This window comes from Stenotrophomonas sp. Steno-C15, assembly GCF_056393265.1.
This window is the reverse complement of record NZ_JBWJPF010000001.1, coordinates 1-57,671: the sequence shown is the minus strand read 5'-3', so window position 1 is coordinate 57,671 and position 57,671 is coordinate 1. Positions and strand designations below refer to the sequence as shown.

Annotated in this window: 53 protein-coding genes (1 of these 53 running past the window's edge); all 53 read left to right on the top strand. The window is 67.9% G+C overall.

What is annotated here, in order from left to right; all coding sequences use genetic code 11:
- Nucleotides 1-408, top strand: partial view of a flagellar basal body P-ring protein FlgI gene (locus tag AC06FB_RS00265; protein WP_414487527.1) — the 3' end only. 720 nt of this gene lie to the left of the window's left edge; only the last 408 of its 1,128 coding nucleotides appear in the window; its start codon lies beyond the left edge, outside the window; it ends in the stop codon at nucleotides 406-408.
- A gap of 1 nt (nucleotide 409) precedes the next feature.
- Entirely contained in the window at nucleotides 410-1,606 is a 1,197-nt protein-coding gene (flgJ, locus tag AC06FB_RS00260; protein ID WP_478053230.1) for a flagellar assembly peptidoglycan hydrolase FlgJ, read from the top strand.
- A gap of 8 nt (nucleotides 1,607-1,614) precedes the next feature.
- Complete coding sequence (flgK, locus tag AC06FB_RS00255) at nucleotides 1,615-3,495, top strand: flagellar hook-associated protein FlgK (protein ID WP_476341601.1); 1,881 nt, start codon at nucleotides 1,615-1,617, stop codon at nucleotides 3,493-3,495.
- A complete protein-coding gene (gene flgL / locus AC06FB_RS00250) occupies nucleotides 3,492-4,694 on the top strand; it encodes a flagellar hook-associated protein FlgL (RefSeq protein WP_053517905.1) in 1,203 nt (400 codons plus the stop codon). Before flgK ends, flgL begins: the two co-directional genes overlap by 4 nt.
- A 369-nt stretch (nucleotides 4,695-5,063) precedes the next feature.
- Nucleotides 5,064-6,281 (top strand): flagellin, encoded by a 1,218-nt coding sequence (locus AC06FB_RS00245; protein ID WP_053517904.1) that lies wholly within the window; start codon nucleotides 5,064-5,066, stop codon nucleotides 6,279-6,281.
- 72 nt (nucleotides 6,282-6,353) lie between these two features.
- The gene (locus AC06FB_RS00240; RefSeq protein ID WP_065176170.1) at nucleotides 6,354-7,586 is read left to right on the top strand and encodes a flagellin; all 1,233 of its coding nucleotides are present in this window, start codon (nucleotides 6,354-6,356) and stop codon (nucleotides 7,584-7,586) included.
- 86 nt (nucleotides 7,587-7,672) lie between these two features.
- Entirely contained in the window at nucleotides 7,673-8,851 is a 1,179-nt protein-coding gene (locus tag AC06FB_RS00235) for a flagellin (RefSeq protein WP_460256541.1), read from the top strand.
- A gap of 436 nt (nucleotides 8,852-9,287) precedes the next feature.
- On the top strand, nucleotides 9,288-10,703 hold the full coding sequence (gene fliD / locus AC06FB_RS00230) for a flagellar filament capping protein FliD (RefSeq protein WP_065176168.1): 1,416 nt from the start codon (nucleotides 9,288-9,290) through the stop codon (nucleotides 10,701-10,703).
- 127 nt (nucleotides 10,704-10,830) lie between these two features.
- Nucleotides 10,831-11,247, top strand: coding sequence for a flagellar export chaperone FliS (fliS, locus tag AC06FB_RS00225; protein WP_053519586.1), 417 nt, complete (start codon nucleotides 10,831-10,833; stop codon nucleotides 11,245-11,247).
- A complete protein-coding gene (locus AC06FB_RS00220; RefSeq protein WP_053519587.1) occupies nucleotides 11,244-11,537 on the top strand; it encodes a hypothetical protein in 294 nt (97 codons plus the stop codon). Before fliS ends, AC06FB_RS00220 begins: the two co-directional genes overlap by 4 nt.
- A complete protein-coding gene (locus AC06FB_RS00215; RefSeq protein WP_053519588.1) occupies nucleotides 11,534-12,112 on the top strand; it encodes a PilZ domain-containing protein in 579 nt (192 codons plus the stop codon). Before AC06FB_RS00220 ends, AC06FB_RS00215 begins: the two co-directional genes overlap by 4 nt.
- 91 nt (nucleotides 12,113-12,203) lie before the next feature.
- A complete protein-coding gene (locus tag AC06FB_RS00210; RefSeq protein ID WP_053519589.1) occupies nucleotides 12,204-12,836 on the top strand; it encodes a response regulator in 633 nt (210 codons plus the stop codon).
- Nucleotides 12,837-13,105: 269 nt separating this feature from the next.
- On the top strand, nucleotides 13,106-14,515 hold the full coding sequence (gene rpoN / locus AC06FB_RS00205) for an RNA polymerase factor sigma-54 (RefSeq protein WP_065183028.1): 1,410 nt from the start codon (nucleotides 13,106-13,108) through the stop codon (nucleotides 14,513-14,515).
- Between the two features lie 14 nt (nucleotides 14,516-14,529).
- Nucleotides 14,530-14,907 carry a response regulator gene (locus AC06FB_RS00200; protein ID WP_053519591.1) on the top strand — a complete coding sequence of 126 codons (378 nt, stop codon included), beginning with the start codon at nucleotides 14,530-14,532 and terminating at the stop codon, nucleotides 14,905-14,907.
- On the top strand, nucleotides 14,904-16,409 hold the full coding sequence (locus tag AC06FB_RS00195) for a sigma-54 dependent transcriptional regulator (RefSeq protein ID WP_065176167.1): 1,506 nt from the start codon (nucleotides 14,904-14,906) through the stop codon (nucleotides 16,407-16,409). Before AC06FB_RS00200 ends, AC06FB_RS00195 begins: the two co-directional genes overlap by 4 nt.
- Before the next feature lie 258 nt (nucleotides 16,410-16,667).
- Nucleotides 16,668-17,033: a flagellar hook-basal body complex protein FliE gene (fliE, locus tag AC06FB_RS00190; RefSeq protein ID WP_053519593.1), complete on the top strand. Its 366-nt coding sequence runs from the start codon at nucleotides 16,668-16,670 to the stop codon at nucleotides 17,031-17,033.
- A gap of 12 nt (nucleotides 17,034-17,045) precedes the next feature.
- On the top strand, nucleotides 17,046-18,692 hold the full coding sequence (gene fliF, locus AC06FB_RS00185) for a flagellar basal-body MS-ring/collar protein FliF (RefSeq protein WP_065176166.1): 1,647 nt from the start codon (nucleotides 17,046-17,048) through the stop codon (nucleotides 18,690-18,692).
- 7 nt (nucleotides 18,693-18,699) lie between these two features.
- Nucleotides 18,700-19,686: a flagellar motor switch protein FliG gene (gene fliG, locus AC06FB_RS00180; RefSeq protein ID WP_053519595.1), complete on the top strand. Its 987-nt coding sequence runs from the start codon at nucleotides 18,700-18,702 to the stop codon at nucleotides 19,684-19,686.
- Nucleotides 19,683-20,324 (top strand): FliH/SctL family protein, encoded by a 642-nt coding sequence (locus AC06FB_RS00175; protein ID WP_053519596.1) that lies wholly within the window; start codon nucleotides 19,683-19,685, stop codon nucleotides 20,322-20,324. The genes fliG and AC06FB_RS00175 overlap by 4 nt, the downstream gene beginning before the upstream one ends.
- On the top strand, nucleotides 20,321-21,706 hold the full coding sequence (locus AC06FB_RS00170) for a FliI/YscN family ATPase (RefSeq protein ID WP_053519597.1): 1,386 nt from the start codon (nucleotides 20,321-20,323) through the stop codon (nucleotides 21,704-21,706). The genes AC06FB_RS00175 and AC06FB_RS00170 overlap by 4 nt, the downstream gene beginning before the upstream one ends.
- Nucleotides 21,707-21,709: 3 nt before the next feature.
- On the top strand, nucleotides 21,710-22,177 hold the full coding sequence (gene fliJ / locus AC06FB_RS00165; RefSeq protein ID WP_053519598.1) for a flagellar export protein FliJ: 468 nt from the start codon (nucleotides 21,710-21,712) through the stop codon (nucleotides 22,175-22,177).
- Nucleotides 22,174-23,265 (top strand): flagellar hook-length control protein FliK, encoded by a 1,092-nt coding sequence (locus AC06FB_RS00160; RefSeq protein WP_065183031.1) that lies wholly within the window; start codon nucleotides 22,174-22,176, stop codon nucleotides 23,263-23,265. Before fliJ ends, AC06FB_RS00160 begins: the two co-directional genes overlap by 4 nt.
- A 216-nt stretch (nucleotides 23,266-23,481) precedes the next feature.
- A complete protein-coding gene (locus AC06FB_RS00155; protein ID WP_053519600.1) occupies nucleotides 23,482-24,000 on the top strand; it encodes a flagellar basal body-associated FliL family protein in 519 nt (172 codons plus the stop codon).
- Nucleotides 24,001-24,010: 10 nt separating this feature from the next.
- Nucleotides 24,011-25,015 carry a flagellar motor switch protein FliM gene (gene fliM / locus AC06FB_RS00150; protein WP_065176161.1) on the top strand — a complete coding sequence of 335 codons (1,005 nt, stop codon included), beginning with the start codon at nucleotides 24,011-24,013 and terminating at the stop codon, nucleotides 25,013-25,015.
- Nucleotides 25,012-25,347 carry a flagellar motor switch protein FliN gene (gene fliN / locus AC06FB_RS00145; RefSeq protein WP_053519602.1) on the top strand — a complete coding sequence of 112 codons (336 nt, stop codon included), beginning with the start codon at nucleotides 25,012-25,014 and terminating at the stop codon, nucleotides 25,345-25,347. Before fliM ends, fliN begins: the two co-directional genes overlap by 4 nt.
- Entirely contained in the window at nucleotides 25,344-25,751 is a 408-nt protein-coding gene (gene fliO, locus AC06FB_RS00140) for a flagellar biosynthetic protein FliO (RefSeq protein ID WP_053519603.1), read from the top strand. Before fliN ends, fliO begins: the two co-directional genes overlap by 4 nt.
- 1 nt (nucleotide 25,752) lies before the next feature.
- Entirely contained in the window at nucleotides 25,753-26,535 is a 783-nt protein-coding gene (gene fliP, locus AC06FB_RS00135; RefSeq protein WP_053519604.1) for a flagellar type III secretion system pore protein FliP, read from the top strand.
- Between the two features lie 93 nt (nucleotides 26,536-26,628).
- Nucleotides 26,629-26,898, top strand: coding sequence for a flagellar biosynthetic protein FliQ (locus AC06FB_RS00130; protein WP_053519605.1), 270 nt, complete (start codon nucleotides 26,629-26,631; stop codon nucleotides 26,896-26,898).
- 13 nt (nucleotides 26,899-26,911) lie between these two features.
- Nucleotides 26,912-27,703, top strand: coding sequence for a flagellar biosynthetic protein FliR (gene fliR, locus AC06FB_RS00125; RefSeq protein WP_053519606.1), 792 nt, complete (start codon nucleotides 26,912-26,914; stop codon nucleotides 27,701-27,703).
- A 163-nt stretch (nucleotides 27,704-27,866) separates the two neighbouring features.
- Nucleotides 27,867-29,999 (top strand): putative bifunctional diguanylate cyclase/phosphodiesterase, encoded by a 2,133-nt coding sequence (locus AC06FB_RS00120; protein ID WP_478053229.1) that lies wholly within the window; start codon nucleotides 27,867-27,869, stop codon nucleotides 29,997-29,999.
- A 72-nt stretch (nucleotides 30,000-30,071) separates the two neighbouring features.
- Complete coding sequence (locus AC06FB_RS00115; protein WP_478053228.1) at nucleotides 30,072-32,306, top strand: CocE/NonD family hydrolase; 2,235 nt, start codon at nucleotides 30,072-30,074, stop codon at nucleotides 32,304-32,306.
- 84 nt (nucleotides 32,307-32,390) lie between these two features.
- Nucleotides 32,391-33,521: a flagellar biosynthesis protein FlhB gene (flhB, locus tag AC06FB_RS00110; protein ID WP_065176157.1), complete on the top strand. Its 1,131-nt coding sequence runs from the start codon at nucleotides 32,391-32,393 to the stop codon at nucleotides 33,519-33,521.
- Nucleotides 33,518-35,623, top strand: coding sequence for a flagellar biosynthesis protein FlhA (gene flhA / locus AC06FB_RS00105; protein WP_478053227.1), 2,106 nt, complete (start codon nucleotides 33,518-33,520; stop codon nucleotides 35,621-35,623). Before flhB ends, flhA begins: the two co-directional genes overlap by 4 nt.
- 145 nt (nucleotides 35,624-35,768) lie before the next feature.
- Complete coding sequence (gene flhF, locus AC06FB_RS00100) at nucleotides 35,769-37,421, top strand: flagellar biosynthesis protein FlhF (RefSeq protein WP_478053226.1); 1,653 nt, start codon at nucleotides 35,769-35,771, stop codon at nucleotides 37,419-37,421.
- Nucleotides 37,408-38,295 carry a MinD/ParA family ATP-binding protein gene (locus tag AC06FB_RS00095; RefSeq protein ID WP_478053225.1) on the top strand — a complete coding sequence of 296 codons (888 nt, stop codon included), beginning with the start codon at nucleotides 37,408-37,410 and terminating at the stop codon, nucleotides 38,293-38,295. Before flhF ends, AC06FB_RS00095 begins: the two co-directional genes overlap by 14 nt.
- Nucleotides 38,292-39,035, top strand: a complete 744-nt coding sequence (locus AC06FB_RS00090; protein WP_053520064.1) for an RNA polymerase sigma factor FliA — start codon at nucleotides 38,292-38,294, stop codon at nucleotides 39,033-39,035. The genes AC06FB_RS00095 and AC06FB_RS00090 overlap by 4 nt, the downstream gene beginning before the upstream one ends.
- Nucleotides 39,036-39,092: 57 nt before the next feature.
- Complete coding sequence (gene cheY / locus AC06FB_RS00085) at nucleotides 39,093-39,485, top strand: chemotaxis response regulator CheY (RefSeq protein ID WP_053520063.1); 393 nt, start codon at nucleotides 39,093-39,095, stop codon at nucleotides 39,483-39,485.
- Nucleotides 39,485-40,090, top strand: coding sequence for a protein phosphatase CheZ (locus AC06FB_RS00080; protein ID WP_197571592.1), 606 nt, complete (start codon nucleotides 39,485-39,487; stop codon nucleotides 40,088-40,090). Before cheY ends, AC06FB_RS00080 begins: the two co-directional genes overlap by 1 nt.
- Before the next feature lie 2 nt (nucleotides 40,091-40,092).
- The gene (locus AC06FB_RS00075; RefSeq protein WP_111186096.1) at nucleotides 40,093-41,922 is read left to right on the top strand and encodes a chemotaxis protein CheA; all 1,830 of its coding nucleotides are present in this window, start codon (nucleotides 40,093-40,095) and stop codon (nucleotides 41,920-41,922) included.
- Nucleotides 41,923-42,068: 146 nt separating this feature from the next.
- Nucleotides 42,069-42,809 (top strand): flagellar motor protein, encoded by a 741-nt coding sequence (locus AC06FB_RS00070; protein WP_053520060.1) that lies wholly within the window; start codon nucleotides 42,069-42,071, stop codon nucleotides 42,807-42,809.
- A 1-nt stretch (nucleotide 42,810) separates the two neighbouring features.
- On the top strand, nucleotides 42,811-43,824 hold the full coding sequence (gene motD / locus AC06FB_RS00065; protein WP_053520059.1) for a flagellar motor protein MotD: 1,014 nt from the start codon (nucleotides 42,811-42,813) through the stop codon (nucleotides 43,822-43,824).
- A gap of 4 nt (nucleotides 43,825-43,828) precedes the next feature.
- Nucleotides 43,829-44,611 (top strand): ParA family protein, encoded by a 783-nt coding sequence (locus AC06FB_RS00060; RefSeq protein ID WP_164153066.1) that lies wholly within the window; start codon nucleotides 43,829-43,831, stop codon nucleotides 44,609-44,611.
- Complete coding sequence (locus tag AC06FB_RS00055; RefSeq protein WP_164153065.1) at nucleotides 44,608-45,603, top strand: chemotaxis protein CheW; 996 nt, start codon at nucleotides 44,608-44,610, stop codon at nucleotides 45,601-45,603. The genes AC06FB_RS00060 and AC06FB_RS00055 overlap by 4 nt, the downstream gene beginning before the upstream one ends.
- 117 nt (nucleotides 45,604-45,720) lie before the next feature.
- Nucleotides 45,721-46,029: an STAS domain-containing protein gene (locus AC06FB_RS00050; protein WP_053520056.1), complete on the top strand. Its 309-nt coding sequence runs from the start codon at nucleotides 45,721-45,723 to the stop codon at nucleotides 46,027-46,029.
- Nucleotides 46,026-46,391, top strand: a complete 366-nt coding sequence (locus AC06FB_RS00045) for a response regulator (RefSeq protein WP_164153064.1) — start codon at nucleotides 46,026-46,028, stop codon at nucleotides 46,389-46,391. The genes AC06FB_RS00050 and AC06FB_RS00045 overlap by 4 nt, the downstream gene beginning before the upstream one ends.
- Nucleotides 46,392-46,435: 44 nt before the next feature.
- Nucleotides 46,436-48,445, top strand: a complete 2,010-nt coding sequence (locus AC06FB_RS00040) for a chemotaxis protein CheA (protein ID WP_053520424.1) — start codon at nucleotides 46,436-46,438, stop codon at nucleotides 48,443-48,445.
- A gap of 345 nt (nucleotides 48,446-48,790) precedes the next feature.
- On the top strand, nucleotides 48,791-51,034 hold the full coding sequence (locus tag AC06FB_RS00035; RefSeq protein WP_164153063.1) for a methyl-accepting chemotaxis protein: 2,244 nt from the start codon (nucleotides 48,791-48,793) through the stop codon (nucleotides 51,032-51,034).
- A gap of 202 nt (nucleotides 51,035-51,236) precedes the next feature.
- On the top strand, nucleotides 51,237-51,710 hold the full coding sequence (locus AC06FB_RS00030) for a hypothetical protein (RefSeq protein ID WP_128990761.1): 474 nt from the start codon (nucleotides 51,237-51,239) through the stop codon (nucleotides 51,708-51,710).
- A 3-nt stretch (nucleotides 51,711-51,713) separates the two neighbouring features.
- Nucleotides 51,714-53,906 (top strand): methyl-accepting chemotaxis protein, encoded by a 2,193-nt coding sequence (locus tag AC06FB_RS00025; protein ID WP_164153062.1) that lies wholly within the window; start codon nucleotides 51,714-51,716, stop codon nucleotides 53,904-53,906.
- Nucleotides 53,907-54,047: 141 nt separating this feature from the next.
- Entirely contained in the window at nucleotides 54,048-54,821 is a 774-nt protein-coding gene (locus tag AC06FB_RS00020; protein ID WP_111186113.1) for a flagellar brake protein, read from the top strand.
- Between the two features lie 137 nt (nucleotides 54,822-54,958).
- The gene (locus AC06FB_RS00015; protein ID WP_053520422.1) at nucleotides 54,959-55,450 is read left to right on the top strand and encodes a chemotaxis protein CheW; all 492 of its coding nucleotides are present in this window, start codon (nucleotides 54,959-54,961) and stop codon (nucleotides 55,448-55,450) included.
- Between the two features lie 136 nt (nucleotides 55,451-55,586).
- Nucleotides 55,587-55,970: a hypothetical protein gene (locus tag AC06FB_RS00010; RefSeq protein ID WP_053520421.1), complete on the top strand. Its 384-nt coding sequence runs from the start codon at nucleotides 55,587-55,589 to the stop codon at nucleotides 55,968-55,970.
- 102 nt (nucleotides 55,971-56,072) lie between these two features.
- Nucleotides 56,073-57,671: methyl-accepting chemotaxis protein (locus AC06FB_RS00005; protein ID WP_368866096.1), on the top strand; the 1,599-nt coding region annotated here is incomplete at its 3' end.

Here is a 57,671-nt window from a genome sequence, read left to right as displayed (position 1 = left end):
GGTGCACGCATCGGCCTGCTTGCCCGCATCGAGAACCTGGAGCTGACCCCGGGCAGCGCCCCGGCCAAGGTCGTGGTCAACTCGCGTACGGGTACGGTGGTCATCGGCCAGCAGGTCCGCGTCGGCCCTGCGGCGATCTCGCACGGTTCGTTGACGGTGACCATCCAGGAGAACACCAACGTCAGCCAGCCCAACGCACTGGCCGGCGGCAGCACGGTGGTCAGCCCGCAGTCGACCATCACCGCCACCAACGATGGCAGCCGCATGTTCAAGTTCAATGGCGGCACCACACTGGATGAGATCGTGCACGCGGTGAACGCCGTCGGCGCCGCGCCGGGCGACCTCATCGCGATCCTGGAAGCACTGAAGCAGGCCGGCGCGCTGAGCGCCGAACTCGAGGTGATCTGACATGCGCATCACCCCCGCCTTCGAGCTGAATCCGGCGCAGCAGAACGACCCGGCCAGGATCGACAAGGTCGCGCGGCAGCTGGAAGGCCAGTTCGCGCAGATGCTGGTCAAGAGCATGCGCGATGCCAGTTTCGGCGACTCGCTCTTTCCCGGTGAGAACAAGATGTTCCGGGAGATGTACGACCAGAAGATCGCCGAGGCGATGACCCGTGGCAAGGGACTCGGGCTGTCGGCCATGATCACCCGCCAGCTGTCCGGAGCGACCGCCGAAGGACCGGCGCTGGATACCGGCATCGGCGCTGCGAAGGCCAGCCGGGCCTATCAGCTCAACGCGCCCGCCAAGGCGGCGCCGTCGCTGCCGCTGGAGGACGCCGGCCAGGCCGTACGCATGCTGCAGCAGATGGCCGCAGGTGCACAGCAGGATGCATCGGCCGCCATCGCGCCGATGGAACAGGCCCTGGACCTGATCGCCGGCCGCGAAAGCAGCAGCGTGCACCGGTCGCTGGGCACCGATGATCCGTACATCGCCGGGCTTGACGGCCCCGACTGGGCAGCCCGCAACGACCAGTGGGCCGCCACTGCCAGCAACCGTGGCAGCGGCACTACGACCGATGCGCTGGCGACCCGCACCGCGGTTGCCCAGCTGGGTGCGCATACCCCGGAAGGCTTCGTCGCCAGCATCTGGCAGCACGCGCAGAGCGCAGCCAAGGAGCTGGGCGTGGACGCCCGCGCGCTGGTTGCGCAGGCCGCACTGGAAACCGGCTGGGGCAAGCGCCAGATCAAGCACGCCGATGGCAGCACCTCGCACAACCTGTTCGGCATCAAGGCCAATGGCTGGAACGGACAGCGTGCGGTGGCCGGCACCCATGAGTACGTCGATGGCGTGCGCCGCAATGAAACCGCAAGCTTCCGTGCCTACACCTCGCCGGCCGAGAGCTTCGCCGACTACGTGCGCCTGCTGAAGACCAGCCCGCGCTACCAGCAGGCCCTGCAGGCCGGCACCGATGTGCAGGGCTTCGCCCGGGGCCTGCAGCGGGCCGGCTATGCCACCGATCCGCGCTACGCCGCCAAGATCGCCGCGATCGCCGGCGGCCCGACCATCGAGCGTGCCGTCGCCGCCGTGACCGATGCCGGCAGTCGCCTTGGCCAGACCTTCGCCAGCACCGCAACAGCGGCGCTGGGTATCACCCGTCGTTGAGGAACCCCATGTCCAGCGTACTTTCCACCGGTACCGGTGCCCTGCTCGCCTTCCAGCGCGCCCTGGCAACCACCAGCCACAACGTGGCCAACCTCAACACGCCGGGTTACAGCCGGCAGAAGGTCAATTTCGCCACGGCCGATCCGCAGAACTTCGGCTACGGCACGGTGGGCAACGGCACGCGCATCACCGACATCCGGCGCACTGCCGACCAGCTGGCGATCTCGCGCCTGCTCGACAGCAGCGGCGAGCTGGCACGCCTGAAGCAGTTGTCCGGCATGGCCGACCGCGTCAACGCCCTGTTCTCCGACGCCGCCACCAACGTCGCAGGCGTCTGGTCCAACTTCTTCGATTCGGTCAGCGGCCTGTCTTCCAATGCCTCCGGCACGGCCGACCGGCAGAGCATGCTGGACGGTGGCAAGGCACTGGCCAACCGTTTCGTGCAGCTCAATACCCATCTGAACAACCTCAACAGCGAGGTCAACAACGGCCTGCTCGCCGGAGCGACCGAGGTCAACCGGCTGGCGCAGGAGATCGCCCAGATCAACGGCGCCATCGGTACCAACATCGCCAGCGCGGCTCCGGACCTGCTCGATCGCCGCGACCAGCTGATCTCGCAGCTGATCGGCTACACCGGTGGCACCGCGGTGATCCAGGACGGCGGCGTGATGAACGTCTACACCGCTGGCGGCAACGCACTGGTGGTCGGCACCACCGCCACCCGGGTCACCACCGTGGCCGATCCGTACCAGCCCGAGCGCCTGCAGCTGGCGCTGGAAACGCAGGGCAACACCATCACCCTGGATCCCAAGGCCGTCGGCGGCCAGATCGGTGGGCTGATGGAGTTCCGCGACACCGTGCTGACCCCGGCGCAGGCGGAACTGGGCAAGCTGGCGATCGGCCTGGCCGACACCTTCAACCAGGTCCACCACCAGGGCGTGGATCTCTACGGCCAGCTCGGCGGTGACTTCTTCAACATCGGCACGCCGCGGGTGACGGCCAACAGTGGCAACAGCGGGACGGCCAGCATCAGTGCCAGCTTCGGCGATCTCGGCAAGCTGGACGCGCAGAACGTCGTCCTGCAGTTCGATGGCACGCAGTGGAAGGCGAGCCGCGCCGACACCGGCGCCAGCATTCCGTTGACCGGCACCGGCACCGCCGCCGATCCGCTGGTGATCAACGGCGTCGAGCTGGTGGTCGGCGGCACGCCGGCAATCAACGACCGCTTCCTGCTGCAGCCCACTGCCGGCGTGGCCGGCAGCCTGGAGATCGCCATCACCGATCCCTCGCGCATCGCAGCCGCGGCTGCCGTGAAGGGCGCCGCCGCCACCGCCAATACCGGTACGGGCAAGCTCAGCGGCGTCTCCGTGACCGATGCCGGCCATGCGGACCTGCGCAATCCTGCGGCGATCGTCTTCACTTCCGCCACCACCTACACCATCGATGGTGGCCCACCGCAGACCTACACCCCGGGCCAGACCATCAGCGCCAACGGTTGGAGTTTCGTTCTCGACGGTGCACCGCGCACCGGCGACACCTTCAACATCACCCCGACCCCGGCCGGCTCTTCGGACAACAGCAACGCGGCAAGGCTGGCCAAGGTGGAGAGCGCCAAGGCGTTCAGCAGCGGCACCGTCACCCTGAACGGCGCACTGGGCGGGCTGACCACCCAGGTCGGCGCGGCAGCGCGCTCAGCCGAGTACTCGCTTGAAGCGCAGCTGGTGATCAACGAGAAGGCCCAGGACGCGCGCGACGAGATCTCCGGCGTCAACCTGGATGAGGAGGCGGCGAACATGCTCCGCCTGCAGCAGGCCTACCAGGCCGCCTCGCAGTTGATTTCCACTGCCGACAACATGTTCCAGACGATCCTGGGAGCCGTCCGCCGATGAGCAGCCGCATCTCCACCGGAATGATGTTCAACCAGTCGGTGACGCTGATGCTGGCCAAGCAGGCCAAGCTCAATCACCTGGAGCAGCAGATCGCCACCGGCAGCAAGATCGTCAGCGCCAAGGACGATCCCGTGGCCGCGGGCACCGCCGTGGGCCTGGACCGCAGCCTGGCGGCACTCGAGCGCATGGGCCTCAACGCCGGCAACGTGCAGAACCGGCTCGGCGTGCAGGAGAACACGCTGGCCCAGGTCAATGACCTGATGGGCCGCGTCAGCGACCTGACGTTGCAGGCCAGCAATCCGGCGCTGAGCGCCGCGGACAAGAAGACCCTGATCACCGAGCTGAACCAGATCCGCGACGGCCTGCTGTCGCTGGCCAACAGCAGCGATGGTACCGGCCGCTATGTATTCGGTGGCACCCATGACGGCGATCCGCCGTTCGCCAAGATCGACGGCAAGGTGGTCTATCGCGGCGACCAGACCCAGCGCCAGGTGGAAGTGGGGCCGGACACCTACGTGCTCGACGCCCTGCCCGGCAGCGAGATCTTCATGCGCATTCCGACCGGCGATGGCTTCGTCGACGGCAGCGCCGCCGCAGGCAACACCGGCAAGGGCGTGCTGACCAACATCACCCGCGACGGCAGCGACAGCTGGAACGGCCAGGCCTTCAGCGTGCGCTTCACCGCCAGCGATCAGTACGAGGTGCTGGACGCAACGGGCAACGTGACCAGTACCGGCTCCCTGAAGCCCGGCGACGAACTGGAAGTGAACGGCGTGCGCCTGCAGATCACCGGCGCTGCCGAGCCCGGCGATACCTTCAACGTGCAGCCGGCCGGCAGCCGCGACATCTTCGCGACGATGGACAAGCTGATCGCCGCACTCGACGCCGATACCGGCAGCACCGCGCAGCTGGCGGCGCAGCAGAACCAGCTGCAGAGTGCATTGCGCGACGTCGGTCGCGCGTCCGAGCGGATGATCGATTCGCGTGCTGCCGGCGGATCGCAGCTCAAGGCGCTGGACAATGCAGCGGACATGCGCGAAGCCAACAGTGTGACGTTGAAGACGACCCTGTCACAGATGCGCGACCTGGACTACGCCGATGCCCTGAGCCAGTACCAGTTGCAGAGCACGGCGCTGCAGGCTGCACAGACGATCTTCTCGCAGATGCAGTCGATGTCGCTGTTCAACAAGATCGGCTGATCCGTTTCCAGCACACGCCCATAAAGGCCGCGATGCCCTGCATCGCGGCCTTTTTCATTTCCGCAGCACTTGCCGCTGCCTCGCCCGCGGGTGCGCCGCGCGCGTTCATTCACGATCCACGCCCCCAGGTCCGCCCCACCCGGCGCTGCCAGCGGCGCCCGCCACCCCTGCCCGCCCCCCTTCCAGGCCGGTGAAACCCCGGAAAAACAGCGTCCCGCGGGCTTTTTCCGGTTCATCGGAATTCACGCCTAAAGGTTGTTGACAAAGCGCCGTTATTCATTTGGCAACGGCGAAGCACACAGCCAAACAAAAAACAGGCGGCGCTTCGTTCCATTCACCTACGGGTTCCAAATAAGAGGAGACGACCCCATGGCACAGGTAATCAACACCAATACGATGTCGCTCAACGCTCAGCGCAACCTGAGCACCAGCGGCAACTCGCTGGCCACCACCATCCAGCGCCTCTCGTCCGGCCTGCGCATCAACAGCGCGAAGGACGACGCCGCCGGCCTGGCGATCTCGGAGCGTTTCAGCACCCAGATCCGCGGCCTGGACGTGGCCATCCGCAACGCCAACGACGGCATCTCGCTGGCCCAGGTCGCCGAAGGTTCGCTGAGCGAAGTCGGCAACAACCTGCAGCGCATCCGCGAACTGGCCGTGCAGGCCTCCAATGCCACCAACTCCAGCAGCGACCGCAAGGCCCTGCAGGCTGAAGTGACCCAGCTGGTCAGCGAAATCGACCGCGTCGCCAAGCAGAGCGACTTCAACGGCACCAAGCTGCTCGACGGCAGCTTCACCAGCCAGCTGTTCCAGGTGGGTGCCAACGCCGGCCAGGCCATCGCCATCAACAGCGTGGTCGACGCCAAGGCCAACTCGCTGGGCGCGACGACCTTCGTCAACGCTGGCAGCGCCACCCTGGATGACGCAGCCGTCGATGCCGCCGCCGGCACGCTGGCCAACATCACGGTGGGCGACGTCAGCATCGGCGACGTCACGTTCGACTACACCACCCCGCCAGGCGCGCCGGCCACCGCCGCCGAGATCGCTGCGGTGCGCAAGGTCAACCAGGACAACGCCACCAAGGCGCTGGCTGCTGCCCTGAACGGCAAGATCGGCGAAACCGGCCTGCATGCCGCGCAGTCCACCACCGCGGGCGAAGTCACCCTGACCTCGGTCAAGGCCGACAACACCGTGGCCGGTGTGACCGTGAAGATGGGGCCGACCGCCACCGCAACCGATCTGAACGCCCCCGCCGCCGGCACTGCTGCCGCCCACGTCGCCGACATCCAGATCGATACCGTCGCCGGCGCCCAGCAGGCCCTGGAGATCGTCGACAAGGCCCTGGAATCGGTCAACAGCGTCCGCGCCGACCTGGGCGCGATCCAGAACCGCTTCACCTCGGTGGTCGCCAACCTGCAGACCTCTTCCGAAAACCTGTCGGCCTCGCGCAGCCGCATCCGCGATACCGACTTCGCCAAGGAAACCGCCGAACTGACCCGCACCCAGATCCTGCAGCAGGCCGGCACGGCCATGCTGGCCCAGGCCAACCAGGTGCCGCAGAACGTGCTCAGCCTGTTGCAGCGCTGACATGAGCCGCTCCCGGGGCACGTCGGGGGCGTCTGACCCAACTCACGTGCAACCGCTCAAGGACCTCTCCTCATGGCACAAGTCATCAACACCAACACGATGTCGTTGAATGCTCAGCGTAACCTGAGCACCAGCGGCAGCTCGCTGGCCACCACCATCCAGCGCCTGTCCTCCGGTTCGCGCATCAACAGCGCCAAGGACGACGCCGCTGGCCTGGCGATCTCCGAGCGCTTCGGCACCCAGATCCGCGGCACCGATGTGGCCATCCGCAATGCCAACGACGGCATCTCGCTGGCCCAGGTCGCCGAAGGCTCGTTGACCGAGATCGGCAACAACCTGCAGCGCGTCCGCGAGTTGTCGGTGCAGGCCGCCAACGCCACCAACTCGGCCAGTGACCGCAAGGCGCTGCAGGCCGAAGTGACCCAGCTGGTCAGCGAAATCGACCGCGTTGCCAAGCAGTCCGAGTTCAACGGCACCAAGCTGCTGGACGGTTCGTTCTCCAGCCAGCTGTTCCAGGTCGGTGCCAACGCCGGCCAGGCCATCGCCATCGACAAGGTGGTCGATGCCAAGGCCGACGCGCTGGGCAATGCCGTCTTCGACGCCAACACCATCGCCATCGACGAAGGCGATAGCGTCGCAGCCGATGCGGGCAAGGAAATCACCTATTCCGGCCTGACCATCGGTGGCGGCGGCCTGACCTCGGCGATCAAGATCGCCGACGTCAAGATCACCTCCACCGGCGACGCCGCCAAGGACCAGGCCGCCCTGGCCGCGGCGACCGTGACCGCGATCAACGCCAAGATCGGTGAGACCGGCGTCTACGCCGAACTCGACGGCACCACCGCCGGCCAGATCAACCTGACCTCGGTGAAGGAAAGCGTCGACAAGGACGGCAAGTTCGTCGCCATGTCCGCCACTGCGGGCACCAGCGCCGGCGTCACCGGCTTCGACAGCGCCGCCGCCACCGCCAGCACCGGTGCATCACCGGGCAAGCTGCTGAAGGACGTCGACATCAGCACCGTGAAGGGTGCCCAGCAGGCGCTGGAAGTGGTCGACAAGGCACTGGGTTCGATCAACAACACCCGCGCCGACCTGGGTGCGATCCAGAACCGCTTCACCTCGGTGGTCGCCAACCTGCAGACCTCGACGGAGAACCTGTCCGCCTCGCGCAGCCGCATCAAGGACACCGACTTCGCCAAGGAAACCGCTGAACTGACCCGTACCCAGATCCTGCAGCAGGCCGGCACGGCCATGCTGGCCCAGGCCAACCAGGTACCGCAGGGCGTGCTCAGCCTGCTGCGCTGATCCGCACCGCGATCGACTCCCGGGCGCCGGCCAGACCGGCGCCCGGACCCTGAACCACGTACCACCTCCGCCAAAGGAAATGCACCATGGCACAAGTCATCAACACCAATACGATGTCGCTGAATGCTCAGCGCAATCTGAGCACCAGCGGCGCCTCGCTGGCCACCACCATCCAGCGCCTGTCCTCGGGCTCGCGCATCAACAGCGCCAAGGACGACGCCGCCGGCCTGGCGATCTCCGAGCGCTTCGGCACCCAGATCCGCGGCACCGACGTCGCCATCCGCAATGCCAACGACGGCATCTCGCTGGCCCAGGTCGCGGAAGGTTCGCTGACCGAGATCGGCAACAACCTGCAGCGCATCCGTGAGCTGTCGGTGCAGTCGTCCAACGCCACCAACTCGGCCAGCGACCGCAAGGCCCTGCAGGCTGAAGTGACCCAGCTGGTCAGCGAAATCGATCGCGTCGCCAAGCAGTCCGAGTTCAACGGCACCAAGCTGCTGGACGGCTCGTTCTCCAGCCAGCTGTTCCAGGTCGGTGCCAATGCCGGCCAGGCCATCGCCATCGACAAGGTGGTGGACGCCAAGACCGAATCGCTGGGCACCGCGACCTTCGCCACCGGCGGCACCGCTATTCTGACCGCAAGCACCGATGGCGCACGCATCACCGGCAAGGTGATGGACGTTGACATCGGCACCGTCGAGATCAAGGCCGGCGCGACCACCGAAGAGGCCGCCAAGGCCGTGGCCACCGCCATCAACGCCAAGATCGGTGAAGCCGGCATCTACGCCGAAGCCAACAGCGACGGCACGATGAAGCTGAGCTCGGTGAAGGAAGGCAAGGATGTCGTCGCTGCTGATATCGCACTGGAGCGCAGCAATTTCGACGCTGCCGCGGGTACCTGGAGCGCGAACGCTGCTGCAGCCGCCTACACGGCTGGCACCGCCACCGCTGCCAGCGTGCAGAAGCTGGACGTGAGCACCGTGCTCGGCGCCCAGCAGGCGCTGGAAGTGGTCGACAAGGCACTGGGTTCGATCAACAACACCCGCGCCGACCTGGGTGCGATCCAGAACCGCTTCACCTCGGTGGTCGCCAACCTGCAGACCTCGACGGAGAACCTGTCCGCCTCGCGCAGCCGCATCAAGGACACCGACTTCGCCAAGGAAACCGCTGAACTGACCCGTACCCAGATCCTGCAGCAGGCCGGTACGGCCATGCTGGCCCAGGCCAACCAGGTACCGCAGGGCGTGCTCAGCCTGCTGCGCTGATCCACGGCAAGAAGGTACCGCTGCCGCCGGTCGAACCGGCGGCAGTGGCAACCCGACAGCCACGGCGCACGCAGGCGCGGGCCATGCCCGGCCCGGGACGCTTCCCGAACCGGCTTGGCATCGCCCGCCCCTGCGGACCTCTGTTTCAGCGCTGTACCTTTGACTGTACGCACCGGGCGGCTTCGTCTCCCCCCGATTGTCAGTAGCCTGATCCCTCCCCTGCTTTGGGGGAGGGTTTTTTGCAGACTCCCGGCAGCCTGCGTCGTCCCGACCGCACCCTGCCCCGTCACTCCTGCAACCTGCATGCCAAACCTGCCGTCCGGCACTGGCACGGCGCATGCATCAACGAAGTCCTCAAGACCCAGCGGCGCAGGCCGCTATTTTCGTTGACGACGGGCGGCCGCAGCGCGGCGCCCGGATTACCAGGAGAAACGACGTGGCAGACTTTGGATACGGTGGCATCGGCTCGGGCCTGGACATCTCCAGCATCGTCAGCCAGCTGGTCGCGGCCGACCGCAAGCCCGCCGACAATGCGCTGAACCTGCAGCAGTCCAAGACCAAGATGCAGCTGTCGTCGATCGGCACCGTCACCGCGGCCTTCGACAAGCTGAAGACCGCACTCACTGCACTGAAGGCCACCACAGCCTTCGACACCCGCACGGTCACCGCCAGCAAGGGCGGCAGCGGCGGTACCGACGAGATCCTGACGGCCAGCGTGGCGCTGTATGACGTCGGCACCAGCAAGGCGGCAGCGTCCAATGGCACGCACATCATCGACGTCAAGTCGCTGGCGACCGCACACAAGCTGATCGCCGACACCTCCGTGCCCAAGACCGATACGTTCGCCGCCGGAACCTTGACGTTGACCGTCGGCGTCGGCGACAAGGCCAAGACCATGAACGTGGAGGTCGAGGAAGGCGACACGCTGACCACGATCCGCAACAAGATCGACGCCGCCGGCCGCAAGGAAGGCGTGCAGGCCACCCTGATCAGCTCCGGCGACAACCAGTACCTGTCGATCGCACAGGAAAAGACCGGCGCGGCAAACGCGATCAAGCTCGAATACGCCGGCAGCGACCCGAAGTTGGGAGCGCTGGTCGGCAGCCTGAAGCAGAACACCGCGGCCGCCGATGCCAAACTGACCATCGATGGCGTTGAAGTGGTGAGCGCCAGCAACACCGTGGCCGACGCCGTGCCGGGTCTGACCCTGAACCTGAAGAAGGAAGGACAGAGCACGGTCACGATCAGCACCGACACGGCCGCGGCGACCAAGGTGATGCAGGATTTCGTGACCGCGTACAACGCGGCCATCGCCGCCATCAACACCGAAACCAAGTACGACGCCAAGACCAAGGAAGCGGCAGCCCTCACCGGCGACGCACAGATGCGCGGCGCCGCCAGCCAGCTGCGCTCGGTGATGTCGGGCGTGCTCAAGTCGTTGTCCGGCGATGGCCTGGACGCCAAGGCCATCGGCCTGCAGACCCGTGGCTACCCCAATGCCGATGGCAGCCTGGTGCTTGATACCACCAAGTTCGCTGCCGCGCTTGCCAGCCAGCCGGAGAAGATCCGCCAGGCAATCACCGGCGATGCCGGCGGTGCGGGCCAGCTGTACTCGCTGGTCGACGGCTACGTGAGCACGACGGTCGGCAAGGAGGGTGCGTTCGTTGCCCGCACCAAGGGCCTGAACAACACCCTGGACAGCATCGACAAGCGCCGCAAGGACCTGGATACACGCATGGTCGGTGTGGAGGCACGGTACAAGAAGCAGTTCCTCGCACTGGACAGCCTGATGGGCAAGCTGCAGCAGAGCAGTTCGGCGCTGCAGCAGCAGCTGGCGCAGTTGAACGGTTGACGGACGCGCGCGGCACTCAAGTTTGGTGCCGAACGCACCGATAACGGACGCAACAGCAATCATCGCGGTACTGCCGGCAGTGATCGTCACGATCCTGCTGCAGCACCCAGCGCAAGGAGAATCACGAATGTACGGTTCCAGCCGTCAGTACGCCGAGCAGTACCGCCAGGTGGGTGTGACCAGTGCGGTCACCGATGCCGATCCGCACAAGCTGGTGGCCCTGTTGCTGGCGGGCGCGCTGGAGCGCGTGCGGCGCGCACTGGCCAGCCTCGAGCGCGGCGACCATGCCGGCAAGGGCAAGGCGATTGGCGAGGTCTGCGCCATCGTCGGCCACCTCAACGGCTCGCTGGACCATGAGGCCGGCGGCGAAATTGCCGGCAATCTTTCGTCCCTCTACGACTACGTGCTGCAGCGCCTGACCGAGGCCAACCTGCACAACGACCGCGCCGCCCTGGACGAATCGCTGCAGCTGCTGGGCGAGATCGACAGCGCCTGGAACGCAATTCCGCACGAGCAGCGCCGTACGGCAGCGGTGGCACCATGAGCCTGCAGGCACTGCATGCGCAGCTGGATGCTTTCGAGAAGGCGCTGGGTGAAGATGCCTTCGACACCGCCGACAGTCTGCTCGAAGGCCATGACAGCAAGCTGCACGCGCTGTTGAGCCAACCGCTGGCGGCCGCCGACCATGCGCCCCTGACCGCGCTGTTCGAACGCCAGCAGAGCCTGCTCACCCTGCTGCGCCATCGCCGCGACGCTGTGGCCGTGCAGCTGCACGATGGACGGCGCTCCCTTCGCGCCGCGCACGCCTACCTGCAAGCAGAATCGCTGGCATGACCCTCCTGCCGACCACGTCGCTGCATCACCCGGCCGAAAGCGAGCTGTTCGACGAAACGCTCAGCTGCGAACTGGCGCTGCCGGTCGAGTTCCAGGCCGGCAACGCGGCGGGACGTACCAGCAGCGCCGAAGGCCTGCTGCGCAGCCTGGCGCTGGTCGAAGACAGCCGTGTCGATGAACACGACGAACGCAGCGAGGCCAGCCTTCCGCTGCAGCGGCTGGAAGCCAAGCTGGATCTGGCCATGGTGCTGCTGGGCCGGCTCGTGCGCCAGCAGGGCCCGGCATTGACCCTGCGCCCGGTGCGCTGGTCGCGGCGCGGCATCCGCCTGCAGCTTGGGCCCCGCAGTGGCGCGGCGCCGGGCCAGGCCGGCGTGGTCCGTGTGCAGCCCAGCGACTGGCTGCCCGACCATATCGATCTGCCGGTGGAAGTGGTTGCCGAGGCCGCCGACGGCAGTGGAGGCCACTATCTCTGGCTGCGTTTCCATCGCCTCGGCGACGGGCTGGAAATGGCCATGGAGCGGCATCTGTTCCGCCTGCACAGACGTCAGGTGGCCGAAGCAAGGCGGGCGCGCTGAACCCTGCCACGCCCGCCCGCAACGGACGACGCTTGGCTCGCCCGTTCAGCTAAGTTAAGGTGGACTCCCCTCCCGGACCTCCAGCGTGCCTGTGCGAGTTCTCATCGTCGACGATCACACCCTGGTCCGCGCCGGCCTGGCGCGGCTGCTGCAGGGGTTTGCCGACGTGCAGCTCGTGGCCGAGGCCAGCAACGCCGAGCAGGCGCTGCAACTGGCCCTGCAGCACGCGCCGGACGTGGTGCTGATGGATCTGTCCCTGCCCGGACGCACCGGTCTGGAAGCACTCAGCGACATCCGCATGCGCGCACCCGGCACCCGGGTGGTGATGATGACCATGCACGATGATGCCGCCCACGTGCGCGACGCACTGGATCGCGGTGCCGTCGGCTTCGTGGTCAAGGATGCCGCTCCGCAGGAACTGGAACTGGCGCTGCGCGCTGCACACGCAGGCCAGGTGTTCCTGAGCCCGCAGATCTCGGCGAAGATGCTGGCGCCCATGCTGGGCCGCGAGAAGCCCACCGGTATCGCCGCGCTGTCACCCCGCCAGCGCGAGATCCTGCGCCGCATCGGCAAAGGCGAAAGCAACAAGGAAATCGCCGCCGATCTCGGCATCAGCGTCAAGACCGTGGAAACCCACCGCGCGCGCATGATGGAGTCGCTGGGGTGCCGCCGCGCCAACGACCTGCTGCTGCTCGCCGCCCGCCACCAGCACGAGCTGGAGTGACCGCGCCATCCGGATGACGGGTTCCCGTCACCCCCACAGGCACTGACGGAATCCCGTACACGCCGGCACGACGCCCCGACCGCGTGCGCAACGGGAAATCAATGGCTTGCGACCGGGAAACGTCAACATCCCGCGCCGATGTCGGGAAAACCCCTACACGCTGTCGGGTAATTCACCAACCACCTCAGGAACCCCCTGATTCCGCACCTGCCGGATCAGAAGCAAGATGCGTTCCACAAGGCGTCGGGGAGCGGCGCCGGGGAACCACGATGAAGGCTGCACTCTCGGCCCAGCTGGGCCAACAACTTCACCTCACCCCGCAGCTGCTGCAGTCGATCCGGCTGCTGCAGCTGGACGGGCTGCATCTGGAACAGGAAATACAGCGCCTGCTCGACTCCAACCCGATGCTGGACATCGAGGATGCCGAAGCGCCTGCGCCCGAACCCGTCGACGCCGGCGCCACCACGCTGGAAACCGCGGCGTTCGACGAGCTGCCGGAATCCTCGATGTGGGACGTTGCCGGCGCCAGCTGGCAGGACGGCGACGACGACCGGATGGCACGCATCGCGGCGGGCGAATCGAGCGATCCGCAGCTGCGCGTGCTGCAGCGGCTGGCACTGGACCTGGACGACCGCGAGCTGGCGGTCGCCGCCTTCTGGCTCGAGCATTGCGATGACGCCGGCTATCTGCAGGCACCGCTGGCACAGCTGCAACTGCTGGCCAGCGCCCAGTTCGACATCGCCGCCGATGGTGTCGAAGCGGTCCGCCAGCGCCTGCTGCATGGCGAGCCCGCCGGCATGGCCGCGCGGGACCTTCGCGAAAGCCTGCAGGCCCAGCTGCGCAGCCTGGACGGCGTGGTTCCCGCGCGGCACCTGGCCACCCGCATCCTTGCGGGCGCGCTCGAGCCGCTGGCCGCGCACGACTACCCCGCCCTCGCCCGCCTGCATGACGCCGAGATCGGTGACGTGCGCGAAGCAGTGCGACTGATCCTCTCGCTGCAGCCCCGCCCGGGTGACAACCTGCTGCCGGAACGCAATGCCGTGGTGGTACCGGACGTGGTCGCCTGGCACGCCGACGGCCAGTGGAAAGTGGCCCTCAATCCGGCGACCAGCCGCCGCGTATCGATCAACACGCAGTACGAACAGGCGCTGGCCGACAGCAACGAGGCTGCACCGGCGCTGCGCGAGATGCTGCAGGAAGCGCGCTGGTTCAGCCGTGGCCTGTCGATGCGCTATGACACCCTGCTGCGTACCGCGCGGGTGATCGTCGAGCGCCAGGCCGCGTTCCTGGTCCGGGGCGAGGAAGCGATGGCGCCGCTGACGCTTAAGGAAGTGGCGGAGGAGATCGGCATGCACGAGTCCACTGTCTCGCGCATCACCACCGGCAAGTACCTGCAGACCCCGCGTGGCACCTTCGAGCTGAAGCACTTCTTCGCGGTGCGCCTGGAAGGCGCCAGCGTCTCCGGCCAGGCGGTGAAGGCCATGGTGCGCCGCCTGATCGATGCCGAGCCGGCCGGTCGGCCGCTGGCCGATGAGGCCATCGCCGCCCTGCTTTCGCGCCAGGGGGTGAACATTGCCCGCCGAACCGTCGCAAAATACCGAGAACAACTGGATATCGCCCCGGCCCGCGAACGGCGCCGGCTCAGCGCCAGGCAACCGCAGCTGGCCCGGGTGGGCTGAAAGGGATGTTGGACATGAACACGCTCACGGTCCTGCTGGTCGACGACCACGAAGGTTTCATCAACGCAGCGATGCGCCATTTCCGCAAGATCGACTGGCTGCAGATCGTCGGCAGTGCCGGCAACGGCCTGGAAGCGATCGAGCGCTCGGAGACCCTGCGCCCGCAGGTGGTGCTGATGGACCTGGCGATGCCGGAAATGGGTGGCCTGCAGGCGACCCGCCTGATCAAGTCGCAGGATGACGCCCCGTACATCGTCATCGCCAGCCACTTCGATGACGCCGAGCACCGCGAGCATGCACTGCGCGCCGGCGCCGACAATTTCGTCAGCAAGCTGTCCTACATCCAGGAAGTGATGCCGATCCTGGAAGGCCTCAGGGAGGATCGATCGTGAGCGAGTCGCGCATCCTGGTGCTGGACAACGACGCCGTGCGTGCCGAACGCACCGTTGCCCTGCTGGAATTCATGGACTTCAATCCGCGCTGGGTTTCCGACGCGGCAGACTTCGACCTGGGGCGGCAGCGTCAGAGCGACTGGATGGCGGTGATCGTCGGCAGCCTCGACGACAGCGCCGCCAGCACCGCCCTCTACGCATGGCTGGGCGGCAGCAGCCTGCCGCCGCCGGTGCTGCTGGCCGATGGCGAGGCCAGTGCCTTCGCCCACCGCCACGGCCTGCATGAAGCCAACATCTGGCCGCTGGAGACGCCGCTGCGCCATGCGCAGATGGAAGCCCTGCTGCGCCGTGCCAGCCTCAAGCGCCTGGATGCCGAGCACCAGGCAGGCGCCGTGCAGGAGCAGGGACCCACCGGCAATGGTGCCGCTGTGAGCGCGCTGCGCACGATGATCGACCAGGTCGCGGCATTTGATACCACCGTCCTGGTGCTGGGCGAGTCGGGCACCGGCAAGGAAGTGGTCTCGCGCGCCATCCACCAGCGCTCGCCGCGCCGCGACGGGCCATTCGTGGCGATCAACTGTGGCGCCATTCCAGCCGACCTGCTCGAGAGCGAACTGTTCGGCCACGAGAAGGGTGCCTTCACCGGCGCGCTGACCGCGCGCAAGGGCCGCTTCGAAATGGCGGAGGGCGGCACCCTGCTGCTGGATGAGATCGGCGACATGAGCCTGCCGATGCAGGTCAAGCTGCTGCGCGTGCTGCAGGAGCGCAGCTTCGAGCGTGTCGGCGGCAACCAGACCATCCGCTGCAACGTGCGGGTGATCGCAGCGACCCACCGCGATCTGGAGAGCCGGATCGCCGACGGCAAGTTCCGCGAAGACCTGTTCTACCGCCTCAATGTGTTCCCGATCGACGTGCCGGCCCTGCGCGAACGGCGCGAGGATCTGCCAGCACTGGTGGAAACCATTGCCGCGCAGCTGGCGCGCACCGGCCGCGGCGAAGTCCGTTTCACTGCCGAAGCCCTGCAGGCGCTGGCGGGCTACGAATGGCCAGGCAACGTACGCGAGCTGACCAATCTGGTCGAACGCCTGGCGGTGCTGCATCCGGGTGGTTCGGTCCGCGTGCAGGACCTTCCCGCGCGCTACCGGGGCGACGCCATGCTGGCCCCCGTCAGCACCCCGGCGGCGGTACCGGCAGCACCCAGCGAAGAGCGATTGGACCTGCGCAGCTTCTCCTTCCACACCCCCGGCAGCGGCGGCCAGCCGTCGCTGGAGCACGGCATCGCGGTCAACCGCGCTGCGGCTGCCACGGCCCTGCCCGACGACGGCCTGGACCTGCGCAACCACATGGCCAGCATCGAGCTGGGCCTGATCAATGAAGCGCTGGAGCGGACGCAGGGGGTGGTCGCCCACGCCGCGCAGCTGCTGGGCCTGCGCCGCACCACCCTGGTGGAAAAACTGCGCAAGTACGGCATCGAACGCGAGCAGGCCGAACTGGCCAGCTGAGCGTGATCGCCAGCATGAAGGGGGCACGGACGCCTGGGCTTGCCCGGGCGTTCGTGTATCCGGCGCCGCCGGCAAGGCCAAAAAACCGACGCCGGTTCACTGACACCGGCAGATGACGACAGCGTATCGGCACGCCAGCTCGCCCGTCCTCCGCCGAACGCAAACTTCCGTCACGTTTCTGAACCACTCAGGCGTTCCGGCACGGCACTTGCAGTGATCCCTGCAGATTCCCCATCCCTGTTCCTGGAACCGTTGCAGATGTCCCACTCCGTCACTTCGATCCTTTCGCAGATCCGCACCTACCAGTCCCAGATGGGACAGCCGGTGCTCAATCCGCTGGCTGAAGCGCCGCGCAGCAATGCCCTTCCTGGTGCGGTGCTGGATGCGCCGCAGGTGCAGCCGGCCAGCTTCACCGAGACCCTGCGCGGTGCGATTGCCGGCGTCAACAATGCGCAGCAGACGTCCGGCGCGCTGGCCAAGGCGTTCGAGATGGGCGAACCCGGCGCCGACCTGGCCAAGGTGATGGTCGCCTCGCAGCAATCCCAGATCGCCTTCCGCGCCACCGTGGAAGTCCGCAACCGTCTCGTCCAGGCCTACCAGGACGTGATGAACATGCCGCTGTAAGGAACTTGACGCATGGCACTGACGCTTTCCAAGGACAGCCTGAACGCCGAGAAGGCGGGGCAATGGTTCGACCGCCTGCAGAGCCTGCAGATCACCCGTCGGCTGGGGCTGATGGCGATGATCGCAGTGGCGGTGGCGGCGGGCCTGTTCGTGTTCTTCTGGTCGCAGAAGCCCGGCATGGTTCCGCTGTACACCGGCCTGGACCAGAAGGCCACCGCTGAAGCGACCGACCTGCTGCGTGCGGCGCAGATCCCGTTTGCCCTGGACCCGGCAACCGGTGGCATCACCGTGCCGGAGAAGAACCTGCATGACGCCCGCCTGAAGCTGGCCGGCTCCGGCCTGACCGACAGCGGCAAGCTGGGTTTCGAGCTGATGGAGCGCGACCCGGGCTTTGGTGTCAGCCAGTTCGTGGAAAGCGCGCGCTACCAGCACGCGCTGGAGACCGAACTGTCGCGCACCATCAACACGCTGCGACCGGTGCGTGATTCACGCGTACACCTGGCCATCCCCAAGCCCAGCGCCTTCACCCGCCAGCGCGACGTCGCCAGTGCTTCGGTAACCCTGGAACTGCGCGGTGGCCAGCAGCTGGAACGCAGCCAGGTAGATGCGATCGTGCACATGGTCGCCGCCAGCATTCCGGACCTGTCGCCGGAACGGGTGACCGTGGTCGACCAGAGCGGGCGCATGCTCAGCATCAGCGACCCGAACAGCGAAGCGGCGGTCAACGCCGCCCAGTTCGAGCAGGTCCGCCGGCAGGAGACCTCCTTCAACCAGCGCATCCGCGAGTTGCTGGAACCGATGACCGGCCCGGGCCGCGTCAATCCGGAAGTCAGCGTGGACATGGACTTCTCGGTCACCGAGGAAGCGCGTGAGCTGTACAACGGCGAGCCGGCCAAGCTGCGCAGCGAACAGATGAGCGAGAACACCACCAGCACGCCCGGACCGCAGGGTGTGCCTGGCGCAACCAGCAACACGCCGCCGGGCCAGGCTGCGCCGCCACAGACCGCGCAGACGCCGAGCGAAAGCAGCAAGAACGCCACGCGCAACTACGAGCTGGACCGCACGCTGCAGCACACCCGCCAGCCGGCCGGCCGCATCAAGCGCGTGTCGGTGGCGGTGCTGGTGGACAACGTGCCGCGCCCCGGCGCCAATGGCGCACTTACCCCGCAGCCGCTGTCGGCCGCCGAACTGACCCGCGTCGAGGCGCTGGTCAAGCAGGCCGTCGGCTTCAGCGCCGAGCGGGGCGATACGGTCTCGGTGATGAATGCCCCGTTCGTGCGCGAGACCACACCGGTGGAAGGCCCGGCCTGGTGGGAGCTGCCGTGGGTGCACGATGCCGGCCGCATGCTGCTGGGGGCCATTGTGGTGCTGGCGCTGCTGTTCGGCGTACTGCGTCCGGCGCTGCGTGCCATCACCGGCCAGGCGAAGAAGCACGACCCGCTGGCACTGGAACCGCATACCGCTGACGTACAGCTGGTCGATGACGATGGCAGCCCGCTGCCGGCCCTGGGTGCCGAGCGCGCTGGCCTGGGTGGACCGGAGGCGCTGGCCCTGCCGGTGGACTCCTACGAGGAACGACTGCGGATGGCCCGTGAAGCCGTGAAGACCGACTCCAAGCGCGTGGCCCAGGTGGTCAAGGGTTGGGTGGCCAATGACTGAGGTACCGTTGACCGGAGTGCAGCGCGCCGCCGTGCTGCTGCTGTCGCTGGGTGAACTGGACGCGGCCGAAGTGCTGCGCCACATGGAACCCAAGGAAGTCCAGAAGATCGGCATCGCGATGGCCACCATGTCCGACATCACCCGCGAACAGGTGGAACGGGTGATGGACCAGTTCGGCCAGGAGCTGGGCTCCAAGACCTCGCTGGGCGTGGGGTCGGACGACTACATCCGCAACATGCTGGTGCAGGCACTGGGCAGCGAGAAGGCCGGCAACCTGATCGATCGCATCCTGCTGGGCCGCAACACCACCGGCCTGGATGCGCTGAAGTGGATGGATCCGCGTGCGGTCGCCGACCTGGTCCGCAACGAGCACCCGCAGATCATCGCCATCGTCATGGCCCACCTGGAAACCGACCAGGCCGCCGATGCGCTGAAACTGCTGCCCGACCGCACCCGCGTGGACGTGCTGCTGCGCATCGCCACCCTCGATGGCATTCCGCCGAACGCACTCAATGAACTCAACGAGATCATGGAGCGCCAGTTCGCCGGCAACCAGAACCTGAAGTCATCCAACATCGGCGGCGTACAGTGCGCGGCCAACATCCTCAACTTCATGGACAGCGGCCAGGACCAGGCGATCCTGGGCGAGATCGCACGCATCGACGCGCCGTTGAGTGGCCGCATCCAGGACCTGATGTTCGTGTTCGACGACCTGGTGGATCTGGACGACCGCGAGATGCAGCTGGTGCTGCGCGAAGTCAGCGGCGAGCGCCTGGGACTGGCCCTGCGCGGCGCCGACATCAAGGTCCGCGACAAGATCACCCGCAACATGTCCCAGCGTGCCGCCGAGATCCTGCTGGAGGACATGGAGGCCCGTGGGCCGGTGCGTCTGTCCGACGTGGAAGGCGCGCAGCGCGAGATCCTGGCCATCGTCAAGCGCATGGCCGATGAAGGCACCATCACCATCGGCGGCAGCGCGGAGGCCATGCTGTGAGCACCGTCGTGCGCTGGCTCGCCCCTGACCTGCTGGCCCAGCCGGAACCCGTGCTGGAACAGGAGGACGCGTCCGGGCATGCCGGGCCGGACCCGGAGCACGAGCCGGAACCGCCGCTGCAGTTGCCGACGCTGGAAGAGATACAGGCCATCCAGGACAGTGCCGAGAAAGAAGGCTTCCAGCACGGCCATGCGGAGGGCTATGGCCAGGGCCAGGCCGAGGTGCGCCGGCTTGCCGCGCAGATCGAGGGCATCCTGGACAACTTCAGCCGCCCGCTGGTCCGCCTGGAGAACGAGGTGGTCGGTGCGCTGGGAGAGCTTGCGGTCCGCATCGCCGGTGCCCTGGTCGGTCGCGCCTACGAGGCCGAACCGGCGCTGCTGGCACAGCTGGTCGGCGAAGCCATCGATGCGGTCGGCGGCAGCACGCGCGAAGTGGAAGTGCGCCTGCACCCGGACGACATCGCTGCCCTCGCCCCCTTGCTCACCCTGCCACCGCAGCAGCGGCTGGTGGCCGACACCAGCCTCAGCCGCGGCGACCTGCGCGTGCATGCCGAGGCCGTGCGCATCGACGGCACTCTCGAAGCCCGCCTGCGTGGCGCGCTGGACGCAGTGATCCGCCAGACCGGAGCGAACGCATGACGGCCGAAACGCCACTGCCGCCGCCTGCGGCCGACTGGGCCCTGGCCCGCAATCTACGGTTGGCCCGTCGCCTGGACGGGCTGCGCGTGGACACCGCGCACGGCCGTGGCCTGATCCGCGAAGGCGTGCTGCGCCGCGCGGTCGGGCTGACCCTGGAAGCGGTCGGCTGCGAAGCACCGCTGGGGGCCAGCTGCAAGGTCGAAGTGGTCGACGGTGGCTGGGTGGATGCCGAAGTGGTCGGCTTCGCCGGTGAGCGCACCTACCTGATGCCCAGCGCCGAACTGCATGGCCTGTTGCCCAACGCGCGGGTCGTGCCGTCGGCACGGCGCGGCGGCGTGGAAGTGGGCGAAGGCCTGCTCGGCCGGGTGATCGACAGCGATGGCGTGCCGCTGGACGGCAAGGGCCCGATCCGTGCCGAAGGCCACGTCGGCATGGCCGGTGTGTCGATCAATCCACTCGCGCGCGAGCCGATCACCCAGCCACTGGATGTGGGCGTGCGCGCCATCAACGCACTGCTGCCGATCGGCCGTGGCCAGCGTGTCGGCCTGTTCGCCGGCTCCGGCGTCGGCAAATCGACACTGCTGGGCATGATGACCCGCTACACCGCTGCCGACGTCATCGTGGTCGGGCTGATCGGCGAACGCGGCCGCGAAGTGCGCGATTTCGTCGAAACCACGCTGGGCGAGGAAGGCCTGCGCCGCGCGGTGGTGGTCGCCAGCCCGGCCGACCGGCCACCGCTGGCGCGCCTGCATGGCGCCTACCGTGCCACCGCCATTGCCGAATGGTTCCGCGACCAGGGCCTGAACGTCCTGCTGCTGATGGACTCGCTGACCCGCTTCGCGCAGGCACAGCGCGAGATCGGCCTGTCGGTGGGCGAACCGCCGACCACGCGCGGCTACCCGCCGTCGGTGTTCGCCAAGCTGCCCGCGCTGGTCGAGCGCGCCGGCAACGGCGCCAAGGGGCGCGGCTCCATCACCGCGTTCTACACCGTGCTGACCGAAGGCGACGATCCGCAGGATCCGATCGCAGACGCCGCACGCGCGATCCTCGACGGCCACATCCTGCTGTCGCGCCGGGTCGCGGACAGCGGCCTGTACCCGGCCATCGACGTGGAATCGTCCGTCAGCCGCGTGGTCACGGAAATCGCCGACGAGCCGTGGCGCCTGCGCATCCGCAAGCTCAAGCGGCTGGTGTCGGCCTACTCGGCCAACCGCGACCTGATCGCCATCGGCGCCTACCAGCGCGGCAACGACGCAGCCACCGACGAAGCCCTGGAACGCTGGCCGGAAATCATGGAATTCCTGGGACAGGACGTGGCCAAGGCCGCGGATCTCCCGCACAGCCAGGCGGCGCTGCAGCGCTTGGTGGAAAACGAGGTGTAAGCGATGAACCAGTCCAAGCGTATCGACCCTCTGCTGAGGCGGGCACAGGAACATGAAGATGCGGTCGCCCGCGACCTGGCCGAGCGCCAGCGCCTTCTCGACACTCACCTGTCGCGTCTGGACGAACTGCGACGTTATGCCGAGGAGTACGCCAACGCACAGATGGCCGCGACCAGTCCCGCCCAGCTGTTGAACCGGCGTGCGTTCCTTGACCGCCTCGACAGTGCGGTGGAGCAACAGCAGCGCACCGTCGACGGCAACCGCGAGAAGGTCGAAGCCGAACGCGCGCGCCTGATCCTGGCCAGCCGCGACAAGGCGGTACTGGAGCAGCTGGCCGCCAGCTATCGCGCACAGGAAAAGGTGGTGACAGACCGCCGCGACCAGCGCGAGATGGATGACATCGGCGCGCGCCGCTCCCGCCTGGCGCAGGCCGAGGACCAGGACGGCACAGACACCGGAGGCCGTTCGTGACGCCCGCCGCGCTTTCGGGCAGCAGCACGACGGCCACTCCGCCCGGCGTGGGCAGCAGCCCGTCGCGCACGGCACGCAGCGAAGGCGGCAAGGACTTCGGTCAGCTGCTGCAGGGCGGTGCGCCCGTCCCGCCCGCGGACAGCCCCGCGCCGACCGGCGTTGCGGCCACCGGCAGCGATGACGCCGCCAGCGTGCGGCCCCCCGCCAGCGAGCAGGCTACGGGCGAGGCCGCTGCGCCACCGGCCGGCAAGGCTGCGACCGACCAGGACGCGACGACGGAAACCGACGAAGCGCCCTGGCCGCCATTCGGTCTGGCCGGGCTGGTGCTGGCCACCCCACTGCCCGCCGACCCTGCGGCCAGCGTCCCACCGTCCGCAACGGGCACAGCGCCTCCGGCCCTGGCGGCGACCACCGCCCCCCCATCGCCGGTTGCCGCGTCGCCTGCCGCCGTGGTGCAGTCACCCGCCACGGGCGTCGATGGCGAGGACGGCGCACTGTCCCTGCCTGTCCTGCCGACGGGCGACGCCGCGCTGGAGCGCAGCGGTGACACCGACAGCACGTTGCAGGGTGATCGTGCCCCGCCTGCACCCCTGCAGGCGCCCCTGCCCGCCGCACTGCAGGATCTGAAGGCGGCGCTGTCCAGCAACGCGGTCTTCAACGGCGAACCGACGCCGAAGCCGGTGCTTGGCGACGATGGATTCGACCAGGCCATCGGCGCCCGCCTGGGCTGGCTGGCCGACCAGAAGATCGGCCACGCCCACATCCGACTGAGCCCGGACGATCTGGGGCCGGTGGACGTACGCCTGCAGCTCAACGGTGACAAGGTCCACGCCAGTTTCAGCAGCCCGCACGTGGACGTCCGCCAGGCGCTGGAAAGCAGCCTGCCACGCCTGCGTGAACTGCTGGGCGAACAAGGCTTCCAGCTGGCCCACGCCGATGTCGGCCATCAGCCGGGCGGCGGTGGCGCACCTGCCGGCCAGGCCGGGCAGGAGGCAGGTCGGGGTGACGGAGAACCGACGCGGGGTGATGCCAGCCTGCCGGCCACCCCGTTGATCCGCCAGCGTGGCCTGCTGGACGCCTACGCCTGACAGGTGTGCCAACCAAGGTTGGCACCCACCAGAGCGGAGCGGTTGGCACCCACCAGAGCGATGTGGTTGGCACCTGCCAGCATCGCGTTGGTGGGTGCGGAACTTGCTCCGCATGGCCCCACCGGCACCCCGACGGAATTCCGTCGCACCCTGCTCCCGGTGCATCGGCACACCCCTTGCATATCCCGGTGAAGCAACCCTCAGGAGCTTCACCTCGTGGCCGCAGCCGCTGACAAAACCAAGAAGAATGTCGAAAAGGACAAGGCCCGCACGCCGCGCAGTCCGATCCTGATCACCGCGCTGGTGGCCGTACTGGCTGCCGCTGCCGCCGGTGGCGGCGTGTGGTTCTTCACCCAGTCCACGCAGGAAGAAAAGACCAGCCAGGCGCCGAAGAAGAAGAACGCCACGCCGGCACCGGCGCAGTACTTCGCGCTGGAGCCCGCGTTCGTGGTCAACCTCAATGGTCCCATCGACGGCCCGCGCTACCTGCAGCTGGAAGTGCAGCTGATGACCCGTGATCCGGCCGCGCTGGAGGCGATCAAGACCCACGCCCCGGCCCTGCGTGCACGACTGCTGATGCTGTTCTCGCAGGTCGAGCCGGCACAGATCGCCGATATCGCCGGCAAGAAGAAGCTGCAGGCCGATTCGCTGGCCGAGGTGCAGAAGGTGCTCAAGGCCGAGACCGGCAGCAATGGTGCCGACGATCTGCTGTTCACCAGCTTCGTGACCCAGTAAGGGCCCACCGATGAATGATCTGCTGTCCCAGGACGAGATCGATGCCCTGCTCCACGGCGTGGACAGCGGCGCGGTCGAGACCGACCCGGAGCCGCCCTCCGGCGAAGCCCGTTCATACGACTTCGCCAGCCAGGACCGCATCATCCGCGGCCGTATGCCGACGCTGGAAATGGTCCACGAGCGCTTTGCGCGCCTGTGGCGCATCGGCCTGTTCAACCTGATCCGGCGCTCGGCCGAACTGTCGGTGCGCGGCATCGAGCTGATCAAGTTCAACGACTACATGCATTCGCTGTATGTGCCGACCAACCTGAACCTGATCCGTTTCAAGCCACTGCGCGGCACCGGCCTGATCGTGTTCGAGCCGACCCTGGTGTTCGCCATCGTCGACAACTTCTTCGGCGGCGACGGGCGCTACCCCACCCGGATCGAAGGCCGCGAGTTCACCGCCACCGAGATGCGCGTGATCCATCTGCTGCTGAAGCAGACCTTCGCCGACCTGCGCGAAGCGTGGGCACCGGTGATGGACGTGGAATTCGAGTACATCAACTCGGAGATCAACCCGCACTTCGCCAACATCGTGACCCCGCGCGAATACGTGGTGGTGTGCCGCCTGCACGTCGAGCTCGACGGCGGTGGCGGCGACATCCACGTCACCCTGCCGTACTCGATGCTCGAACCGATCCGGGAGCTGCTCGATGCCGGCATCCAGAGCGATCGCAACGACCGCGACGAAAGCTGGGGCCAGACCCTGCGCGAGCAGCTCAACATCGCCGAAGTGACCCTGTCCAGCGTGCTGGCCAGCAAGCGCATGACCCTGCGTGACCTGACCCGGTTGAAGGTCGGCGACATCCTGCCGATCGAGCTGAGCCCGCAGGTGCCGCTGTGCGTGGAGAACATCCCGGTGTTCACCGGCGAATTCGGCATCGCCAACGGCATGAATGCCGTGAAGATCACTGCTACCCATCCGCCGGGCACCCGCCCGCGCGTACCCGTCATCCAGGAAGACCCGCAATGAACGATACCGACGCCCTCGAACCGACTCCGGCCCAGTTCGGCACCCTGCACGCCGACGAGGCCTCCGGGGTCGATCTGAATCTGGACGTGATCCTCGACGTGCCGGTGACCCTGTCGCTGGAAGTCGGCCGCGCCCGCCTGCCGATCCGCAACCTGCTGCAGCTCAACCAGGGCTCGGTGGTGGAGCTGGAGCGTGGCGCCGGTGAATCGCTCGACGTATTCGTCAACGGCACCCTGATCGCGCATGGCGAGGTCGTGGTGATCAATGACCGCTTCGGCGTGCGCCTGACCGACGTGGTCAGCCCGAGCGAACGCATCCGGAGACTGCGTTGAGCCTGCTGGCGTCCACCCTGCTGGGCGTCGGCAAGGCCGCCGCCCCGGTCGGCCAGCACGCGGCCTCGGCACCGGGCCTGTTCGGCGCGGTGCTGGCGCTGCTGGCCGTGCTGGCCCTGGTGGTCGGCCTGGGCTGGCTGCTGAAGCGCCTGCCCGGCAGCGGCTTCCGCCCGGCCGACGGCATGAAGCTGGTGGCCAGCCTCAGCGTCGGCGCCAAGGAACGCGTCGTGGTGGTGGAGGTCAACGGCCAACAACTGCTGCTGGGCGTCACCGCCGGCAGCATCAACGCCCTGCACACCCTTTCCGAACCGCTGCCGCCGCCCGCGCCGGTGCGCGTGCCGGACCTGAAGAACCTGCCGAATTTCGCCCAGCTGCTGCAGCAGCGGCTGCGCAAGGACCCCTGACATGCGTGTCATCCGTACCCGCCCAGCTACCCTGATCGCGTGGCTGCTGCTGATTGCCCTGTGCCTGCTGCCCGCGCTCGCCTTTGCCGCGCCGGGCGCTGCTCCGACCACGCCACTGCCGGATGTCAACGTGGGCAGGATCGGTGGCCAGCCGGTCAGCCTGCCGCTGCAGACACTGCTGCTGATGACGGCGATCACCCTGATCCCGTCGATGCTGCTGGTGCTGACCTCGTTCACCCGCATCATCATCGTGCTGGGCCTGCTGCGGCAGGCACTGGGCACCGGCCAGACCCCGTCCAACCAGGTGCTGCTGGGCCTGGCCCTGTTCCTCACCGCGATGGTGATGATGCCGACCTGGGACAAGGCGTGGAGCAGCGGAATGGCGCCCTACCTCAACGGCCAGATCGACTTCCAGACCGCGTGGACACTGACCACCCAGCCGCTGCGCGGCTTCATGCTGGCGCAGATCCGCGAGACCGACCTGATGACCTTCGCCGGCATCGCCGGGCACGGCACCTACGCCAGCCCGGATGCGATCCCGTTCCCGGTCCTGGTCGCCTCGTTCGTGACCAGCGAACTGAAGACCGCCTTCGAGATCGGTTTCCTGATCTTCATCCCGTTCGTGATCATCGATCTGGTCGTGGCCAGCGTGCTGATGTCGATGGGCATGATGATGCTGTCGCCGATGCTGGTCTCGGCACCCTTCAAGATCCTGCTGTTCGTGCTCGTCGACGGCTGGGTGCTGACGGTGGGAACGCTGGCGGCCAGCTTCAATCCGGCGTGACCCGGACCGGCGTGATTGCAGGGGCCGCCCGCCATTGCCGGCGGCCGCATTGACCACCGCCGGGCAGGACCCGGCGCTACCGATGGAAAGACGATGTCTCCCGAACTTGCCCTGACCGAACTGCGTGGCGGCCTGATTGCCGTACTGTGGGTGGCTGGCCCGCTGCTGCTGACCGTACTGGTGGTAGGTGTGGTGGTCGGTGTCGTGCAGGCCGCGACCCAGCTCAATGAGCCCACCATCGCCTTCGTCGCCAAGGCGGCAGCGTTGACCGCCGTGCTGTTCGCCCTGGGCAGCCTGCTGATTGGCCATCTGGTCGAATACACCACGCTGCTGTTCCAGCGCATTCCGCACCTGATCGGCTAGGACGCGCACCGCGATGGATGCCGCCACCCAGATGGCTGCCGACGGCCTGCAGGCCTTCGGCATGATCGGCACCGTGCTGTGGACGATGCTGCGCATCGGCGCGGTAGCCATGGCCATGCCCATGGTCGGCACCCGTGCGGTGCCGGCGCGGATCCGCGTGGTACTGGCCGGTACCCTCGCCATCGCGCTCGCCCCGCTGCTGCCGCCCGTGCCGGAGTGGACCGGCTTCGATGCGGCCACCGTGCTGACCATCGCCCGTGAGCTGGCCATCGGCGTGGCCATCGGCTTCCTGCTGCGGCTGGTGTTCGAAGCTGGCGCGATGGCCGGCGAACTGGTGGCACAGGGCACCGGCCTGGCGTTCGCGCAGATGAGCGACCCCCTGCGCGGCGGCACCTCCGGCGTGATCGGGCAGTGGTTCTACCTGTTGTTCGGCCTGCTGTTCTTCACCGCGAACGGCCACCTCGCGCTGATCTCGCTGGTCGTGGACAGCTACCGGGCACTGCCGATCGGTGCGCCGCTGCCCGATCCGCACGCGTTCTTCAGTATCGCCCCGACGTTCCTGCTGACCGTGCTGCGCGGTGCGTTGACACTGGCCATTCCGTTGACGGTGGCGATGCTGGCGGTGAACCTGGCGTTCGGCGTGCTCGCCCGTGCGGCACCTGCGCTCAATCCGATCCAGCTCGGCCTGCCGGTGTCGCTGCTGCTGGGCCTGTTCCTGCTGGTCCTGCTGGCCGGCGAAATGGGGCCCCCGGTGCAACGACTGTTCGATGCGGCGTTCCAGGCTGCGGACGCGGTCACACACTGACGCTTCCATCACGCTTTGCTGCTTGCCGTCCCCCCGGGGACGCGCGTTAGAGTGAATACGCGGCAACCGGGGGGATGCCGCACCTGGCGGCCGCTTCTGGCTGCCTGCCACATGCATGCCCCACCGTAGTTTCCGTCGACAGGCAGGTCCGGGAGACTGACGAATGCTGGTAGGCACGTACAACGCATGGCTGGTGGCAGTCTCGCTGTTGGTGGCCGTGATGGCTTCCTACACGGCATTGGCGATGGCCGGACGCACGGTCACGGCACCCGGCAGGGGCGCGACCTGGTGGTGGCGGCTCGGTGGCGGCTTCGCGATGGGCCTGGGCATCTGGTCGATGCACTTCATCGGCATGCTGGCCTTCGACCTGCCCATTCCGCTGGGCTACGACCTGCCGATCACCCTGATGTCGCTCGCCCTGGCCATCGCCTCGTCGGTGTTCGCGCTCTGGCTGGTCTCGCTGCCCACCCTGCCACATCCCCGCCTGGCAGGGGGCGCCTTGCTGATGGGCACCGGCATCGCCGGCATGCATTACGTCGGCATGGCCGCGATGCGCATGCAACCCGGCATCGACTACCACACGGGCTGGCTGCTGCTGTCGCTGCTGGTTGCGGTCGCTGCATCCTGGACCGCCCTCTACGTCGCCTTCCGCCTGCGCGCGCAGCGCACCCGGGTCGGTGACCGGCTGGCCGCCGCCGGCCTGCTCGGTCTGGCCATCGTGGGCATGCACTACACCGGCATGGCCGCCGCACGCTTTCCACAGGGCAGCATCTGCGGCGCTGCGGTGGGCGATGGCCTGCAGAGCACCTGGCTGGCGATGCTGGTGGTGGTGCTGACCGTCGCGATCCTGGCGGTGGTGCTGGTGGTGTCCTGGCTGGACCAGCGGGTGGAAGCGCAGCTGCTGCGCCTTCGCAACGCGATGCTGAGCACCTCGCTGACGGATGCGCAGGAGGAATTGACCCAGGCCGCGCTGCACGACCCCTTGACCCGCCTTCCGAACAGGCTGCTGCTGCAACGGCGCATCGTGCAGTCACTGGCCGAAGCCGAACAGGGCGGCAGCCGCTTCGCGGTGATGTTCATGGACCTGGATGGCTTCAAGCAGGTCAACGATGCCTATGGCCACCAGGCCGGCGATGCCCTGCTGGTGGCCGTCGCCGAGCGCACCGGCCAGCTGCTGCGGCCGAACGACCTGCTGGCGCGGCTCGGCGGCGACGAGTTCGTGCTGGTGGTGCGCATCGACCATGACGAGGACCTGCCGACCCTGGCCCGGCGCATCCTGCAGGCGGTGGGAAGCGGCCCGCTGCTGCCCGACAACGAACTGCAGGTGACTGCCAGCATCGGCATCGCCATCTGCCCCGACCACGCCGCCAGCGAACGCCAGCTGATGGCCTTCGCCGACGCTGCGATGTACCAGGCCAAGGAATCCGGCCGAAACTCCTTTGTCCTGTTCGCGGATTGGATGAACGACAGCGCCGAACAGCAGTTCCGCCTGCTGGCCGACCTGCGCCGGGCGATCGGCAGCGAACAGCTGTTCCTGCACTACCAGCCGAAGATCCGCGTGGCCACCCAGAAGGTCGCCGGCGCCGAGGCGCTGATCCGCTGGCGTCATCCGGAACAGGGCCTGATTCCACCGGATCGCTTCATCCGCCTGGCCGAGCGCAGCGGCGCGATCAACGAGATCGGCCGCTGGGCGCTGGACCAAGCGTGCCTGCAACTGCGGCACTGGCACGACGCCGGCCACGAGGGCTGGTCGATATCGGTCAACCTGTCGCCGGTCCAGTTCAGCTCGCCGCACCTGCTGCGCGATGTGCGCGACGTGATCGAGCGGCATCGCATCACGCCGCGCAACCTGGTGCTGGAGATCACCGAAAGCACCGTGATGCGCGACACCGACACCAGTTTGCGGCTGCTGCAGGCGTTGTCGGTGCTGGGGGTCGGCATCTCCATCGACGATTTCGGCACCGGCTATTCCAGTCTGCTGTACCTCAAGCGCCTGCCGGCCACCGAGATCAAGATCGACCACGCCTTCGTGCGCGATCTCGAACACAGCGCGGAGGACGTGGTGATCGTATCGGCGATCGTGGCGCTGGGCCATGCACTGGACATGGACATTGTTGCCGAGGGCGTGGAAACGGCTGCCCAGCGTGCCTACCTTGAGCGGCTGGGGTGCGATTACCTGCAGGGCTACCTGCTCGGCCGCCCGGTCGATGCGGGCCGTTTCATGCAACTGCACGACCTGCCGCGGCCACGGGTGGAGCTGGCGCAGACCCCGCCCCCACCGGCCCCGCCGGGGTAACGTCGGACTCTCCGCGGCGGGTGGTCACCCACCGTATGATGACCACGCGCCCGCCATTGCAAGGAACACCCCGTGACCTTACGCGCTCTTCTTGCTGGCCTGCTGCTGGCGCTCACCTGCACCCGCGTGGCCGCCAGCGATCTGCGGTGGTCGCTGCCCCGCGATGCGCCGCCAGCACAGGTGGATACGGCACTGCAGGCGCTGGGTACGGAGCTGTTGCAGTCGGCAACGCTGACCGATGCACAGCGCTGCCATGCGCTGCTGGCCACGGGTCGCTACGCCGAGGCACGCGCCATGATCGAGAAGCTGCGCGCGACGCTGGCCGCTGCCGGCGATGGCGCGGCGGCCCAGCGCTGGATGCCGATGCTGCTGGCAAGCACTGGCGCGCGGGATGCGGAAGCGTATTCGCGCGCCTTCCATTCGGCCTTTGCTGGCCTGGATGATGTTGCCGCCGTGCAGGCCGATGCAGCGCTTGCCTTGCCTCCCGCTGCGGTACAGGCGCAGCTGACGCAGGCGCTTGCGGCACAGGCCGATGCCGCCACAGTGCCGCAGTCAGCCGCGCTGGAGCTGGTGCGCCTGCAGGCTGTGTTGCGCGCGCAGACCCTGGCTGCGGCACTCGCCCCTGCACTGCTTGACGCAGAACAGCAACGCCGCTTCGTGATCGACAGCGGATTGCGTATCCCCGTGGCCGAAGGGGTGGTGCTGTCCGCGCAGCTGGCACGGCCCCGCAGCGCGTCCGCGCCGCTGCCGACGGCCATGCTGTTCACCATCTACACCGACCCGCCCAAGAACCGTCTGAAGATGCTGCTGGCCGCAGCCCACGGCTACGCCGGCATCGTGGTCGACGCACGCGGAAAAGGTCAGGGTACCGGCACCATCGCCCCCTACGAACACGACGGTGTGGACGCCAATGCCGCGATCGACTGGGTCAGCCGCCAGCCCTGGAGCGACGGTCGGGTCGCCATGTATGGCGGCAGCTATGAAGGATTCACCGCATGGGCGGCAGCGCGCCATCACCATCCGGCACTGAAGACCATCGTGCCCTACGTGGCTGCCATTCCGGGCCAGGGCCTGCCGATGGAGAACAACGTATTCCTCAGCGCCAACTACGGCTGGGCCTTCTACGTGGCCAATGGCCCGATGCTGGATGCCGACACCTATGGGCAGCAGGACCGGTGGTCACAGCTGCCCGGCCGCTGGTATGCCTCCGGCCGGCCGTACCGGCAGATCGACCAGATCGACGGCACCCCCAATCCCTGGCTGCAGCGCTGGCTCGCCCACCCGGCCTATGAGGGTTACTGGCAGGCCATGGTGCCGTACGCCGAAGACTTCAGGGACATCCGCATTCCGGTGCTGACCATTACCGGCTACTACGACGACGGCCAGATTTCCGCGTTGCAGTACTTCACCGATCACATGCGCTACCGGCCGGACGCCGATCATGTCCTGCTGATCGGGCCGTATGACCACGGCGGTGCGCAGGCCGCCAGCAAGCCGATGCAGCTGCGCGGCTACACGGTGGACCCGGTCGCGCAGTTCGATACGCCTGCGCTGACCTTCCAGTGGCTGGACCACGTACTTCGCGGTGCCCCGCGCCCGGCGCTTCTGGCCGACCAGGTCAACTTCCAGCTGATGGGCAACAACACCTGGGGGCATGCAGCCACCCTTGATGCCGCTGCGGGCGGCCATCGCACGTACTACCTGTCGGCAGCCGCTGAGGGCGACCATCACCCGTTGCAGGAACAGCGGCCAACGCCGGGAACACTGCGGCAGACGGTGGACCTCGCCGATCGCACGGAGGTCCGGCATGGCTACTATCCGTTCCCGATCGTGGCCGCCGGGGACGAGCCGGACACGGCACTGACCTTCCTCTCCGAGCCCTTCCCAGCACCGATGGACCTGATCGGACGCTTCTCGGGCGATCTGAAGGTCCGCATCAACAAGCGCGACATGGACTTCACGGTCACCCTGTACGAGCTGCTGCCCGATGGGCGCAGGATGCAGCTGTCCTACTACGTCGGCCGGGCCAGCCACGTACGCGACCCGACCACGCGGCAGCTGCTGGTGCCGGGGCGATGGACAGACCTGCCCTTCGATCGCACCCGCATGGTCGCCCGCCGTGTTGGCGCGGGCAGCCGGCTGCTGGTGAAGGTGGACGTGCTCAAGGACGCCATGCACCAGGTGAACCACGGCACCGGACGCGATGTCAGCGACGAGTCAGCCGCCGATGCCGGTGAGCCCCTGCAGGTGGACTGGCACAGCGACAGCACGCTGAGCATCCCGCTGCGGCCGGCCCTGCCCGGCTAGCGTCGGGCGTTGCCCCGGCGGTGAACCACGCGCCGCGGAACAGTTCTTGCAGGCAGCCCGGCATCCCCTGCCGCAGTGCCCATGATGTCCGAGAACGAATCCGCCGGCGAAAAGACCGAACAACCCACCGAAAAACGCCTGCGCGAGGCCCGGGAACAGGGCAACCTGCCGCGTTCCCGCGAACTGGGGACCGCCGCGGTGTTCGGTGGCGGCGTGCTGGCGGTGATGGCCATGGGCGGCTCGATCGGCCGTGGTGCCACGCAATGGATGAAACAGGCGTTGAGTCCCGAGCAGGGGCTGCGGCAGAACCCGAAGGAACTGTTCGGCCACTTTGGCGACCTGCTGCTGCAGTTCATGCTGGTGATCACCCCGCTGGTGCTGGTCTGCCTGCTGGCCAGCTTCGTCGCCCCGCTGGTGATGGGCGGATTGCGCTGGTCGGCCAAAGCGATGATGCCCGACATCAATCGGCTGAACCCGCTGACCGGCCTCAAACGTCTGTACGGGCCGGAAGCCATCGCTGAATTCACCAAGTCACTGCTGCGCGTGGCGTTCGTGGGCGTCGCCGCCGGACTGGTGGTGTGGGGCGGCTTCGACACCCTGCGCGGGTTGATCCACCACCCACTGGAAACCGCCATCACCGATGGCCTGGGCTTCACCCTGCGACTGCTGCTGGCGACCGCCGGGGCAATGCTGGTGCTGGCGGCGATCGACGCGCCGTACCAGCGCTGGAACTGGATGCGCAAGCTGAAGATGACCCGCGAGGAACTGCGGCGGGAAATGAAGGAAAGCGAAGGCAGCCCGGAGGTGAAGGGCCGCATCCGCCAGCTCCAGCAGCAGATGGCCAACCGCCGGATGATGGAAGCGGTGCCCACCGCGGACGTGGTGGTGGTCAACCCGACCCACTACGCCGTGGCCCTGAAGTACGAGGGCGGCGCCATGAACGCGCCCACCGTGGTGGCGCTGGGCGTGGACGAGACCGCCCTGCGCATCCGTGAAGTCGCCGATGGCAACAAGGTCGCCATCGTCTCCGCCCCGCCTTTGGCACGCGCCTTGTATCGGGAAGGCCAACTCGGAAAGGAAATCCCCGTGAGACTGTATTCGGCCGTGGCCCAGGTCCTGTCCTACGTCTACCAGCTGCGCGCCTGGCGCACCGGCCCGATGCCGGGCGCCCCGCACATCGAGGTGGATGAATTCGGCAAGGGAGGCCGGGCATGAGCGCGCAGGCCTCGTCCGGACTCAACACCCGCCGGCTGCTGGAGATGATCCGCCAGGGCCTCGGCGCGCCACTGATCGTGCTGGCGCTGCTGGCGATGGTGGTGGTGCCGCTGGCGGCGCCCGTGCTCGATGCGCTGTTCACCTTCAACATCGCCATCTCGCTGATGGTGCTGCTGGCGGTGGTGTACGTGAAGCGCCCGCTGGATTTCACCATCTTCCCGATCGTGCTGCTGGTCACCACCATGCTGCGGCTGGCACTGAACGTGGCCTCCACCCGCGTCATCCTGCTCAATGGCCAGAACGGCCACGACGCGGCCGGCAAGGTCATCGCCGCGTTCGGTGAGTTCGTGATCGGTGGCAACTACGCGGTCGGCATCGTGGTGTTCGCCATCCTGACCATCATCAACTTCGTGGTCATCACCAAGGGCGCCGGCCGTGTCTCGGAAGTGACCGCGCGCTTCATCCTCGACGCCATGCCCGGCAAGCAGATGGCCATCGATGCCGATCTCAACGCCGGCCTGCTGACGCGCGAAGAAGCCAAGCTGCGCCGCGAGGAGGTCCGCGAGGAAGCCGACTTCTATGGCGCGATGGACGGCGCCAGCAAGTTCATCCGGGGTGATGCGATTGCCGGCATCCTGATCCTGTTCATCAACATGCTCGGTGGCCTCGCCGTGGGCGTGCTGCAGCATGGCATGCCGTTCGGCGATGCCGCTGCGACCTACACCCTGCTGTCCATCGGTGACGGTCTGGTGGCGCAGCTGCCGGCCCTGCTGGTCTCCAGCGCAGTGGCGATGCTGGTCACCCGTGCCTCGCGCTCGCAGGACATGGCGCAGGCGATGACCGGCCAGGTATTCGGCCAATACCGTGCCCTGGCCATCACCGCCGGCATCATCGGCCTGGTCGGCCTGGTGCCCGGCATGCCCAACGTCGCTTTCCTGACGCTTGCCGCCATTCTCGGCTTCATCGCCTGGAAGCTGTACCGGAAGGGACAGGCCCCGGCCCCGAGCGACGCTGCCGGCAGCGACCCCGGCGCGGTCAGTGCGCTGGGCCGACCGGCGGCGCCGGCCCCCACCGCGGAACTGAGCTGGGACGAACTGCGCCCGGTCGACCCGCTGGGGCTGGAGGTCGGTTACCGGCTGATTCCGCTGGTGGACAGCAATCAGGGCGGCGAACTCATGGCACGCATCAAGGGCGTGCGGCGCAAGCTGACCCAGGACGTGGGATTCCTGATTCCATCCGTGCACATCCGCGACAACCTGGAACTGCCGGCCAACGGCTACCGCGTGCTGGTACATGGCGTGCCGGTGGCAACCGCCGAGATCCATCCCGACCGCGAACTGGCGCTGGACCCCGGCAGTGCGCTCGGCCCGCTGGACGGCATCGCCGGCAAGGATCCCGCCTTCGGCCTGGACGCTACCTGGATCCAGCCGCACCAGCGCGCCCAGGCCGAAACCATGGGCTACACCGTGGTCGACCCGGCCACCGTGGTCGCCACCCATCTTTCCCACCTGATCCGCGAGCATGCGCCGGAGCTGCTGGGCCACGAAGAGGTGCAGCACCTGCTGGCCAACCTCGCCAAGAGCGCGCCCAAGCTCGTCGAAGATCTGACGCCCAAGGCGCTGCCGTTGTCGGCCGTGGTGCGGGTGCTGCAGAACCTGCTGGTGGAACGCATTCCGATCCGCCAGCTGCGCAAGATCGCCGAAGCACTGGTGGAGCACGCGCCGTCCAGCCAGGACCCGGCCACGCTCACCGCCGCAGTGCGCACCGCGCTCGGCCGCTTCATCGTGCAGGAGATCGCCGGAATGTCGGCGGAGCTGCCGGTGTTCACCCTCAACCCGCAATTGGAACGCGTCTTGCAGGAGTCCACGCAGGGCAACGGCGCCGCGCTGGAACCCGGGCTTGCCGAGCGACTGCATCAGAGTCTGGCCGAATGTGTCAGCAAGCAGGAAGCCCGCAACGAGCCCGCGGTCGTGCTGGTTCCCGGCCCGGTACGTGCCGCGTTGGCACGCCTGGTCCGTCACAGCGTTCCGTCGCTGTCGGTACTGGCGTACAGCGAAGTGCCGGAGGACAAGCGCCTGAAGCTGGTCGGAACGATCAGCTGACGCCGCCCACCGATGCGTCAGAAAACAGACACCACCTTCGAACCACCGCAACAGACAGATGCCAAGGGGAACCCGTTCCGTGCAGACCACCGACCACCCGCGTTCTCCCACCACCACCCCGCCGTCCCCGTCCCGTGACCACAGCATGAAAATCAAACGATTCGTCGCCGCCGACATGCGCTCGGCCATGAACCTGGTGCGCAAGGAACATGGTCCCGATGCTGTGATCCTGTCCAACCGCCGGATCGAGGAAGGCGTCGAGATCGTCGCCGCAGCCAACTATGACGAGAGCGCGGTGCAACGCGCGCTGGAAGCCTCGCGGCGCGACGTGGCTCCGCCGCCGCCGAAACCGCGCACCGCCGCGGATGCAGTGATCGCCGCGGTCACCCGCCGCCGCTCCACGACACCGGCCCAGCAGCCGGTGACCGCCACCACATCGGCCGTGGCCGCCCTCGCCCGCGCGGCCGTCGGTGCCACCGGCCGCACCCTGGACAGTGCGGACGAGATCGTGCCCACCCGCGGCAGTTCCGGCTTCGCTGCCACCCTGGCGCGTGCCACCGTCAACGATCCGGCACTGCCGGAGCAGATCTTCGCGCCGTTCGCGAGCGCCGTCGTGGCTCCCGCACCGGCGCCCGCCAACCGCGCCCGTTTCCTGATCGACCCGCCGCAGGACGAGCATCACGAATCCCCCGCGCCGGCAGTGCTGCCGCCGCCGCTGCCGATCACCGCTGCGGCCACGGCGCAGGCCGAGTCCGTGCACCCCGAGCCGCCGTACGCGCAGGACGTTGCCGAGACCACGCCAGCCCCTGCCGCTGCCGCTGAAGCGGAGACCGCGCCGGCGCCGGCGCCGCTCCTTGCCCCGGCGCCGGTACTGACGGTGGTTGCACAGGACGATGCCGAGATCCGCCAGCTGCGCCACGAAGTGGCCGGCATGCGCCAGGTCATCGAGCGCGAGATGAACCGCTTCACCGACGAGCGCCTGCGCGGCTGCCCGGTGCGGGCGACCGCCCTGGACCTGATGGACGAGTACGGATTCGATGCCGGGCTGGCCCGCGATGTGGCCATGCAGATACCGCTGGAAACCGAAGCCCACCGGGGCCGCGGGCTGATGCTGGGCCTGATCTCGCGCAGGCTGCCGATCGCGCCGGTCGATCCGCTGGAAGAAGGCGGCGTGATCGCTCTGGTCGGTCCGACCGGGGCCGGCAAGACCACCACCATCGCCAAGCTCGCCTCGCGCTTCGCCGAGAAGCACGCGCCGCGCGATGTGGCCCTGGTCACCACCGACACACTGCGCATCGGTGCCCGCGAGCAGCTGTACGGCTATGGCCGCCAGCTCGGCATCGCGGTGCATGAAGCCAACAGCGGTACCGACCTGGACCAGCTGCTGGAGCGCCTGAAGGACTACAAGCTGGTGCTGATCGATACCGCCGGCCTGGGCCCGCGTGACCGCGCCCTGGCCGCGCAGCTGCAGTGGCTGCGTGCCGCCCGCCAGGTCCGCACTCTGCTGGTGCTGCCGGCCAATACCAGCTTTGGCGACATGGACGAGGTGGTGCGCCGCTTCGGCGCGGCCAACCTGCAGGGCCTGGTGCTGAGCAAGCTGGATGAGACCGGCCGCTTCGGCAACGCCCTGTCAGTGGCGGTAGACCACGCGCTGCCGATCACCTGGGTGACCGATGGCCAGGACGTTCCGGACGACCTGCACCGGGCCAGCGCGGCCAATCTTGTACTTCGCCTTGAAGATTTGCGCCGAGCGGCCGATATGCCCTGCAACCCGGAGTTGAACCATGCCGTCGCGTGAGTACGCCAAGCTGACCAAGACCTTCCCGCTGTCGGCCACCCGCAGCGAGCCGCTCGGCCCTGTGCGCACCATCGCCGTGACCGGCGGCAAGGGCGGCGTCGGCAAGACCAACGTCTCGGCCAACCTGGCCGTGGCGCTGGCCGGCATGGGCAAGCGCACGCTGCTGCTCGACGCCGACCTGGGCCTGGCCAACATCGACGTGATCCTGGGGCTGAATCCCACCCACACCCTGGCGGATCTGGTCGCCGGCCGCTGCTCGCTGGAAGAAGTGATCGTCGAAGGTCCGAACGGCGTGCTGGTGGTGCCGGCCGCGTCCGGTCGCCGGCACATGGCCGAGCTGGCCCCGGCCGAGCACATCGGCCTGGTGAACGTGTTCTCCGAACTGGAACGCGAGCTGGACATCATGGTGGTGGACACCGCCGCCGGCATCACCGATGGCGTACTGACCTTCTGCCAGGCCGCACAGGACACGGTTGTCGTGGTCTGCGACGAGCCGGCCTCGATCACCGACGCCTACGCACTGATCAAGGTGCTGTCGCGCGAGCGCGGCGTGGACCGCATCCAGGTGGTGGCCAACATGGTGCGCGACCCCAACGAGGGCCGCGTGCTGTATGAAAAGCTGACCCGGGTCTGCGAGAAGTTCCTTGCCGATGTCTCGCTGAACTACCTGGGCTGCGTGCCGCAGGATGACTGGCTGCGCCTGTCGGTGCAGCGCCAGCAGCCGGTGGTGAAGGCCTATCCATCCAGCCCGGCGGCGCTGGCGATCACCGAGATCGCCCGTCGCACCGCCCGCTGGCAGGCCCCCACCGAGCCACGCGGTGGCGTTGAATTCTTCCTCGAGCGCATCCTCAAGCAACGCGGGGTGGCAGCATGAAAGGCGCGGCCCAGTACAGGGAAGTCCAGCGCTCGGCGGCGACCGAGGTCATCGCCCAGCACTCGGACCTGGTGCGGCGCATCGCCCATCACCTGGCCGCACGCCTGCCGGCCAGCGTCGAAGTGGACGACCTGATCCAGGCCGGCATGATGGGCCTGATCGAAGCCTCGCGCAGCTACGACGCCGACCAGGGTGCCTCGTTCGAGACCTATGCCTCGATCCGCATCCGCGGCTCGATGATCGACGAGATCCGCCGCGGCGACTGGGTACCGCGCTCGGTGCATCGGCGCGCCCGCGATGCGGCCGCCACCATCCGCCGCCTGGAGCAGACCACGGGCCGTGCAGCCAGTGCCACCGAGGTGGCGGCGGCCATGGACATGCCACTGCCCGAGTACCTGCGGCTGATGGAGGACGCCTCGCGCGGCCAGGTGCTGAGCCTGGAATCGCGCATCGAAGACCAGGGCGAACTGGACACCGTCGCCCAGGGCGGACCGACACCGCAGCAGGTCCTGGAACGTGGCGAGTTCGGCCGCGAACTGGGCAAGGCCATCGGCCATCTGCCCGAACGCGAACAGCTGGTGCTCTCGCTGTACTACGAGCAGGAGCTGAACCTGAAGGAGATCGGCGCGGTGCTCGGCGTGAGCGAATCGCGCGTCTGCCAGATCCACGGCCAGGCCGTGCTGCGCCTGCGCGGCCGGCTGAAGATCTTCGAGGCCGCGGATGCCGGGCTTGAAGAATGAACATGCCTGCGGCGGCCACGGCCACCGCGGGCGACTGAACAACAAAGGAACTCCGATTTGAACAAGAACATGCGCATCCTGATCGTCGACGACTTCTCGACCATGCGTCGCATCGTCAAGAATCTGCTGGGCGATCTGGGCTTCACCAACACCGCCGAAGCCGAGGACGGGCATGCTGCGCTGTCGATGCTGCAGAGCCAACCGTTCGACTTCGTGGTCACCGACTGGAACATGCCGGTGATGACCGGCATCGAACTGCTCAAGGCGATCCGCGCCGATGCCAAGCTCAAGACCCTGCCGGTGCTGATGGTCACCGCCGAGGCCAAGCGCGAGCAGATCATCGAAGCGGCGCAGAGCGGCGTGAACGGCTACATCATCAAGCCGTTCACCGCGCAGACGCTGGAAGAGAAACTGGGCAAGATCTTCGAACGCCTGGCGGCCAGCGCCTGATGGACGCCACGGTCGACAAGAACGCCCTCGTCCTGCGCCTGCAGGAAGCCCTCGACGCGCTCGAATCCGGCGACGAGAGCGCCTGGCGCCAGCGCATCGACGCCCTGGTGGCCGCACGCACGCAGCCGATGATGAGCGGCCTGTCACGGCTGGCCCGCGAACTGGGCCAGGCCCTGGGCGAACTGCCGACCGTCCCCAGCGAGGCGGGCGAGCTGGACGACGCCTGCGCGCGCCTGGACCATGTGGTGGCGATGACCGAACAGGCCACGCACCGCACCCTGGACCTGGCCGAAGAGTGCCGCAGCCTCACCGAACAGCTGCGCGCCGAAGGCCTGCAGCCGGGGCAGGATGCGCAGCTGGAACGCATCCGCCACAACCTGACCGAGATTGCCCTGACCCAGAGCTATCAGGACCTGACCGGACAGATCATCCGTCGCGTGGTCGGCATCGTCCGCCGCGTGCACGAAGGCTTTGGCGCGCTGGGCCTGCCACCGGAGCAGCATCGCACCGATCCGGCGCTGGCCGGACCGGCACTGAAGGGACTGGACCGCCACGCGGTCTCTCAGAACGACGCCGACGACCTGTTGTCGGACCTGGGACTGTAAGCATGAGCGCGGTATCCGACGACATCACCGCCGATTTCATCATCGAGGCACAGGAAATCCTGGATCGCCTCGGCGAACAGCTGGTGTCGCTGGAACAGGCGCCGCAGGACGCCGACCAGCTCAACGCCGTGTTCCGTGGCTATCACACGCTCAAGGGCGGCGCCGGCTTCCTCGGCATCACCGCCATGGTCGAGCTGTGCCATGCCGCCGAAGAGGCACTGGGCGCCGCCCGCGCTGGCCAGGCGGTGCTGCAGCCGCATCACTTCGATGCCGCACAGCAATCACTGGACTACCTGCAATCGATGCTGGATGCCGTGTCTTCCGGCAACGAACCCGGCTATGCCCCGCCGGACCTGATCGCCCAGTTCGACGTGCACGGCGCTGCTGCGCCGGCCGCCGCCGCTCCCGCAGCGGCCGCGCCCGCTGCCGGTGACCTGATCACCGACGACGAGTTCGAGGCCCTGCTCGATCAGCTGCACGGCAGCAACGCCCCCACCGCAGTGGCGACGCCGGCCAAGGCCGACGATGGCCTGATCAGCGAGGATGAGTTCGAAGCCCTGCTGGACCAGCTGCACGGCGGCGCCGCCCCCGGCGCGAAACCCGTGGCTGCCCCGGCGGCGGCGCCTGCACTGCCCGCACCGCGCCCGGCGGCCGCCGCGGCCAAGCCCCCCGCCAACAAACCGGTGGCCGAGGCCGAGCACACCGTGCGCGTGGATACCAAGCGGCTGGATGCGATCGTCAACCTGATCGGCGAGCTGGTGCTGTCGCGCAACCGGCTCAAGACCCTGCGTGCGCGCCTGCGCGACGAGGAACTGGACCGCGCCGTGTCGACCCTGGACATCGCCACCGCGCGCCTGCAGTCGGCAGTGATGCGCACGCGCATGCAACCGGTCGGCAAGGTGTTCTCGCGCTTCCCCAAGGTCGCCCGCGATGTTGCCCGCTCGCTGAAGAAGGAAGTGGACCTGGAGCTGGTCGGCGCCGAAACCGAGCTTGACCGCAACCTGGTCGAGGCCCTGGCCGACCCGCTGGTGCACCTGGTCCGCAACGCCATCGACCATGGTGTGGAGATGCCCGATCTGCGCGAAGCACAGGGCAAGCCACGCATGGGCCACGTGCGTCTGTCGGCCCAGCAGGAAGGCGACTACGTCAGCATCGAGGTGCAGGACGATGGCGCCGGCATCGATCCGGAAAAACTGCGCGCGAAAGCACGCGAAAAGGGCTTGATCGACCCGGAGGCGGCGGCCCGGCTGAGCAGCGAGGAATGTCTGCACCTGGTGTTCCTGCCCGGCTTCTCCACCAAGCAGCAGGTGACCGACATCTCCGGCCGCGGCGTCGGCATGGATGTGGTGCAGTCGCGCATCCGCGAGCTCAGTGGGCAGATCCAGATCCAGTCGGAACTGGGCCGGGGCAGCCGTTTCCTGATCCGCGTGCCGCTGACCCTGGCGATCCTGCCAACCCTGCTGGTGCAGGCCGGCGAGGACGTCTATGCGCTGCCGCTGGCGCGCGTGATGGAAGTGCTGCATGCACCGCGCACCTCGCTGGGCTGGTTCGATGGCCGGGCGGTGCTGGATCGTCGCTCGCACACCCTGCCGCTGGTCGATCTGCGCCAGTGGCTGGATGTGACGCCCGCCGCCTCGGCGCTGCTCACCATCGTGGTGCTGCAGGCCGGCGAGGCGCGCTTCGGCCTGGTCGTGGACCAGGTCCGTGGGCGCGAGGAAGTGGTCATCAAGCCATTGCCGAAGGCCCTGCGCGGCCTGCGCGGCTACGCCGGTGCGACGCTGATCGGTGATGGCCGGATGGCCCTCATCCTCGACGTGGATGGCCTGCGATGACGCTCGCCGGGCGTGGCCCGGCGCTACCGGAAACGGCCTCGCGCGATAGCGCCGGGCCATGCCCGGCGAACCAGAAACTGTGACTACCGTCTGTACGCGATCGACCGGTGTCTCAAGTCCCATTCACACACGCCGATACCGGACCCATGGATAGACTCAGCCTCATCGGACTCTTTCTCGCCCTGGCCTCACTGGTCGGCGGCAGCATCCTCAAGGGCGCCGGACTGGCGTCCCTGTGGTCGCCTGCGGCGTTCGTGATCGTCATCGTCGGCACCATCGCCGCGATCCTGCTGCACACCGCACCCGCCGTATTCAGGCATGCCTTCCGGATCGTGCGCTGGGTCGTGCGCCCGCCGCACAGCGATCGTCGCGAGCTGATCCAGCAGATCGTCGAGTGGAGCAACATCGCCCGCCGCCAGGGCCTGCTGGGCCTGGAAGCGCAGGTGGAAGCGCAGCAGGATCCGTTCCTGCGCAAAGGCCTGCAGCTGCTGGTCGATGGCGTCGAGCCCGAATCGATCCGGCACATGCTGGAGATCGAGCTGGGCAGCCAGGAACACCGTGACCAGGCCGCTGCCAAGGTCTTCGAGGGCATGGGCATCTATGCGCCGACGCTGGGCATCATCGGTGCGGTGCTGGGCCTGATCGCCGTCATGAAGAACCTGGCCGACCCCAGCAAGCTGGGGCATGGCATCGCCGCCGCCTTCACCGCCACCATCTACGGCATCGCGTCGGCCAACCTGCTGTTCCTGCCGATCGCCGCCAAGCTGAAGGGAGTGATCGCCCACAACAGCCGCGACCGCGAGATGGTCATCGAAGGCCTGATCTCGATCGCGCAGGGCGAGAACCCGCGGAACATCGAAACCAACCTGTCCGGCTTCCTGCACTGACATGGCCCGCCGCAGACACCACGAAGAGCACGCCAACCATGAAGCATGGGCGATCCCCTATGCCGATCTGATGACGCTGCTGCTGGCCTTCTTCGTGGTGATGTATGCGATCTCCTCGATCAACGAAGGCAAGTACCGGATCATGGCCGATGCGCTCACCGATGCCTTTGGTGGCGCGCCGCGCACCATCAATCCGGTGCAGGTCGGCAACAAGCAGGTGCAGGGGGGCGGCTGGGACAGTCCTTCGGTGATCAAGTCCGGCACCAAGATCGGCCCGTCCGCACCGGCACCCTCGCACGACCCTACCCTGCTGCCGGCCATGGCCTCGCAGATGCGCATGCCGGTCTCGGTGCACGACCAGCAGCAGATCGCCCGTGCCGAGCGCCAGCTCAGCAGCATCGCCGACCGGTTGACCGCCGCGCTGTCGCCGCTGATCGAGCGCGGCATGATCAGCGTGCGCCGCACCGAGCTGTGGATCGAAGTGGAGATCAACAGCGACATCCTGTTCCCGACCGGCTCGGCGGCGCTGGACGTGCACGCGCGCGGGACGCTGTCCAGCCTGGCCGGTGTGCTGCGCGACGTACCCAACAGCGTGCGGGTGGAAGGCCACACCGACAACGTGCCGATCGCCACCGCCACCTTCCCCTCCAACTGGGAACTGTCGGCCGCGCGGGCCGCCAGCGTGGTCCACCTGTTCGCCGACCAGGGCCTGCAGCCTTCGCGTCTGGCCATGGTCGGCTACGGCCAGTTCCGCCCGCGCGAGGACAACGACAGTGCGCAGGGTCGCAACCGCAACCGGAGGGTGATGGTCATCATCCTGGCCGACACCTCGCACTCGGTCGACCCGCTGGGCCAGCGCCTGAACGCCGCCAACGGCGCGGCCGACCCGTCCGCCGGGCCTGCGGCAACACCCGCCACAGTGCCCTCCCCGTCCCCCATCGCACCGGTGCAGTTGCCACCGGTGCCGGCTGGCAGCCGTGTCGGCGCCGCCGCTCCCCCGGCAATGAAGGAGTAAACCCATGCGCATCTGGGCAGTCGCCAACCAGAAGGGCGGAGTCGGCAAGACGACGACCACCCTGGCCCTCGGTCGCAACCTGGCCACGCAGGGCCATCGCGTGCTGCTGATCGATCTTGATCCCCACGCCTCGCTCAGCCGCGCCTTCGGCGTGCCGGTGGACCCGCCACCGACCGGCGTACTTGAGCTGTTCGGCGCACCTCCGGCCGAGCTGTCCAGCCTTTGCCACACCAGCAGCCTCAGCGGCCTGGACTACGTCTGTGCACAGCCGGCACTGGCCACGCTGGAGCGCCGCAGCGCCAACCAGCCGGGCCTTGGCCTGGCGCTGCAGAACGCGCTGGCACGGCACCAGGGCCAGCACGACTACATCCTGCTGGACTGCGCGCCCACACTCGGCCTGCTGATGATCAATGCGCTCGCGGCAGCGGACCGCCTGATCATTCCGACGCAGGCCGAGCCGCTGGCACTGCACGGGCTGGACGGCATGGTGCGCACCGGTGAGATGGTCGAGCGCTCGCGCCGGCGCCCGCTGCCGATCTCGATCCTGCCCACCCTGTTCGACCGCCGCACCCGCACCGGCAACGAATCACTGCGCAGCATGCAGGACCGTCACGGCGCACGCGTCTGGGAGGATGCGATTCCGATCGACACGCGGGTCAGCAACGCGGCCGGCCTGACCCTGCCGAGCGTCGGCGAGGACTATCCCGGCCGCGGGCTCGCGGCCTACCGTCGCGCGCTGAACTGGATCCTTGGCGAGGATGCGCGCGCGCTGGAGCAAGCCGCATGAACACCACCGGTGTGCTGGACGACTATCTGGACGAGCTGCTGGGCGAAGCGATCGCCCCGGTGGCGGCCAGCCCCGATGCAGGCAACACGGCGCTTCCGGCGGCGATCGCCGAACGCGAGCCGACCTGGGACGACCTGCCGGCAGAGGTCATCTACGAAACCGGCAGCAGCGACGTGGTGCCCATGGATGACGCCGCTCTGGCGGCCGCCTTCGAGACCGCCAGCCAGTCCGCTGCACCGGCCGCTGCCGAACGCCAGCCGACCTGGGACGATCTGCCCGATGAGGTGATCTACGAGACCGACGGCGCGGAAAGCCCGTTGCTGGCCCACACCGACAGCCCCGCGCTGCAGGCTGCCTTCGAGGCCGCCGCCAGCGGCGAAGGGGTGGATCCGGTGCCGCCCGCGCGGATCGTGCCCCCGGCACCCGCCGCTGTGCCGCCGGTAGCGGCTGCACCGCCGCGTGTCGCCCTCGAAGCACCCGCCGCCAGCCGCCCTGCCAGCTGGCAGGAACTGCAGGCGCAGGCCCATCGACCCGCCAACAGCCCGCATCCGCAGCACCGCCGCGCGAACGAGCGCACCTCGCGCTGGCTGCGGATGCGCTGTGGCAGCCAGGCCTATGCACTGGAACTGCTGAAAGTGCAGGAGGTGGTACTGCCGGTACCCCTGCTGCCGCTGCGCGGCACTGCGCCGGCGATGCTGGGGATCATGAACCTGCGCGGCCAGGTGGTGCCCGTGATGGACCTTGGGCTGCACCTGGGCGCAGCGGCGGCCGAGGACGACGCACAGACCCGCATCGTGGTGCTGGAGGAAGACGGCGAGACCATCGGCCTGCGCGTCTCGGCCGTGGAAGACGTCGCCAATCTCACTGATTCGCAGATCGAGCCACCGGATACCGCCCGCATCTGCCAGATCTCCAACGACCTCTTCCGTGGTGTGGCCCGCGTCAGCCAACGGCCGATGATCCTGCTCGACGCCACCCGCCTGCTCAACTGAGGCGGGGGCCACGCGTTGCCCGGGCCCGTCGGAACGGGCACGCAGGGCCTCACCGCCCCCTAAAGAACCCCTGGCGGGTGCCGATATGGATGACGGAACCGTTTGTCCGGAGCAACGATGAGTACTGTCGAACTGGGTGAGGATCTCGGCATCGAGACCAGCACCGAGCTCAAGAACCGCCTCGCCCCGCTGGTAGCGCAGGTTGGCGAGCTGACCCTGGATGCAAGCCAGGTCGGCCGCGTCCACACCGCCGCCGTGCAGGTGCTGTGCGCATTCGTGCAGGCACGCCGCGAGGCGGGCCTGGACACCGGCTTCCACGGTTGCACTGCAACCTTCCGTGACGCCGCGCGCCTGCTGGGCGTCACCCAGGCCCTGGGCCTGGACGTACCCCATGACAACCTGAAATCTGTGGAGAACGCTGCATGAGCGCACGTATCTTGGTGGTGGACGATTCGGCGTCGATGCGCCAGATGGTGTCCTTCGCCCTCACCTCGGCCGGTTTTGCCGTCGAAGAAGCTGAAGACGGCGCGGTCGCGCTCGGCCGCGCGAAGGGACAGCGCTTCAGCGCGGTGGTCACCGACGTCAACATGCCGAACATGGACGGCATTGCGCTGATCCGCGAGCTGCGCCAGCTGCCGGACTACAAGTTCACGCCGCTGCTGATGCTGACCACCGAGTCCGCCGCCGACAAGAAGTCCGAAGGCAAGGCCGCCGGCGCCACCGGCTGGCTGGTCAAGCCGTTCAACCCGGAACAGCTGGTCGCCACCGTGCAGAAAGTGCTGGGCTGATCGCCCCGCACCGTTCCCCTTCTTCGCTTCCGGATCACCACTGCATGAGCATGGACCTGCAACGCTTCCACGCCACCTTCTTCGAAGAGAGCCGCGAAGGCCTCGACGCGATGGAGGCCGGCCTGCTGGCCCTGGAGTCGGGGCAGCAGGACGCGGAGATCATCAACTCGGTGTTCCGCGCCGCCCACTCCATCAAGGGCGGTGCCGGTACGTTCGGCTTCGATGCCATCGCCGCGCTCACCCACGTACTGGAAACGCTGCTGGACGAGCTGCGCGCCGGCAAGCGCGCGCTGGAAGGCCACGCGGTCGATGCGATGCTGTCGTCCGTGGATGTGCTGCGCGCCCTGCTGCGCGAGGCCGAGCACGGCCAGGCGGCCGATCCGGCGGCCGTCGCCGCGGTGAAGGCGCGGCTGGAGGCAGTGCTGTCCGGCCAGCCGGCAGCCAGCGCCCCGGCCGCGGCTGCCGCCGCAGCACCGGTGGACGATACCCCCGAAGCCTGGCAGATCGGCTTCACCCCCGCGCCCTCACTGTTCATGAGCGGCAATGATCCGCTGCGCATCATCCGCGAACTGGAACATCTCGGCTCGCTGCAGGTCGCTGCGCGGCTCGAACGCCTACCCGGCTTCGCCCAGCTTGACCCTCTCGAAGCCCATCTTGCGTGGGACCTCGGCCTGGTCGGCAAGGTGCCGCGCAGCAAGATCGAAGACACCTTTGCGTGGGTGCTGGACGACTGCGAACTGGACATCCGTCCGGCCGCGCCGCCAAGCCTGGCCACCCGCGCCCCCGATACAACAGCCAACGCCCCTTCCACGCCCGTTGCTGCAGTACCCCCCGTTGCCGCCGCCCCTGCCGCCAGTGGCACCCCTGGCACCAGCCAGGATGCGGAAACCTCGATCCGCGTCAGTGTCGACAAGGTGGACGCGCTGATCAATCTGGTCGGTGAACTGGTCATCACCCAGGCCATGCTCAAGCAGGTCTCGCATGCGCTGGATCCGGTGCTTGCCGAGAGCCTGTTCGCCGGCCTGGATCAGCTCGAACGCAACACCCGCGACCTGCAGGAAGCCGTCATCGGCGTGCGCATGCTGCCGGTCGACGCCGTGTTCCGCCGCTTCCCGCGCCTGGTCCGCGACCTCTCCACCCGCCTCGGCAAGCAGGTCCGCCTGCGCACCATCGGTGAAGGCACCGAACTGGACAAGGGCCTGATCGAGAAGATCGCCGATCCGCTCGTCCACCTGGTCCGCAACTCCATCGACCACGGGCTGGAAATGCCGGACGTGCGCAAGGGCGCAGGCAAGGACGAGACCGGCACCATCACCCTGGCGGCGTCGCACCAGGGAGGCCACATCGTCATCGAAGTCAGCGACGACGGACGCGGCCTGGATCGCGCCAGGATCCTCGCCAAGGCGGCCGAACGCGGCCTGAGCGTGCCCGACAATCCCACCGACTCGCAGGTCTGGGACCTGATCTTCCAACCGGGCTTCTCCACCGCCGACGCCGTCACCGATCTCTCCGGGCGCGGCGTGGGCATGGACGTCGTCCGTCGCAACATCCAGGCACTGGGCGGTGAAGTACAGATCGAAAGCAGCCTGGGCACTGGAACGCGTACCCTGATCCGGCTGCCGCTGACCCTGGCCATCCTCGACGGCATGACCGTGGCGGTGGCGGGCGAGACGTTGATCCTGCCGCTGGCCTATGTGCTGGAAGCCCTGCAGCCGCAGCCGGAGGACATCCGCAGCATGGCCGGCGAAGGGCGCGTGCTGCGCGTGCGTGGCGAGTACCTGCCGATCCTGTCCCTCAGCGAGTACTACGGGTACGGCGCCCGCATGCCCGGCAGCGAGTCGCTGGTGGTGGTGGTGGAAGGCGACGGGCAGAAGATCGCACTGGAAGTGGACGAACTGGTCGGCCAGCAGCAGGTCGTGGTCAAGAACATCGAGAACAACTACCGGCGTATCGGCGGCGTGTCCGGCGCCACCATCCTCGGCGATGGCCGCGTTGCACTGATCGTCGACATCGGTGGGCTGGTGCGCTCGCTGCGCGTGCCGCAGGCCGCCTGAGTCCGAGCGCAGGTGATCCAGGGCCGCCGCCCCACACGGGCGGCGGCTTTCGTTTGTGTGCAGCCCGGTAGCAAGGCGAGTGTGCGCCTCCCGCTCCATTTCGTGAACTCCGTCGGCCCACGGCGCCGCAGGAAACCACCCGCGTGCAGGCCGGAACACGGCCCCTGCAACGCGTCCGCGCCGCCGTCCCTACGCATCCGGATGTGACGCCCATCCATAAAGTCCGCCGGCCGTGCGCCGCTATCTCGCAGTGACAGTCGTGACCGGACTCGCATCGGCTCCGATTCACGCTGCACTCCCCGGCCGGCACGCACGCCCGCCACTCTGCCCACCTGGAGCACCTGCATGAAGTGGTTCCACGATCTGCCCATCGCCCGCAAGCTGGCCGTGGGGTTCACCCTCACCACCCTGATGACCCTGCTGCTGGGTGCGTTCGCACTGTTGCGCCTGAGCCAGGCCAACGACCAGCTGGGGGCGATGGCCAGCAACGATATTCCGTCGGTGCAGCATCTGGGCGAAGCCCGCTCGCAGCTTGGTGAATTCCGTACCTACGAGCTGGCCCAGCTGACCATGCTGGACCAACCGGACAAGGTGGCCGACTACAACAAGCGCATGGACGCCACCGCCAAAGCCGTACGCGATGAACTGGCGGCCTATGCCGCCTTGCCGGCCCAGGACAAGGAACGCGAACTGTATCGCGCCGCCTCGGCGCAGGTGGATCGCTACTTCGCCGCCAACAAGGCCATGCGTGACGCAGTGGCCGCCGGCGACGGCATCATGGCGCAGCAGATTTCCGACGAGCAGTCGCGCCCGGCACGGCGTGAACTGTTCGACGCCCTGAAGGCACTGGGTGCCCACATCGCCGGCCTGATGGACGCGCGGATCGCCGATGCCAACGCCACCCATCGCGCCAGCATGATCGCCATCATCGGCTGCATCGTGCTGCTGTCGTTGCTGGCCGCAGCCCTGGCCACGGTCATCTCGCGGGCCGTGACCGGTCCGCTCGGCAAGGCCGTGCAGGCCATCCAGGCAGTCGCCCGCGGTGACTTGAGCGTCAGCACCCGCGCCACCAGCAACGACGAGGCCGGCCAGATGCTGTCCGCCACCGCGGAAATGACCGCAATGCTGCGCCGTTTCTCCGAGCAGACACAGCTGATGGCGCAGATGCATGCCGGACCGGATATCAGCCATCGCATCCCGGAAGACTTCCCGGGTGTCTACGGCCAGCTCGCCAGCGGCATCAATACGGTCATTTTCGAGCACCTGGACGCGATCCGCGATGCGATCGACGTACTCAACCAGTATGCCGTCGGCAATCTCGCGCCGGACGCGCGCCGCCTGCCCGGCAGCCGCGCCATCCTGCATGAGTCGATGGATGCGGCCAAGTCCAGCCTGCTGGCGATCAATACGCAGATCCAGCAGCTCGCGGCCGCAGCCGCCGCGGGCGACTTCAGCCAGCGCGGCGACGCACAGCGCTTCCACCATGATTTCAAGGTGATGATCGATCACCTGAACACCATGATGGAAGTCGCCGACAGCAATCTCGGCCAGCTCTCGCAGCTGCTGCAGTCGATCGCTGCCGGGGACCTCACCGCGCGCATGGACGGGCAGTTCAACGGCGTGTTCGCACGGATGCGTGACGATGCCAATGCCACCGTCACCCAGCTGACCCGCATCGTTGGCCAGATCCAGGCCAGCGCCTCCAGCATCACCCTGGCCGCCGGCGAGATCGCCTCGGGCAACAACGACCTGTCGCGCCGTACCGAACAGCAGGCCGCCAACCTGGAAGAAACCGCCGCCTCGATGGAGGAACTGACCTCCACCGTGCGCCAGAATGCCGAGCACGCCCGCCAGGCCAACCAGCTCGCCATCGGTGCCCATGGCGTCGCCTCCCAGGGCGGCGAAGTGGTCGGCCAGGTGGTCACCACCATGTCCGCCATCGAAGCCTCCTCGAAGAAGATCGCCGAGATCATCAGCGTCATCGACGGCATCGCCTTCCAGACCAACATCCTGGCCCTCAACGCCGCGGTCGAGGCCGCCCGTGCCGGTGAGCAGGGCCGCGGCTTTGCGGTGGTCGCCAGCGAAGTGCGCACCCTCGCCCAGCGTTCGGCCGCTGCCGCCAAGGAGATCAAGGGCCTGATCGACGACTCGGTGGGCAAGGTCGCAGATGGTTCTGCGCTGGTGCACAAGGCCGGCGCCACCATGGGCGAGATCGTTGCCTCGGTGCAGCGCGTAACCGACATCATGGCCGAGATTTCCGCGGCCTCGCAGGAACAGAGCGCCGGCATCGAGCAGGTCAACCAGACCGTGGTGCAGATGGACGAGACCACCCAGCAGAACGCCGCGCTGGTGGAGGAAGCCACCGCCGCTGCACGGGCGATGGAGGAACAGGCTGTGCAGCTGGGTGAGGCCGTGGCCCGCTTCCGCCTGGAGTCACAGAACGAAGCACCGCTACCGGCGGTGGTCGTGGCGGCGCAGCGCAGAACGCCAGCGGCAGCTCCAGCGGCCAGGCCGGCTCCCCAGCGCGTCGCACGCGCCGCGGCGGCGCAGCCGGCGCTGGCACTCGACGGCGACTGGCAGGAGTTCTGACCTCATCGGAACCGGGACGCGTCGGATTCCTGCACGCTGGCAGGGATCCGACCCTCGACCGGCCCGGTCTGCTCGCCGTGACTCCTCGCCGGTTGTCGCAACGCATCACAGTTCCAGCGTTGCCCCGGCCAACTGGTTGAATTTTTCTTCAGGTTCAGCCGCCGCTCGCCGCTAACGGGACACGGTCCTACGCGAGCCAGCGATGCCAGCCAGCAACGACCCCGACCCGATACCGGTACAGCGTGGGCGAATGCTGGCCGGCGTGCTGCTGCTCGCTGCGTGGCTCGGATGGACCCTCGCCGCGCTGTGGGCGCAGGCCGATGCTTCACAGCCACCGGCCGGCCGCTGGCGCGCCGCGGACGTGCTGGCGCAGCTGTCGCCCGCCGTGCTTGCCGCCAGCCACCAGCATCCCCTGCTGCTGCGGCAGTCCATCGTCTGTGGCTGCGCCCCACCGGCGCGCACACCCGACGGCATCGATCTGCGGGAGGCCCGCACGCCGCTGCCCTTCGAATGGCTGGTGCTGTACCAGCAGCGCCTTGTCTATGCCGGGCCCTCCCTTCTCGACGCGGGCTGCGGCGGCCGTCCGCTCGCAGCCGCTCCACTGGTTGCGGGGCTGCTGCGCAATGCACAGGCGCCCGTGATCCTTTCCCATCATTGCCCATGCCACAAGGAGTAGCGCATGCATGCCTCCACCCGTAATACCGCCGCGCCGACCGGTCAGCCGACACCGCCTTACCTGCGCACGCTGGCCGCGGGTGCCGACCGCCTGTTCCTGCTGGTCAGTGCAGGGTTGGTCCTGGCCTCGCTGGCACTGGCCGTGCGCCATGGTCAATGGACACCGTGGCTGCTGGTCGCACTGCCCGCGCTGCTGGTCAGCGCGGTGCAGATCCACCTGCAGCCCGGCAGCCGCCTCAGCCGCTGCACGACAGCGCTGGCGTGGATGGTGCTGTCGGCCACCTTGATCCACCAGACGCACGGACAGCTGGAGACCCACTTCACGGTCATCGTGCTGATCGCACTGCTGCTGTACTACCGCGACTGGCTGCCGATCGTGGTGGCCGCCGTGGCGATCGCCGTGCATCACGTGCTGTTCTTCGCCCTGCAGACGCGCGGCCTGCCGTACCCGGTATTCGCCGCCGGCAGTGGTCTGGGCGTGCTGGTCCTGCACGCCCTGTACGTCACCATCGAGGCCGGCCTGCTGTCGGTGATGGCCGTCCAGATGCGCCGCCAGCTTCTGCTGCTCGGCCACGACCCGCAGCAACTGGCACACCTGGCACGCGGCCTGGCCGACGACCAGCCCCTGCCCGAGGCGCTGCATGCCAGCCAGTTCCCGCAGGACTCGCTGGCCGCCGCCCTGGTCCAGGCCAGCACCCGGCTGCTGCAGCGCCGCCAGCGCGAGCTGGCGGCCAGTGGCGAATCGCTGCGCATCCGCAGCGCGCTGGACGATGTCACCACCAACGTGATGATCGCTGACCGTGACCGCAACATCGTCTTCGTCAACCGTCCACTGCAGAAAATGCTGGCCGCCGCCGAAGCCGACCTGCGCCGTGACCTGCCGCAGTTCAGCGCCGCCGATCTGCTGGGCCGCAACATCGACATCTTCCACCGCAATCCGGCCCACCAGGCCACCCTGCTCGACCGCCTCACCGGCACCTACCGCACGCAGATCCGCGTCGGCGGCCGGGCCCTGCAGCTGATCGTCAATCCGATCATCGGCGACGACGAACAGCGCCAGGGATTCGTGGTGGAGTGGGCCGACCGCACAGCCGAGATCGAGGTCGAAGAAGAACTCGGCCATATCGTCGATGCCGCAGCGCAGGGCGACTTCAGCGGCCGCGTAGGAACCGCCGGCAAGGAAGGCTTCTTCCTGCAGCTGGCGGAACGCCTCAACGGCCTGCTGGATGCCAACGCACGCAGCATCGAGCAGATCTCGCAGCTGCTGTCTTCGCTCTCGCGCGGCGACCTCACCGTGCAGATGCAGGGCGACTTCCACGGTGTTTACGCCCGCATCCGCGACGATGCCAACACCACCATCGCCGAGCTGACCCGCATCGTCGGCAGCATCCAGGCAGCCTCCAGCCGCCTCACCGGCGCTGCCGCCGGACTGGCGCAGGGCAATGGCCACCTGGCCAGCCGTACCGAACAGCAGGCGGCCAGCCTGGAGGAAACCGCCGCCACCATGGAGGAGTTGACCGCGACGGTGCGCCAGAACGCGGGACATGCACGGCAGGCCAACCAGCTGGCCACCGATGCGGCCGACATCGCCGGCGAGGGGCGCACGGTCGTCGGCCAGGTGGTCACCACCATGTCCGCCATTGAAGCCTCCTCGAAGAAGATCGCCGAGATCATCAGCGTCATCGACGGCATCGCCTTCCAGACCAACATCCTGGCCCTCAATGCCGCGGTCGAAGCCGCCCGTGCCGGTGAGCAGGGCCGCGGCTTTGCCGTGGTCGCCAGCGAAGTGCGCACCCTCGCCCAACGCTCGGCGGGTGCTGCCAAGGAGATCAAGGGCCTGATCGACGCCTCTGTCGGCAAGGTCAGCGATGGCGCCGCACTGGTGCAACAGGCCGGCAGCACCATGCAGCGGGTCGTGGCCGCGGTGCAGCAGGTGAACCAGATCATGGGCGAGATCTCCTCCGCCTCGCAGGAACAGAGCATGGGCATCGAGCAGGTGAACCAGAGCATCGCGCAGATGGACGCCAGCACCCGCCAGAACGCCACGCTGGTGGAGGCGTCCACCGCGGCCACCCACGGCATGGCCGAACAGGCACAGCTGCTGGCGGCCGCGGTAGCGCGCTTCCACCTGCACGGAGGGGACGACAATCCGGCGGTGATGCAGCGTGTGCGGCAGATCGCCGGTATCGAGGAATGATGTCTTCGGCCCATTCCTTCGATCCCGGCCCGGCCGATGGAAGGTGATGAAACTCACACTTCATAATCCGGCGCGGTGGCCGATATCCCCATCGAGCCACGCGCCGGCGCGCGCAGGCGCCCGCCCCTGACCACAGATTCCATGTCCGACGGCAACGACACAGCAGTGCACGATGTCCATGCGGCCGACGCCGCGGATGAACGCTTCCTGGTCCGTAATCCGCGCCAGCTGCGGCAGCTGCTGCGCTCGCTGATCGAGCAGCGCTCCCTGATAAACGCGCATATCGACGGCCGCGATCGCTCGTTCCCGACCGCGCTGTTGGAACTGGACGAAGACGAGGACGTGCTGCTGATCGATGGCAGCCCGCAGGAGGCGTCCAACCGGGCAGCCGAGCAGGCCGATCATGTGCTGTGTTTCGCGCAGCTTGAGCGCGTGCTGGTGCGCTTCCGTCTGCAGGGGCTGCAGCGCGTGGACAACGACGGCCACGTCGCCTTCCGGGCTGCGCTGCCAGAGGAACTGATGCATCTGCAGCGGCGCGAACTGTACCGGCTGGAGACCCCCGTCACCGACTCGCCCCAGCTGCTGCTGCCGGCTGCGGACGGACGCCCCGAGGCGTTGTCGATGCGCGTGGTGGACATCAGCGGCGGTGGCCTTGCCGTCGCGGTGCCCAGCGACTGCGCCGTGTTCGGCCTGCAGCAGCGCTACGCGGCGGTGCTGTCGCTGTCGGATGGGCCGGATCTGGATATCGAGCTGGTGGTCTGCAACCTGCTGCCGCAGCGCCAGCCCAACGGTACCGAAATCAAGCGCGTGGGGATGCGCTTCGACAGCCTGCCTCGCGGTGGCGACAGCGCCATCCAGCGCTACATCTTCCGGATCGACCGCCAGCGCAAGGCACGCCGGAACGGAGAGATGTAGCTGGCGCCGGCCGTGGCCTGGCGCCATCCGGTCCTCACCAGACGGGAATGTCCTGTCACGGCCCTGCCTAAAGTCCCCCCGCGCGGGGCCGATATCGAGCCTGACACCGGGACTTCCGGCAGAACCAGGACCCCTCGATGAACGACCAGACCCGCTCCGCCGCCAGCGCCGGCGGCGAATTCCTCAGCTTCACGCTCGGCGCCGAGCATTACGGCGTGGATATCCTCAAGGTGCAGGAAATCCGCGGCTACGATGCCGTCACCCGGGTGCCGGACGCACCGGATTACATCAAGGGCGTAATCAACCTGCGCGGAACCATCGTGCCGGTGATCGACCTGCGCCTGAAGCTGCGCCTGGAGAACGCGCGCTACGACGCCTTTACCGTGATGATCGTGCTCAATGTCGATGACCGCGTGGTCGGCATCGTGGTGGACAGCGTCTCGGACGTCATCCCGCTGTCGTCCGAACAGATCCGCCCGACCCCTGAGTTCGGCGCTGCGGTCGATACCCGGTTCATCTCGGGCATCGGCACCCAGGACGACCGCATGCTGATCCTGCTGGACATCGAGACCCTGCTGGACAGCGCGGACATGGGCCAGCCGGCCCTGCTCGAGGACGCCGCCGCCTGAGTCTGCGTACCGCTTCACGTTGCTGTCACGAAACCCTTCAGTTCCCTGCGGCGGTGCCGATAGGGGGACAGAGGCCGGCCGCGCGGGAACGCGTACCACCGGCAAAAAACCATCACCCTCCCGGAGAACCACCCCGATGAAGTCCCTGCTCGCGCTCGTTTCGGCTGCCGCCCTGGCCACCACCGCGTCGTCCGCCCTCGCCCAGTCCTCGGACATGATCCCGCCGGAACTGGCCCCGCGCTCGGTGGGCAAGGACGGCATGGTCTGCGGCAAGGTCGAGAAGGCCCGCTTCGCCGAAGGTTCCGAAGGCCAGCCGACGTTCCTGTACATGGGCGGCGCTTTCCCGCGCCACACCTTCTCGGCGCGCATCGCCGGTGAAAACCGCAGCAAGTTCTCGTTCCCGCTGGAAACGCTGGAAGGCAAGACCGTGTGCGTGATCGGCAAGATCCAGCGTGATGCCTCGCGCGCCGAGATCGAAGTCAGCTCGCCGGCCGGCCTGAAGCTGGCCAACATCAAGTAATCCGCTGTCCGTCGCAGTCACGCCGGTCCTGGTGCCGGCGTGGCCGCCGCCGCAACCGGGCCCGATGCCCGTGCGCGTCTGCCTTAGGAGATCGCAACGCCCATGCCTTGGATCAACAACCTGAAACTGATGCCGAAGCTGATGGTGACCTTCGGCGTCATCCTGCTGGTGATGCTGCTGCAGGGCATCGTCGCCTATCGTGGCCTGCATTCGCTGAACAACGTCACCACCGAGTTGGCCGGATCGCGCATGGAAAGCATCCGCCTGGCCGGCGAGATGCGCGGCATGCTCGGCGAGTACCGCAACAGTGCCTACCAGCAGCTGATCCGTGCCAGCGATGACGTCAAGGCCGACGCGCGCAAGCAGGCTGCCGCGCTGCGTACCAGCATGGACAGTTCCATCAAGGACTATCCGAAGCTGGTGGACAACGCCCAGCAGAAGAAGCTGTTCGACACCTTCGCCAAGGACTGGAAGGACGCACTGGCCTCCTACGACAGCGTCACCGAGATGCTGGAACTGGACCTGCCGGACGACGCCATCGATACCTTCGTCGGCGAGACCCGCACCAAGCACCGCAAGGCCGCCGCGGCGCTGGAAGCCCTGATTGCCGAAGACAACCGCCTCGCACGCGCCTCGCGCGAACAGGCCGAATCCACCTATGCCGCTTCGTCCGTCCTGACCGTGATCGCCCTGCTGGGTGGCGCCGCGCTCGGCCTGGTGCTGGTGTGGCTGTTCGCCCGCGCCCTCGTCGGCAGCGTGCGTGGTGCCGTCTCGGTGGCCAATGATGTCGCCGGCGGCAAGCTCGACGGTCACATCGATGTCAGCCGCCAGGATGAAGTGGGCGAACTGATGCAGGCCATGCAGCGCATGCAGCGTGATCTGCGTGAGCGCATCGAGACCGACCAGGCCATCGCCCGCGAGAACCTGCGCATCCGGACCGCGCTGGATTACAGTTCGACCGGCGTCTACCTGACCGATGCCAACAACACCATCGTCTACAGCAACCGTGCCCTGCAGCAGACGTTGAGCCAGTACCAGGACGATGTGCGCCGCGACCTGCCTGACTTCGATGCGCAGGACTCGCTGATCGGCAAGCCGGTCACGGTGCTGGAACACCGTGGCGAGATGGACCCGTCCCTGCTGGCGAACCTCAAGCAGCACGGCGTGGCCCGTCGCCCGATGCAGTACGGCGATGCCCAGTTCGCCCAGGTCGTGTCGACCATCCGCAACGAGGACGGCGACACCGTCGGCTGCGTGGTGGAATGGCGTGACCGTACCCAGGAAGCGCAGGTCGAGGCCGAAGTGGCCCGGGTGATCGCCCGCGCCGCCGCCGGCGACCTGTCCGGCCGGATCGAAACCAGCGACAAGGAAGGCTTCTTCCTGCAGCTGGCCCAGCAGATCAACGGCCTGCTCGACGCCAACGCCGGCAGCATCGAACAGATTTCCGGCCTGCTCGCCGCGCTGTCGCAGGGTGACCTCACCGTGCGCATGCATGGCGACTACCAAGGCGTATTCGCTCGCATGCGAGACGATGCCAATGCCACTGCCGCGCAGCTGAGCGAGATCGTCACCCGCATCAAGCAGTCCAGCCGGGCAATCAGTACTGCCGCCGGCGAGATCGCCTCCGGCAACAACGACCTGTCGCGCCGTACCGAACAGCAGGCCGCCAACCTGGAAGAAACTGCCGCCTCGATGGAGGAG

What these genes read in the sequence shown, in the direction of transcription:
- AC06FB_RS00240 (WP_065176170.1), top strand. Translation starts at nt 6,354, where the DNA reads ATGGCACAAGTCATCAACACCAACACGATGTCGTTGAATGCTCAGCGT.
- AC06FB_RS00095 (WP_478053225.1), top strand. Translation starts at nt 37,408, where the DNA reads ATGCCGTCGCGTGAGTACGCCAAGCTGACCAAGACCTTCCCGCTGTCG.
- flhF (WP_478053226.1), top strand. Translation starts at nt 35,769, where the DNA reads ATGAAAATCAAACGATTCGTCGCCGCCGACATGCGCTCGGCCATGAAC.
- AC06FB_RS00025 (WP_164153062.1), top strand. Translation starts at nt 51,714, where the DNA reads ATGCATGCCTCCACCCGTAATACCGCCGCGCCGACCGGTCAGCCGACA.
- fliR (WP_053519606.1), top strand. Translation starts at nt 26,912, where the DNA reads ATGGATGCCGCCACCCAGATGGCTGCCGACGGCCTGCAGGCCTTCGGC.
- AC06FB_RS00015 (WP_053520422.1), top strand. Translation starts at nt 54,959, where the DNA reads ATGAACGACCAGACCCGCTCCGCCGCCAGCGCCGGCGGCGAATTCCTC.
- fliP (WP_053519604.1), top strand. Translation starts at nt 25,753, where the DNA reads ATGCGTGTCATCCGTACCCGCCCAGCTACCCTGATCGCGTGGCTGCTG.
- AC06FB_RS00090 (WP_053520064.1), top strand. Translation starts at nt 38,292, where the DNA reads ATGAAAGGCGCGGCCCAGTACAGGGAAGTCCAGCGCTCGGCGGCGACC.
- AC06FB_RS00040 (WP_053520424.1), top strand. Translation starts at nt 46,436, where the DNA reads ATGAGCATGGACCTGCAACGCTTCCACGCCACCTTCTTCGAAGAGAGC.
- AC06FB_RS00060 (WP_164153066.1), top strand. Translation starts at nt 43,829, where the DNA reads ATGCGCATCTGGGCAGTCGCCAACCAGAAGGGCGGAGTCGGCAAGACG.
- motD (WP_053520059.1), top strand. Translation starts at nt 42,811, where the DNA reads ATGGCCCGCCGCAGACACCACGAAGAGCACGCCAACCATGAAGCATGG.
- AC06FB_RS00200 (WP_053519591.1), top strand. Translation starts at nt 14,530, where the DNA reads ATGAACACGCTCACGGTCCTGCTGGTCGACGACCACGAAGGTTTCATC.
- flgJ (WP_478053230.1), top strand. Translation starts at nt 410, where the DNA reads ATGCGCATCACCCCCGCCTTCGAGCTGAATCCGGCGCAGCAGAACGAC.
- AC06FB_RS00035 (WP_164153063.1), top strand. Translation starts at nt 48,791, where the DNA reads ATGAAGTGGTTCCACGATCTGCCCATCGCCCGCAAGCTGGCCGTGGGG.
- flgK (WP_476341601.1), top strand. Translation starts at nt 1,615, where the DNA reads ATGTCCAGCGTACTTTCCACCGGTACCGGTGCCCTGCTCGCCTTCCAG.
- AC06FB_RS00220 (WP_053519587.1), top strand. Translation starts at nt 11,244, where the DNA reads ATGAGCCTGCAGGCACTGCATGCGCAGCTGGATGCTTTCGAGAAGGCG.
- AC06FB_RS00020 (WP_111186113.1), top strand. Translation starts at nt 54,048, where the DNA reads ATGTCCGACGGCAACGACACAGCAGTGCACGATGTCCATGCGGCCGAC.
- AC06FB_RS00215 (WP_053519588.1), top strand. Translation starts at nt 11,534, where the DNA reads ATGACCCTCCTGCCGACCACGTCGCTGCATCACCCGGCCGAAAGCGAG.
- AC06FB_RS00030 (WP_128990761.1), top strand. Translation starts at nt 51,237, where the DNA reads ATGCCAGCCAGCAACGACCCCGACCCGATACCGGTACAGCGTGGGCGA.
- AC06FB_RS00080 (WP_197571592.1), top strand. Translation starts at nt 39,485, where the DNA reads ATGGACGCCACGGTCGACAAGAACGCCCTCGTCCTGCGCCTGCAGGAA.
- fliM (WP_065176161.1), top strand. Translation starts at nt 24,011, where the DNA reads ATGAATGATCTGCTGTCCCAGGACGAGATCGATGCCCTGCTCCACGGC.
- AC06FB_RS00130 (WP_053519605.1), top strand. Translation starts at nt 26,629, where the DNA reads ATGTCTCCCGAACTTGCCCTGACCGAACTGCGTGGCGGCCTGATTGCC.
- rpoN (WP_065183028.1), top strand. Translation starts at nt 13,106, where the DNA reads ATGAAGGCTGCACTCTCGGCCCAGCTGGGCCAACAACTTCACCTCACC.
- AC06FB_RS00120 (WP_478053229.1), top strand. Translation starts at nt 27,867, where the DNA reads ATGCTGGTAGGCACGTACAACGCATGGCTGGTGGCAGTCTCGCTGTTG.
- fliS (WP_053519586.1), top strand. Translation starts at nt 10,831, where the DNA reads ATGTACGGTTCCAGCCGTCAGTACGCCGAGCAGTACCGCCAGGTGGGT.
- AC06FB_RS00235 (WP_460256541.1), top strand. Translation starts at nt 7,673, where the DNA reads ATGGCACAAGTCATCAACACCAATACGATGTCGCTGAATGCTCAGCGC.
- fliJ (WP_053519598.1), top strand. Translation starts at nt 21,710, where the DNA reads ATGAACCAGTCCAAGCGTATCGACCCTCTGCTGAGGCGGGCACAGGAA.
- AC06FB_RS00075 (WP_111186096.1), top strand. Translation starts at nt 40,093, where the DNA reads ATGAGCGCGGTATCCGACGACATCACCGCCGATTTCATCATCGAGGCA.
- flgL (WP_053517905.1), top strand. Translation starts at nt 3,492, where the DNA reads ATGAGCAGCCGCATCTCCACCGGAATGATGTTCAACCAGTCGGTGACG.
- flhA (WP_478053227.1), top strand. Translation starts at nt 33,518, where the DNA reads ATGAGCGCGCAGGCCTCGTCCGGACTCAACACCCGCCGGCTGCTGGAG.
- AC06FB_RS00045 (WP_164153064.1), top strand. Translation starts at nt 46,026, where the DNA reads ATGAGCGCACGTATCTTGGTGGTGGACGATTCGGCGTCGATGCGCCAG.
- AC06FB_RS00170 (WP_053519597.1), top strand. Translation starts at nt 20,321, where the DNA reads ATGACGGCCGAAACGCCACTGCCGCCGCCTGCGGCCGACTGGGCCCTG.
- flhB (WP_065176157.1), top strand. Translation starts at nt 32,391, where the DNA reads ATGTCCGAGAACGAATCCGCCGGCGAAAAGACCGAACAACCCACCGAA.
- AC06FB_RS00055 (WP_164153065.1), top strand. Translation starts at nt 44,608, where the DNA reads ATGAACACCACCGGTGTGCTGGACGACTATCTGGACGAGCTGCTGGGC.
- AC06FB_RS00050 (WP_053520056.1), top strand. Translation starts at nt 45,721, where the DNA reads ATGAGTACTGTCGAACTGGGTGAGGATCTCGGCATCGAGACCAGCACC.
- AC06FB_RS00070 (WP_053520060.1), top strand. Translation starts at nt 42,069, where the DNA reads ATGGATAGACTCAGCCTCATCGGACTCTTTCTCGCCCTGGCCTCACTG.
- AC06FB_RS00010 (WP_053520421.1), top strand. Translation starts at nt 55,587, where the DNA reads ATGAAGTCCCTGCTCGCGCTCGTTTCGGCTGCCGCCCTGGCCACCACC.
- AC06FB_RS00245 (WP_053517904.1), top strand. Translation starts at nt 5,064, where the DNA reads ATGGCACAGGTAATCAACACCAATACGATGTCGCTCAACGCTCAGCGC.
- fliN (WP_053519602.1), top strand. Translation starts at nt 25,012, where the DNA reads ATGAACGATACCGACGCCCTCGAACCGACTCCGGCCCAGTTCGGCACC.
- fliF (WP_065176166.1), top strand. Translation starts at nt 17,046, where the DNA reads ATGGCACTGACGCTTTCCAAGGACAGCCTGAACGCCGAGAAGGCGGGG.
- fliE (WP_053519593.1), top strand. Translation starts at nt 16,668, where the DNA reads ATGTCCCACTCCGTCACTTCGATCCTTTCGCAGATCCGCACCTACCAG.